This is a genomic window from Sporosarcina sp. Y1009, from assembly GCF_057669865.1.
The window spans coordinates 1-57,671 of record NZ_JBYHFO010000007.1 but is presented as its reverse complement, the minus strand read 5'-3'; the positions used below and the strand labels follow the sequence as shown (position 1 = coordinate 57,671).

Sequence of the window (57,671 nt, the reverse complement as noted above, 5' to 3'; positions counted from 1 at the left end):
TGAACGTTCACAAATCAAGAACCGAGAACGTGCAATGAACTTATTGAAATCTAAACTGTATCAAATTAAAGTGGAAGAAGAACGCGCACGCCTACTTGAAATTCGTGGTGAACAAAAAGAGATTGGATGGGGAAGTCAAATCCGGTCATATGTTTTCCATCCCTATTCGATGGTAAAAGATCACCGAACAGATGCGGAAACTGGGAATGTAGGAGCTGTTATGGACGGCGATCTTGATCCTTTCATAAATGCTTACTTACGTTCACAAATTTCTTAAAAATGTTTAACGATATTGAAAACTGTATATATAGAATACAGATGGCTGAATAGCAAGATTTGAAAGATTTGTGAGACAAATAAGCTAGGAGCAAGAAAGCAGCGAAAAAGCTTAGTTCACAAATACGTGATATATGATGTGAAATATTGCCATCATTAGCTTTTACTGGTCTTTTGGCGATTTTGAATTGACCGAAAAAAGATTAAAAGCCATTGCTTTTGGTATAATGAATAAGAGGAATGCATACTTTTATTCCTTTGTAACAAACTACAACACCAAAGGAGGCGACAATATGAAGAAAAAACTTTTAGGCGCAATATTTGCATCAATTCTTGTTCTTGGCGCATGTGGCGGCGGGGATGAGACGAAAGATGATGGTGCAAATACAGGCGGCGAAACAGCTAGCGTAGATGCTGAGAAAATCGTCAATAATAAATGTATCACATGTCATGGTGGTAATCTTGAAGGCGCAGGAGGTACACCTGCATTAAATAATGTAGGTTCACAACTTTCAGAGGCTGAAATCCATGATGTTATTATTAACGGTCAAGGCGGAATGCCAGGAAACATTATTCAAGGCGAAGAAGCCGATGCAGTTGCAAAATGGCTTGCAGAAAAAAAATAAGATAAACAAAAAACACCAAGGAAATACTCCTTTGGTGTTTTTTGTTACAAAAAATTAGGTAGTAAGGTCCAAGTTCAACATTAAACTACAATAAAATGAAACATAACTGTAATAATTCAACTGAAAATACATGCTATACTATTATTGTTGAAGAAAATCTAATTAATAGAGATTCAGGTGGTTTTAGAATGATTGTAATGAAAGATGTCTATAAAAAGTATTCTAATGGTGTCGTCGCATCAAATGGCATCAATATAAAAATTAACCGTGGTGAATTTGTTTATGTAGTTGGTCCCAGCGGTGCTGGTAAATCAACTTTTATCAAAATGATGTATTGTGAAGAGTCACCAACAAGTGGTGATATTATAATAGACGGTATTAATCTAGCAAACTTAAAGAAAAGAAAAGTACCTTATTTAAGAAGAAGGATTGGTGTCGTTTTTCAAGACTTTAAGTTACTACCAAAACTTAATGTGTATGAAAATGTTGCATTTGCCCTGGAAGTAATCGAGGAAACTCCTGCTCGGATCAGGAAAAAAGTAACCGACGTTCTTGAATTAGTCGGATTATCACATAAAGCAAGGATGTTCCCGGCAGAATTATCAGGCGGCGAACAACAGCGTGTTGCAATTGCCAGGTCGATTGTGAATGTTCCTCATCTAGTTATTGCAGATGAACCCACAGGAAACCTTGACCCTGAAACTTCATATGAAATAATGAATATTTTTGAACGGATCAATGCAAGAGGAACTACTATTATAATGGCTACGCATAACAAGGAAATCGTTAATACAATGAAACATAGAGTGATTGCGATTGAAGGCGGGCTTATTGCTCGTGATGAACACGGAGGTGCATACGGCTATGAAATTTAGAACATTTAGCCGGCATTTTAGTGGGAGTTTTAAAAGCCTAGGACGAAACGCTTGGATGACATTTGCTTCGGTAAGCGCAGTTACAGTAACTCTCTTACTAGTTGGCGTTTTTATCGTCATCATGATGAATTTAAATAAAATTGCAGATAACATTGAAAAAGATGTTGAGATAAAAGTAATGGTTGAATTAACAGCAGACGAAAATGCTGTTGCGGAATTAGAAGAGAAAATGGCAGGTACTGACGGGATATACGATTTAACGTTTTCCTCGAATGAACAAGAACTAAACAAAGTGATTAAAGATTTAGGGGATGAACTTAGTTTATTTAAACAAGATAATCCACTAAGACATGTATTTTATCTAAAGGCAGTCGATCCACAGCAAACAGCTGAAATTGCAAAAGTAATTGATTCCTACGAAAACACGAATGAAGTAATTTACGGTGAAGGAAAAGTAGAAAAGTTATTTGGCTTTCTTAATTCAGGCCGAAATGTTGGAATCGGTCTAATTGTTGCGCTGTTATTTACAGCAATGTTTTTAATCTCAAACACGATTCGTATCACCATTACTGCGCGAAGAAATGAAATAGAGATTATGAAACTTGTTGGTGCGACAAATAACTTTGTAAGAATTCCATTGGTATTAGAAGGCGTATGGCTTGGTATTTTAGGGTCGCTCCTACCGATGATACTTCTAACAGTTGCCTATTTTAATCTTTACGATATTCTCGAACCGAGAATTGAAGGAGAATTATTTAAATTACTTGAGGTAACACCTTTTATCTATCAATTAAATGCATTAATTCTTGGATTAGGCGTTTTTATTGGTATTTGGGGTAGTTTTATGTCAGTTCGTAAATTTTTGAGAGTTTGATAGTAAAAAAGAGATAGTGGATTCGAAAGGGGAATTACCAGTTGAGAATGTCGAAATGGATGCTACCGTTTTTAGTTGCATTATTATTTTTATCACCAATAATTGAGAGTTCAACAGTTGTAGCTAGTTCTTTAAACGAGATGAAGTTAGAAAAACAAAATTTGGATCAGAAAAAAAATGAGATTAACTCAGATATTAAAGTAAAAGACTCTGAAATTAGCAGCGTTGAAGCGAAAGTTAAATCGATTCAAGGCCAAATCAATGAGTTGACAGAAAAAGTAAATAAAACGAATGCAGATATTGAACGTGTTGAAGAAGAAATTGCTGAAACTACAGAAGAAATTAATAAGCTACAAGACTCAATTGCTGAACTAGAAAAAAGAATTGAAGAGCGTGACCTAGTTTTGCGTGATCGACTTCGTGCACTGCAGGTAACAGGCGGTAAAGTAAACTATTTAGATGTATTGTTAGGGGCAAATAGCTTTTCAGATTTCATTGATCGTTTCTCTGCGGTTAATACTTTAATGGAAGCGGATCGTAACATTATGAAACAACAAAGCGAAGATAAACAACAACTAGAAGATGAGAAAAAACTCGTTGAACAAAAACTTAATGAACAAGAACAAAGAAGAGAAGAACTGTCTAACTTAAAAGCATCATTAGACGCTCAGAAAAAAGAAAAAGCTGAACTTGTGAAAGAACTTGAAGTAGAACAAAAGAAATTGAATAAAGAAAAGAAGAAGTTAGAAGAAGATTATCATGAAGCACATGAAGTCAGTACAGAAATTGAGAGAGAAATTGCTGCTGAAGAAGATCGAATTGCTGAGCTTGCACGTCAGGCCGAAATCGCTAGAAAGCAAGCTGAAGCAGAAGCACAGAAAAAAGCAGCAGCAGCGGCAGCTGCCGAAGAAGCGGCTCGTAAAGCATCTGCAAAGAAAAGTGGAGGAAATACAACACCAACACCAACTCCACCAACGGCCAATCCACCAGCAGTTACACCACCACCTGTTTCATCTGGAGATTGGACAAGGCCAGCAGCAGGTTATGTATCTTCTGAATTCGGATATCGTGATATCGGTTTTGCATCGTCAAACCATCGCGGCATTGATGTTGCAAATTCGATTGGAACACCTGTAGTAGCAGCAGGACACGGAGTTGTTCAACGTACTGGTGTTATTGGAACTTACGGAAACATTGTGATGATTAAACACTCAGTAAATGGTAAAATTTACACAACATTGTATGCACATCTCAATAGTTCAAATGTGAGTTCTGGACAAGTTGTTTCTAAAGGACAAGTGATTGGTAGAATGGGGAATACAGGAAGATCATCTGGACCACATCTTCATTTTGAATTCCATATTGGCGGATGGTCAGGTTACGGAAATTCAGCTGTCAACCCAAGAAACTATATATCATTTTAATAAATTAAAAACCCTCTATTGTGAGGGTTTTTCTTTTGGGCAAAATTCTAGCATAGTCATATAGTTTTCGATAAGCTTAATAGGAATTTATTGATCAAGGAGATACAACTTCATGCAAGTAAACCAGTTCTATATCATTGGGAATACAACAGTTCCATCTTCGTGGGTCTCACTCCTACTCGCCTTTGTGCTAACATATGTAATCATTCGATTCCGATTCGGAAAACGTATTTCAGGCGTGTTATTGGATTCGATGTTTTATTTTATCCTCGTTTGGAAACTAAGTGTGATTTTAACAGATTTTACAAATGTCATTAAATCGCCATTATCAATCATTTATTTTAACGGTGGCCAAATTGGATTTTATTTAGGTATCATTGCCGGCTTGATAACTATAATAATTGAATTAAAGAAGAATGGTATGCATAAATTTGAGAAGCAAGCATTATTTTTAGGATATGTAACAGTGCAGTCAGTTTTTCAACTTGCGATGGTGCTATTAAATGAGGGACCACAGAATGCTGAGTACGTAACAATTATCATGTTTACATTAATTCTTTTATTCTTCTGGGTTTTTATGATTAAAATGGAAAAAGATTTCAATCAATTTGTTTTACTATATGCAAGTAGTCATTTTTTCACTGTACTATTTCAACCTTCGAGTTATATGAATGACTCATTTTTCACAACAATAATTGTGACCGTGTTTGTAATTTTCTTTGATAAATTGGAGGGATAAAGTTGAATAGAAAAACAATCAGTTACCTTATTGCGATATTGGTTATCGGATCAATGATTGTACTAACTGTAAAATCGACGATAGAAAAAAATGCCGAAAATAATGAATCTGAATTCGGTGAAATGGCGGATGGTTCGGTTAAAAAAGTAGGTCTTGATAAAGGTAATTTACCGCCAGATTTTACGCTTTCAACAATGTCGGGTGACACGATCAATCTGGAGGATTTAAAAGGGAAAAAAGTTGTTTTAAATTTCTGGGCTTCTTGGTGCGGTCCTTGTAAAGCCGAAATGCCACATATGGAAAATTATTACAAGAAAAATAAAGAATTAGAAAATGTTGAAATCGTTGCTGTGAACATGACAGCTACTGAAAGAAGAGGGCTTGATGGGATTGAAGAATTTATCAAGGAATATGAATTAACTTTTCCCATACCACTAGACGAAGATGGGAAAGTAGAGAAAATGTATGAAGTATTCACGATTCCAACGACATATATATTGGGCACTAACGGTGAAATTGCTCATAAATTTGTCGGACCCATGGATGAAAAGATGATGGAAGAGCTCGTAGATAACTTAAAATGAATTTAACCAGTTTCTGTAGTTGTAATGTCAATTTTCCGTTCATATAGTAAACGGAGGAGGGAGCATACTGCGAAGAAGCTGGTTTTTATTTTTAATACTACTAGTAGTGATTGCAGCATCAATTGTATTGATTTTCGATAAAGGTAAAGAGGAAGCCCGTCTGGTCACTACTTTTGATGTCATCGATGAAGCCTTTAATATTATTCAGGATGAAGGGGTTTACCCTGTCGAAGGAGAACTTCTGATAGAGGGAGCACTTAGAGGGATGACTGAAGTTATCGGTGATCCATATTCGACTTATTTATCAGAGGAAGAAGCTGCTGCACATGAAGAATCACTTGCAGGTGAACGAATAGGAATTGGTGCGGAAATTACACGATCTAACGGAAAATTTATTATTGTTGCGCCAATTAAATCTTCACCTGCTGAAAAAGCTGGTTTACGACCTTATGATGAAATCATAAGAATTGATGGTGAACCAATTGATGGAGGTAGTTTAGAAGATGTCGTGAATAAAATTCGCGGTAAAAAAGGAACAGCTGTTACAATGACAATTTATAGACCTGAACTAAATAAGCATCTAGAAATTTCGGTGATCCGTGATAGAATCCCTATTACTACTGTCAGTGGCGATATGTTTGAGGTGAAAGAACAAAAAGTCGGTTACATATCGATTACAACGTTCGGAAGCGAAACGGCTAAGGAATGGTCGATTGCAACTGAAAACCTGCTAGCTGATGGTGCTGAGGCATTTGTAATTGATGTTAGAGGTAATCCAGGCGGATATTTACGCAGCGTTGGGACAATTTTGTCCAGTTTACTTCAAGAGGATACTGTCTATGCATATTTACAAGATGCGAATGGTGCATTAACACCACTCGTCGCGGGTCCCGAAGAAGATTTAACATTTAATGGCCAGTTGAAAAAAGTACCAATTGTCTTACTACAAGATAAAGGGAGTGCTTCTGCTAGTGAAATGTTGGCCGGTGCATTAAAAGATTTGCGCAGGGCATCTATAGCTGGTACAGAAAGTTTTGGTAAAGGGACAGTTCAGGATACAAAGGATTTGACTAATGGCGGAAAAGTGAAATTATCAACTGCAAAATGGTTAACACCGAAAGAGCAATGGATTCATGGAAAAGGTATAGAAGCTGATCTTGAAATTAGACCAAATGAGTTGTTTGATGAGCATATTCGAATCGTCTCTGCAGAATACAATGAAGGTGATTATGCAGAAGATATTGCTTACAGCCAAAAGTTACTCACCGGACTTGGCTATAATATAGGCAGAGAAGACGGCTATTTCGATGATAAAACAACTGAGGCAGTTAAAGGGTTCCAAGAAGATTCTAAAGTACCCATATCCGGAAAAATGGATCGCTACTTTTTTACCGAACTACAAAAAGAGATTGAGAAGTATCGTGAAAATCGTGAGAATGACGACCAATTGCAAATGGGACTCGATTATTTACTACATCTTTTAGCCGAAAAATGATATATGTGACGCTCAAGCTGTTGACGGATTGTATTCGTTAGCAGCTTTTTAAAATTTTCATCCATAAATTTCTGTAAAGAATTAAAAAGGATTCGCCTATTAGGCTACTGATTTGTTACAATAGATAGAAATAGTGTTGTAAGGAATAGGATGGTGTTGGTTCATGATGCAAGATGTGATCGTAGAAGTATTAAAAGCTGCATCTTTATTTTTTCTCAATCCGCTATTTGTGGCCACACTAATTGCAGCTGTGTTCTTAGGCTATTTTCGTGTAAAAAGGGAGCGACGTAGCTTCAGAGTCCGTTTGATGCCTGGACTTACTGATTTAAAGCGTCTATTATCTGAGTCATGGCCTTATGCGATTATTTTGTCAGTTCTCATTTCCGGTGTAGGATTAATAGTAGAAATTGAGTGGCTTGCTTTGTTCTGTGTTGCAGCGTTTATTGGATTAATCTCTTTTTATTATAAAATAATGTCGCCTATTTATTTTGTTGCAGTCGCCTATTTTACAGTTTATTTCATGCAACGATATGCAAGTGAATTCACATTTCAAGGATGGTCTTTATCGCATATTGATTTATACGGAGAAATGGTCATAACAGTTGCAATCATTGCAGGATTATTACTCGTTACTGAAGGGTTTCTGGTTGGTCGATTTGGAGAGAGGGATGCATCTCCATTTTTGAAAAAGACAAAAAGAGGTCTACATGCTTCCGTTTTTAAGGCAAAGCGCCTTTGGCTATTGCCGGTAATATTTATCGTTCCAGGTGACTTAATCAGTGCTTATTTACCTTATTGGCCACAATTCACACTTGGACAAAATGCATTTGCATTTATCCCTGTTCCACTAATTATTGGGTTTTCTCAAGTAATTAAATCGACATATCCGGAAATCATTTTCCCGAAAATTGGCCGACGTGTGATTGGATTAGGCCTTGTTGTACTTGCTTTAGGCGTTGGCGCGATTTGGGTTCCAATATTAGGTGTCATCGCCTTAATAACTGGTGTTATAGGGCGAATGGGGATTTCTATTGTTGTTTCGATTCTTGAGCGAAATGCAGCATTTGCAGTGGCCCCGCGGTCGTCTGGTGTTGTCATTGCAGGTGTGTTACCAAATTCACCGAGCGATAAGATGGGGTTACTTCCGGGAGAGTGTATTCGGACAGTCAACGGTCTTGAAGTGAAAAATGAACGTGAATTATACGATGCGATTCAAATTAATGCTGCGCATTGTCGGTTACAAGTTCTTGGACGTGATGGTGAGGTAAGGCTGATGCAACAGGTTATTTATCGTCATGATCATCATCGCCTTGGAATATTGGTGATACAGTAAGAAGGACTGTTTGGGTTAAGGAAGGTTGTTGTTTTTAATGGATTCTTTTCTAACAAAATTTATTCTCGCAGCTTTCATGCCTGGTTTACTTGTTGTTTTATTTACACGTATTACATTTCACCACGTTGTTGGGCTTTTATTAACAGCTGGTTTAATCGCGGCTTCTGTTTACGCGGGTTATACGCATAATTGGATATTATATACTGTAGACGCACTGTCGCTAACAATCGGTTTTTGGTATGCAAGCCGAATGGTAAAGCGAGCGCGTAAACATTTAGATATTGAATAATCTTTCGGAAAAAGTATGAGGATAATTTTATCTCATACTTTTTTATTTATTAGAGAGTAGTGGAGCAAAAAGTATGTCCAGACGGGATCTGCGCCTAGCGTCTAGAGTATTGGTGTGGGAAAGAAAAAATCGATTGACCGTTTTGAAAATAGAAATTTATGCAACCAAAAACCAGACTGCAGGGAGCAGTCTGGTTTTTACATAAATAAACTATAAACAGCAAGGATGCCTATTGTTCCTAGGACGACAGACATGACACCGCCGCCTATTATTGCGATTAAGAACGCCGCCCCAGCGCCGATAATCCCAAACAATATATTTCCTTCTTGTACAAATAAGATCCCTGGAAAAATCAAAGCGCCGAGCACGGCATAGGGAATATTACGTAGGACACCTGAAACGATAGGCGGTAATTCTTTGCCCTCCAGAAACGTTAATGGAATCATTCTCGGAATATATGTAACTAGCGCCATGCCGAAAAGCATCCACCAATAAGTTGGTCCCATTTTACGATTCCTCCCTTGTGTAAACCATATCAGGCGTTTTTCTTCGCTTTTTATAAATAATTTCGACTAAAATTGATGAAACTAATGTTGAAACTAGAATTGCCCAACCTGTCGATAAAAGTCCTGTAAAGTAAAAGAAACAATGAATAATCGCAGCGATACTCGCCAACATGACTACTTTTCTATTACCTTTCATTGAGGGGACAAGTAATCCAACAAACATGGCGAAAAGAGCGATCGACATTGCAGCTTGTAAGAAAAGTGGTAAGTTTGCACCGACAACATGTCCGACTGCTGTAAAGAACACCCAACTTGCGTAGGCAATGATTGTGACGCCAAATGTAAATGCTGTCGTAATTTTATTGTTTTTACTAGTGGCTAACATCGAAAAAGACTCATCTGTTATCCAGAATGAATAGATGGCTTTAATCCAACGTTTTTCAGATTCCAACTTTTCATTTAATGAGGCGGTCATGAGAAAATGTCGAATGTTCACGACAAATGTATTCATGACAATTAGCATGGGGTTAACTGCATCTGCGATGAGACTCAGTGCTATGTATTGTGAAGCACCGGCATATACAAAGACACTCATTGCCATCGCTTCCATCATTGAGAGTCCAGCAGTTTTTGCAAGTAACCCAAAAGTCAGCGCAACGGGAAAATAGCCAATTGCAATACTCATGCCGGCTTTTACGCCAGATAAAAACGTATTATTCTCCATTTTGTCACATCTTTCATTATTGTTTGTCTGATTATACTATACTTTCATGTAAAACTAATGGAATAGGTGATAATATTAGTTTATTGGGTATACTTGTCATTATAAGTCGTGAGACGTAGCGAGGGTGATTTGGGTGAATGAGTGGTTAGATGTTGATAAAATTATTGAGTTATCTCATCAATATAGAGCCTTAGGACCATTAATCGGAATTCTGTTTCCGTTTATCGAATCATTTCTACCTTTCTTGCCTTTATTTGTATTCGTTTTTGCAAATGCAAGTGCTTTTGGATTAGGATACGGAATAATATTGTCTTGGGTAGGAACGACTGCAGGCTCATATGCCGTATTTTTGTTGATTCGAAAATATGGAAACGCACGTGTTTTTCGTTTTATAACAAAAGGAAAAAGAGTTCAAAAGCTAATTCAGTGGGTGAACCGCAATGGATTTGGTCCTTTGTTTTTGTTTATATGTTTTCCATTCACGCCTTCTGCATTAGTGAACCTAGTTGCGGGATTATCAGGAATTAAAAAAACACATTATTTTCTTACATTAATGGCTGGTAAACTAGTCATGATTTGTACTGTTAGTTTTATAGGATACGATCTAAAAGCATTACTTACACAACCGATTCGAACTGCAGTCGTGGTGTTCATTGTTTTTTTACTATGGTTGGTTGGAAAAAGACTAGAACATCGTTTAACGCAAAAAGTAGATGCGGATTTTCGAAAGATAGCAGAAGAAAATAAGAAAAAGAGTTAGACCTGATTATAATAGTACCTGCAGCTCCTTTCCTGTACAATGGAGAGAAAGAATTGCAGGTTTTTTTGCGTTTAAAGGAGGGGAAATGCGTGTCATTACGGTTTATTACTGGAAGATCTGGAACTGGAAAAACAACATTTATCCAAAGAGAAATTGCTGAAGAACTTAAACGTCGTCCAATAGGGGCGCCTATATTTATCATTGTACCGGACCAAATGTCTTTTTCTGTTGAACATAGTCTTTCAGTTAACTACGGCTTAAATGGAATTATTCGTGCGCAGATTTTAACATTTAAACGTCTAGCATGGCGCATACTTCAGGAGGTTGGCGGCATTACTCGAAAGGAAGTTAACGGTTTCGGTTACCGGATGCTTGTTCGAAGTGTTTTAGAAGAACATCATGATGAATTTAAATTATTTCGTCAAGCTGCAAGTAAACGGGGCTTTACGGAGCAAATTGGTGATCTTTTAAAAGAGTTTAGTCGTTATCTAGTAGACTTTCAAGCGATGGATAATCTTCATCATCAATTACAAGCAGTCAATGCACCGCGTACTTTAATAGATAAGGCAAGTGATTTCTCTTTGCTGTTGGCTAAAATCGAGGAAAAACTTGGAACTACTTATGTTGATAGTGAAGGCCATTTGGCACTATTATCAATGCAAATTCAACATGCGCCTCTTTTAAAAGGGGCAGATATTTACTTGGATGGATTTGAGAGTTTTACTGCAAGAGAATATGAAATTATTGCAGAACTATTAAAATATGGGAATCGTGTAACGGTGACCCTGCCTATGGAGTCTAATTCATCGGGTTCAGCAGATCATGAATTATTTTTTAATCCTGTGCGGACTTCGTTACGTTTACGTGAAATTGCCTATTTGGAGTCAATTGAAGTTGAAGATGGTGTTCATCTACAAGAAGCTTTGCGCTTTGCCAATGACGATTTGAAACATCTTGAATATGCATTTGATCAGTACCCAACAAATTCAAAACCGTCAGAAGGGCATGTTACCTTTATCGAAGGATCAGATCGACGTGCAGAAGTTCATGCCGTGGCAAGGACGATTCGAGAATTGATGTTATCAGGAAAAAGATATAAGGATTTAGCTATTTTGTATCGTCAACCAGAGAAGTATGATGAATTAATTGAAACGATTTTTCCACATTATGAAATTCCAGTTTTCATCAGTCGGAAAAAGCCAATGTTGCATCATCCACTCATTGAGTTATCGCGTTCCGTATTAGAAGCTGTGACCTCGGGTTGGTCTTATGAGTCAATTTTTCGGGCAGTGAAAACTGATTTATTTTTCCCGCATGGTAAAGAATTGACTGTTTGGCGAGAAAGAGCTGACCGATTAGAAAACTATGTTCTTGCTCGTGGGATCTATGGGTCGCGTTGGTTTGAAGAGGACCGTTGGAAAGTGAAAAAGTACCGCGGCTTAGAATTGCATTCCGAAATTCAAACCGATGAGGAACTAGCGATGCAAGAAGATTTGCATCGTGTACGTGACTTAATAAGTGAGCCGCTACGGAATTTTGAATTGCAGTTGAAGGCAGCTAAAAATGGTAGGGAAGTTGCCGAGGCCCTATTTTTGTTTATAGAACAGTTGCGTGTTTACGATAAGGTAATTGACTTACGAGCCGAAGAGGAGCGCGCAGGACGCCTGTTAGGTGCTACAGAACATGAACAGGCTTGGAATGGTTGGATTGATGTTTTGGATCAGTTCGTATTGATGTTTGGAGACAAGGAAATCAAACCGAGAGATGCAGCGCGCATTTTAGATGAAGGATTTGATTCACTAGAATTTACTCGAATTCCTCCATCATTAGACCAAGTGACGGTGTCTTCCATCGAAGTGTCAAGTCTAATGGATACGGATGCTGTTTTTGTCCTTGGTGTTAATGATGGTGTACTTCCACAGCGAATTGATAACGAAGGCATTCTGTCAGATGGTGACCGAGAATGGTTTTCACAAGTAGGCTTAGAATTGGCACCCTCATCCAAGATGAAACTAATGGACGAAACATTTATCGCCTATAGAGGCTTTACTGCACCACGTGAAAATCTATATATTTCATATCCGATTGCGGATGAAGAGGGGAAGGCCTTACTGCCATCTTTGTATATTGCTCGGATTTCGCAACTTCTCCCGGGGATTATCACTAAAACAGCGGTATTAGATCCCTTTGAACACCAAGAAGAAGATAATCGATTTGCATATATTAGCCACCCAAGAGCCGCATTACCATTCGCAGCAATGAAGCTTAAATTAGCCGCTCATAAGAAACAGATTACACCAGAATGGCTAGCTGTGCTCGCGTATTATGAAAGAGATATATACTGGTCGTCTGTTCTTAGGCGAATTCGTCGTCCAATGGAAGTCGGAAATAAGACAGACAAACTGACAATTGATTTGACGAAAGGACTTTACGGAGAATCTTTTGTCTCAAGTGTATCTCGTATTGAATCCTATTATAGTTGCCCATTTCAACACTACGCTTCTTTTGGACTAGGTTTACAGGATCGTTCAGAGTATAAACTTGAAGCACCGGCTATTGGCGATCTATTTCACGCAGCGCTTAAATGGATATCTGATGAAACCATGCGTTTAGGTAAATCATGGTCGGAGTTATCAAAAGAAGAATGTTGGCGATTGGCTCATGACGCGGTAGAAGATATTACACCATACTTTTTCAATCGGATTTTATCCTCTACGAACCGATATGTGTACATTAAACGGAAATTAGTCCAGGTGATTCAACGGACTATTTATTCTCTCAGTACTCAAGCTAAATCGACGAATTTTAAACCGATTGCGATTGAAGCAGGATTCGGACCAGGGGAGCGATTACCGTCTTTGGAAATCCCTTTACAAAGAGGAAAACCGCTGCAACTTCGTGGAAGAATTGACAGAATCGATGCTTCTGAGATTAAAGGGAAAAACTATATACGTGTGATCGATTATAAATCATCTGCAAGAGAACTAGATTTGGCTGAAGTGTATTATGGTTTGTCGCTACAAATGATGACTTATCTAGATGTTGCGCTTGAACATGTTGACGAATTACTAGGGTTTCATGCAGATCCAGCTGGATTATTGTATGTTCATGTTCATAATCCGATGATTCGTCCAGATGAAGAATTATCAGCTCAACTTGTAGAAGCTGAAATTGCCAAATCCTATAAGATGAGGGGCTTTTTACTCGAGCATTCGGATGTTGCTGAGGCAATGGATTTTGAGATCGGTAGGACCTCATCCATCATTCCAGCAGCCTTAAAAAAAGATGGTGATTTTACTAAACGATCGAAAGTATTGGCATCGGAAGATTTACAAATGATGCGCGCTTATGTCAGAACTAGGCACCAAAAAGCAGGAAATGCAATGCTTGCGGGCGATACGCGAGTTTTTCCGTATAAGTTAAAAGATAAAATGCCTTGCCAATTTTGTTCCTACCGTTCCGTTTGTCAATTCGACCAAACGGACCCAGCAGGGCAGTACCGTCAATATGAATTGTTTGATGCAGCTACTTCACTTGAAAAAATGCGTCAGGAGGTGTCTGAAGATGATGAACATACCCGTGAAACCTGAGGGACTTACATTTACAGATGAACAGTGGAAAGCAATTTGGGCTACGGGAAGAGATGTCCTTGTATCCGCTGCTGCTGGTTCTGGAAAAACGAAGGTGCTCATATCGAGGATGATTGAAAAAGTAGTCGATGAGAAAAATCCAATCGACGTAGATCAATTGCTTGTCGTTACATTTACCAATGCTGCCGCCGCAGAAATGCGCCACAGAATGGCAGAGGCACTGGAAGAAGCGATTGCTGAAAAACCATCATCCATTCATCTAAGAAGACAATTAAATCTGTTGAATAAAGCACAGATATCGACGCTGCATTCATTTTGTCAAAATGTCGTTCGACAGTATGCATATTTACTGGATATCGACCCAGGCTTTAGAATTGGTGACAGTACAGAGGTCGCGCTTCTTCGCGATGATACGATTAGTGAAGTCCTTGAGGATGCCTACAGTTCAGAAAACCCAGAATCTATATATAGATTAGCTGACAGTTTTACATCAGACAGAGATGATCAGATGATTGAAACGCTTATGAGTCGTTTATATGACTATTCACGTGTTCATCCATCGCCAGAAAAATGGTTACGAAGCATTCCTGAACAATATGAAATCGAGCATATCGACTTTGTAGATCACCTAGAATTCATTGGCCCATTAAAAACGGCCATCTTGCATTCGCTTGAAGAGGCTGCAGCATTAACTGGAGATTTAAGACGAATCGCTTTAATGCCAGAAGGCCCTGAAGCGCTTTTAGGAACTGCCGAAACAGATCTAATCTGGATTGACGAAGCGATTCGGCGTATGACCGAAGGGACATGGGAAGAAACGCATGAATTTTTTAGCACGCTTAAATGGGTTCGAGCAGGGGCGATAAAAAAAGGGACCTGTGATGAAGAATTAGCGAACCGGGCTAAAAAAATTCGAGATGTCGTGAAGAAGATTGTTAATGATATAAAAGAAAGGTATTTTATCCGCACACCTAACCGGTTGCTAGATGAAATTAAGTTAATGGCACCTGCCATGCATACATTAATTGAATTAGTAATTGACTTTGGAAGACGCTACGAAGCTGTGAAAATTGACAGAGCCATTGTCGATTTTTCAGATTTAGAACATTATGCCCTCAGAATTTTGTCCATTGAAATAGATGGTGAGTTACAGCCTTCTGATATTGCTATCGATTACCGCAAACGTTTTTCTGAAGTGCTTGTAGATGAATACCAAGACACGAATTTACTTCAAGAAACGATAGTCAATTTAGTAAAAAACGGTAATGATAAAAATGGGAACTTGTTTATGGTCGGAGATGTTAAACAATCGATTTACGGTTTTCGTCTTGCCGAACCCAATCTGTTTCTAGGGAAGTATAAAAACTTTACAACAACTGGTGAAAATTCTGGATTAAAAATTGATTTGAATGCAAACTTTAGAAGTAGAAAAGAAGTATTGGATTCAACGAATTTCATCTTTTCTCAAGTGATGGGAGCGCGTGTTGGCGATATCGATTATGATGAGGCGGCAGCACTTAAATACGGTGCACAGTATCCTACAAAAGATGTACCAGCAGAACTGACAATCCTTTATGAGGATGATGAAGAATCAGGATTAGGACTAAATGACGAAGATTCTGAGTTAGGGGAGCAAAGTCTTAAAAGTTCTCAAGCAGAAGCGCGTTTCATAAGTAAACGTATTAAGGAATTAATGGCATCAGGTGCAGAAGTATCGGATGCATTTTCGGATAAAAAGCGACCCATTGAATACAGGGACATCGTCATTCTCATGAGGTCAATGACATGGTCAGCTGAATTTGTTGAGGAGTTTAAGTTAGCAGACATTCCAGTGTATGCAAATTTATCACGTGGTTACTTCGAAACGCTTGAAGTCATGATTATGTTAAATACACTTCGTGTTATAGATAACCCTTACCAAGATATTCCCTTGGCATCTGTTTTGCGTTCACCATTTATCGGTATGACTGAAAACGAGCTCGCTAGAATTCGTCTGGCAGACAAGAAGTCATCGTTTTATGATGCGCTAAAAGCATTTATGGCAACCGAAGGCGCAGGAATAGATCCTAGAACACAAGAGAAACTACAACGTTTCTTTGGACAATTTAGCGACTGGAGAAATTTAGCGCGGCGTGGTTCATTATCCGAACTAATTTGGCAAGTTTATACAGATACACATTATTATGAAATGGTTGGCGCTATGGTCAATGGCAAACAAAGACAAGCCAATTTACGTGCGCTTCATGACCGTGCAATTGATTATGAAAAAACCTCTTTCCGTGGCTTGTTCCGTTTTCTTCGGTTTATCGATCGCATGAAAAAACGCGGGGACGATTTGGGCGAGGCAAAATCCCTTAGTGAAACGGAAGATGTTGTTCGCATAATGACCATACATTCATCAAAAGGTCTGGAGTTTCCTTATGTCTTTATTTCTGGTATTGGCCGGAAGTTTAACAAAATGGATTTTAATGAAGCCTATTTATTTGACCAGCATTTTGGTCTGGCTGTGAAAGCAATTGACCCAGATAACAGAATTACGTATACATCTTTGCCGTTTTTGGCGATGAAAGAGAAAAAAGAATTGGAAATGCGTGCTGAAGAAATGCGGATTTTATATGTTGCAATGACGAGGGCAAAAGAATATCTTGAGCTTGTTGCATCTGTAAAAGATATTGAGAGAGAGATTGGCAAATGGCAGGATGCCCAATTGGTTGATCCCTCATTAATGTTACCGGAATATACACGTTCAAGAGCGAATAGTTATCTAGATTGGATTGGCCCTGCAGTCGCCCGGCATCCTGACTTTGGAAAGTTTGACATTCTTCCAGGTGGCCAGTTTGTTGTCGATTCATCGAAATGGAAAATTGATGCCTTACCCTTCTCATCCGTGATGAATCTCAATTTAGGGTTAGCTGATAGCATGGAAGAAGAGGAGCTTATTCGTGAAGATGATCAATATAATACGGCTGAAATAGATGGTGAAATTTACGATGAAGTTAAACGCCGTTTCGATTGGACTTACCCACATAATGCTTCTGTCGGCAAACGATCGAAGCAAACCGTAAGTGAATTAAAACGCATTTCCATTCTCACGCAACAAGAAGATGAGGATCCATTTATGGAAAAAGGGGATGAAGTAAGCACTGCTTATCTTCATGCTCGACCGAACTTCATGCAAACTCGATCACTGTCGCCTGCAGAGATTGGTACAGTGATGCATACAATTATGCAGCATATTGACTTCGGAATCGAACAGAATGCAGAAACTGTAGGACAATTGATTTCGTCATTAACAACACGCCAATTATTGACTGCTGATGAAGCAAATGCAGTAAAAGTCAAACATATAACACAGTTTTTTCAGTCGGATATGGCTACTCGAATACAGCGTTCAAGAAAAGTGTTTCGGGAATTGCCTTTTACGTATGCACATGACGGCGGTGATGGCGATTATCAAATTATTCAAGGGATTGCGGATTGTCTGTTTCAAGAGGATGATGGTTGGGTTTTACTAGATTATAAAACAGATAGCATCCAGCGAAGATTTAAGTCGGATGATGAAGTTGAAAAAGAGATGCATAACCGCTATAGTGTTCAACTAAATGTCTACAAACGTGCAATTGAATCAATCATGGATAGCAAGATTAAAGAAATGGTGCTGTATCTTTTTGACGGAGAATGTACCGTGCAAATTCAGGGGGACGAAGAAAATTGAAATTGTCACCAATAGCTGCAAATGATCGAATAGAAGCACTTGATATCATAAGAGGCTTTGCGCTGCTAGGAATATTTATCGCAAATATGTTATTTTTTCATTCTCCATATATTTATGTGGATCCACTGTCGTGGTTCTCAGCAGGGGATGCACAGACTTTCACTTGGATCGATATTTTTGTGCAGGGTAGTTTTTATCCGATTTTCGCTTTATTATTTGGCTATGGTATCAATATGCAATATGAAAAAGCGCAAGATAGAAATCAATCATTTGTACCGATCATGTCAAGACGGTTAGGAATTCTCTTGGGCATAGGATTTATACATGGCTTGCTAATCTGGTCAGGCGATGTGCTATTTACTTATGCTGCATTAGGATTTTCATTATTGATATTTGTTCGTATACCTGCAAAATGGCTCGCCATAATTGCAGGAGCTCTTTACCTAATCCCGGTTGCAATCATGTATAGCGCAACTAGATTTTTTATGAATCTAAGCCCAAATCTAATCATGGATGATTACACGGATACCTATCAAGTGGAACGATCAATCGATGTCTTTGCAAATGGTTCATTTGGAGATATATTCATTTTCAGGTTTTTAGAGTGGCTAATCCTTGGTCTGGGTGGAACTTTCCTTGGGGCTTTTATTGTGTTACCAATTATTATGTTTGGTGCGGCTTTATCCAAATGGAAAGTAATTGAACGTTCGAAGGAATTTACGAGTCGCTTAGTAATAATGGCGATTATCACCGTAGCATTGGGCATTTATATTAAAGCTCTTCCTTATTTGAATCAGCCGTCAGCAGATCTCATTCAACTTCAAGATACAATTGGTAATGTGATTTTGGCAGCAGGATATGTAAGTCTACTTTTACTACTATGTAATTTACCATTATTTCGTGCGATGTTCAGGCCTATTGGAAAAGCTGGCCGAATGTCATTGACGACTTATATTACGCAATCGGTAATTGCAACGCTTATTTTTTATTCGTATGGGTTTGGTTTGTATGGCAAGGTTAGTTTGAGCACAGGTACGTGGCTTGCGCTTGGCATTTTCATAGTACAAGTGATTATTGCAGAGCTTTGGTTATCGAATTTTCGAATGGGCCCGCTGGAATGGTTGTGGAGAAAAGCAACCTATGGAAGAAGTTTCGCGGAAAAGAAGGAATAGGCGGAACGCTTGTCGAAATGTATCTAGCAAACTATGAATAGAAGGATGGGTTGTAAATGAAATTGCTATCGTTTCAATTTAAAGGAGAGACCTTGTTCGGTCCTAAAGTAAAAAGAGAAGAAGCGGTATGGGATGTGTTAGCTTTGGCAGCCCATTACGAGGATACTAGTTTTCCAAGGACTATTATTGAGGGCGTAGCTTTAGGACTAGACTTTGTTGAATCGATTCGTAAACTTGTAGATCGCGCAGAACAAGACGGAAATGCAAGTGACTATAAATATGCTTTTACTTCAATTGAGTGGCTTGCGCCTATTCCAAGAACACCCAAAAATGTGCTATGTGTCGGAAAAAATTACTTCGAGCATGCGACTGAAATGGGTAGTGAGGCACCAGAAAAGTTAATGATATTCACAAAATCACCAACGACTATTGCAGCAGATGAACAATCATTACCTATACATTCTGATGTGACTGCGAACCTAGATTATGAGGGAGAACTTGCAGTTGTTATCGGTAAAAAAGGACATAACATCCCTCATCAATTGGCATATGATTATATCTTCGGCTATACGATAGCGAATGATATAACTGCTCGCGATATTCAAACAGCGCATGGACAGTTTTTTCTTGGGAAAAGTTTAAATGCCACATGCCCAATGGGTCCATACTTGGTCACGAAAGATGAAATTCCAAATCCGAATAACTTATCAATTGTTACAAAGGTAAATGATGATATTAGACAAAACGGCAATACAGAATCAATGATTTTTAATATCGAACAAATCATTGCAGAAATTTCTAGATTTGTTACATTGGAACCTGGTGATGTTATTTTAACAGGCACGCCCGCAGGTGTAGGGAAGGGTATGAATCCGCCTGTCTTCTTGAATAAAGGAGATATGGTTAATATTTCAATAGAAGGAATTGGCACACTTTCAAATCGATTTGTGTAAAAGCAAGTTTGCTTAAGCCTTTTTCCAATCTATGTTAGTATCAATAAGAAAGATATTATTTTTATGAGGTGAAGTGGATGATACATTTTCATATTTTTACATGGGTTGTTGGAATCATTTTATTCCTAGTAGCAGCTGTAATGGCGAACGGATCAAAAGGAAGAAAAATTGTTCATATGAGTAGTAGACTCTTTTATGTGCTAATTTTAGTGACAGGTGTCATCATGTTTTTTGATTACTCCAGCATGGATCCAGCGCTATACGGCGTCAAATTCTTGTTAGGACTTGTTACAATTGGGCTAATGGAAATGGTACTAGTTCGTTCGAGCAAAGAGAAAAATGTGACTACTTTATGGATTTTCTTTTTCATTTTTTTATTTGCAACCATGTTCCTCGGATTTAAATTACCAATGGGTATCAACTGGTTCGCATAATTTAAAACTGAAAATAACCAACTGACTTCTAGTCAGTTGGTTATTTTAAATTTAAGACGTATTTCACAAGTTCGCCCTATTTCCCCAGTTCGTGATTATTTTATTGGTGAATGAATAGCTACTACTGAGTTCGTTTGTTAAAATGATGAGTAACAGTTTGTATATTTAGGAGGCAGTTTTTGTGAAAAGTATTCAAAGGCAGTTTGGACTACTATTATCAATGATTTTGATTTTATCTATATTTTATCCGACAGGTGTTTATGCTAAAAGCGATCGAACATTGGAAGATGAAAGTATTTACGATTTACTTGTTGACAGATTTTATGACGGGAATTATAACAATAATGAAGGGGTTGACCCAAGAGACGAAAGCGCGTTTAGTGGTGGAGATTTCGCAGGCATCTCTGATAAACTAGACTATTTGGTTGAAATGGGCTTTACCTTGGTTTCAATTGGGCCGGTATTTAGCACAGAAACCTATGATGGAGCAAAAGTCCTCGATTATGAAAACTTGGAACCATATTTTGGAACTGAGGACGAGTTTACTGAAATGATTAGCACGTTAAAAGAAAATAATATGGGCGTTATTGCCGATTTCCCATTAAGTGAAGTCAGCGAGAACCATGTATGGGTAGAAAATAATCATGTCACATCTATACCAGCTGGTGATGGCATTGTAAACTGGGACCTCTCAGATGCTAGCACCAAAGAAATCCTTAAAGAAGCGGTTATTTCCTTCGTAACGAAATACGATTTGGCGGGTATTAGGTTGACAAAATTAGCCGATTTCGATGAAGATTTTTTAAATGAGGTCATCGAGGAAATTAAAGAAATAGATGATCAATTTTACGTGTTATCACCGGAAGCATCAGCTGCTAATTTTGACAGTGTACCAAATATTGAAAAGATGAATGCACTCAAACAATCTTATGTTCAATCCAATCCAGATACGTCTCCATTACAGTTATTTGAAGATAAAAATGAGATGGATTTAATTCAATTTGATGAATTAACAGGACCTCGTTTTACCTACGAAATGTTTAAACTAAGAATGTTTCCACCGACAAGATGGAAAATAGCTGCAACGGCATTATTTACACTGCCAGGCGTTCCAGTTATGCCTTACGGATCAGAAATTGCTGTAAATGGTAAAGAAGCACCTGAAAGTCATCCAATTTCAAACTTTAAAACAGACATGGAGTTGCAAGAATATATTGGAGATCTAAACTTCTTACGTAATGAGTCAGATACACTCCGTAACGGTGACTTTGAAATCCTTCATAATGAGGACGGATTTACAGTTTTCAAACGCTCATCGGATGAAGAAACTTGGATTATTGCACTGAATAATACCACTGAGACTAGAAATTTGGAAATTGAAGAGGATGTAATTGGTGAAACTAAAAATTTACGGGGCGTTCTTGGACAAGATATGGTTCGACAAGCAAAAGATGGAAAGTATCGTGTTGTTCTAGAAAGAGAAACGGCAGAAGTATATATTGCAGATGAAGATAAAGGTTATAATATTCCTTACTTAATCGCTTCAATCCTTATTTATACAGTGTTCTTAGGTTTCCTATGGGCTGTGTGGAAAAGAGGAAAGAAAAGAAGAGCGGAAGCACAAGAATAAAGTGAAAACCCCAAGCCAAACGGCTTGGGGTTTTCCTTATAAAAAAACAAAACTGCTTTGGATCATTATGAGTTGGCTTTATAACCGAGCATGTTAACCGGATCCTTTGGTGATGAATAGGGGGGAGAGTAGCTTAGTTCAAGTGCTGCTAAATCATCAACGGTCATCTTGCCCATGATGGCGGTTGCAATCACGTCGATGCGTTTATCGACGCCTTTATCACCAACAGCTTGTCCACCTAGTATTAACCGGGATTCACGATCATAATGTACGCGCAATTCAATCATCCCATGATCAGGATAGTAGCCTGCATTGGTTCGACCTTTATGAGTAACAGTTTCAAAATCAAATGCTTCTTCGGTCAAACTACTTTCTGAGTGTCCAGTCATTCCTGCAGTCAAAGAAAATAATTTCGTTATGGTTGTGCCTAAAAAACCATTAATTTTAATGGGATGATCACTAAGATGACTGGCGACAATGTAAGCTTGTCGGTGCGCATGCCAAGCGAGTTGGACCCTTTTAGGTTTACCTGTATGCCAATCGGAGGTTTCTGCAACATCACCGATCGCATAGATATCCGGGTCGTTAGTTTGCATATATTCATTAACGACAATCCCTTTAGTAGAACCAATTTTAAGGCCAATGCTTTGTGCTAGCGCTGTATTGGGAATAATCCCTATGCTTGCCACAATAAAATCCACATCAAGTTTCATGCCTTTTTTTAAGAGTAAGGTAGATCCCTCAACTTGTTCAATTCCATCGTTAAAGTAAAATTCAATCTCATGATCAAGCATTTCCTGATACAATACTTCAGAAATTTGTCGATCCATTGCTTTCATGATACGATCTCCACGGTCTATCATGGTCGTTTTTATTCCCAAACGACTAAAGTTTTCAGCTAATTCAATACCTATGAAGCCGCTCCCTAATATTGCACAAGACTTTGGTTTCTCTTGATTGATAAATTTCAGAATTACCTTCATATCTTCGTAGCTTTTAAGGGTGAGTAAGGGCAAGTTTCCAATCCCTTTAATAACTGGAACACGTGACTTTCCACCTGTTGCCAAAATGAGCTTATCATAAGGTAATGTGAAACTTTCATCTTTATCAAGGCTTTGAACGATGATTGTTTTTTCGTCGCGATTAATCGCCATAACTTCATGGCGGATAAGCATCGTAATGTTTCGTTTGTCACCAAATCTTTGTGGTTCCGGTCCACTTACTTTTGTTTCATCTTCTATTAATCCGCCGATTACATAGGGCAAACCGCAAGTCCCATATCCAATCTGATTTTCACGTCCAATTAAAGTGATTTTGACGTTCGGCAACACGCGTCTAATTTGTGAGGCGACGGTTGATCCGCCTGCGACAGCACCGATTACGATTACTTTCACATTATCATCCTCGCTTCTTTTTCAGTTTAATTCAACTTATTTAGGAAGAAAATTGAAACCGTACCTGGTCCCGTATGTGCGCCGATAACCGAGCCAATCATGTGGATTTCAATGCTTTTAGGATTAAACTTTTCTTCGACTAATGCTTTCAATTCAAGCGCGATTGCTTCATCATCACCATGACTAATTGCAATTGTTTGTTGAGATAAGGTGTCTCCACGTTCTTTCATTAATTCAATAAATCGGCGTAATACCTTTTTACGACCACGATGTTTTTCAATCGGAACTAGTTTTCCATCTTCTACATGTAATAAAGGTTTAATGTTTAATAATCCACCTATGAACGCGCTCGTTTTTGAGACTCTTCCACCACGAGCCATATAATCCAAATCTTCAACTGTAAATAGATGTTCCATATGATGGGACATGATTCGAATTTTTTCTTCGATTTCATCTATTGACTCACCTGCGTTACGAAGTCGAACAGCTTCTTTAACAAGGAGACCACATCCTAGTGAAGCACTTTTTGAGTCAATAATGATTAAGTTGAAATTTTCGTTATCTTCTTTTACCTGATCACGCATCATGACTGCAGTGTTATGTGTCCCAGATAGTTCAGATGAAAAAGCGATATAGATGCCTTCTTCTCCGGAATTGGAAAGTTCTGTCCACTGCTTCAATAATACTTCAGGAGATATTTGTGACGTTTTTGGTTGTCCACCGTTGCGAATCGTTTGGTAGACTTCCCGGGAATCAATTTCAATGATATCTTCATATTCATTCCCGTCAATCAATACATGTAGCGATAATAATGTAACATCATTTTCCTCGTAAAATGATTTTGGTAAATCAGAAGCGCTATCCGCATATATTCTCATTTACAAATCCCCCAATCTATGTTTGTAAAAATATTCTTACTTCAATTGTAACCGTTCACCCAGCACTTGTGCAATTCCGTCTTCATTATTGGATAATGTAGTTACTTCATCGGCAATTGCTTTTAGTTCATCAATACCGTTCGACATAGCGACACCGACTCCTGCAAATTCAATCATTTCAAGGTCATTATTCTCGTCGCCAAAAGCGATGATGCGCTCTTTCGGAATATCCATCCACTTGGCCACATGGGATAATCCAGCAGCTTTACTAAGTCCGCTACGAAAAACCTCAATAACATGCCCAAACGGAGAATTCCAAACCCGGTGACCGACAACTTCTGCGTGTATATGGTTGAGATGATCAATAATTGTATTTACATTATTTTCGTCTGCTTGAATGAGAAGTGACGTTGGATCATCTTTTAAAAAGTTTTGCAGCTCACCTGTTGTGACATTGGGTGTTCCCATCTTAAAATTATCTAATACCTTTTCATCATGATAATGGACGTAAACATCGTCCATTACTTCCGCAACCATGTTATTCCATGGGAATTCTTGCATGGCTTCCACAACATCTTTGACAACTGAAAGAGAAAGCGTTTCGTGAATCGTTTTCCAAGAACGGTTGTCAGGATGATGTACAAATGCACCGTTAAAATTAACAATCGGCGTCGTAAGTCCGAGTTGGCGATAGTAGAGTTCAGTAGCACGGTAAGGCCTACCTGTCGCGATCATAACGTGATGGCCATTGCTTTCGGCTTTTCTTAAGGATTCAGCTGTTTTATTCGTTATTTTTTTATCATCAGTCAATAATGTTCCATCAAGATCAAGTACGATTAGATGTGGTTTCAAAGTAAATCCCCCTTTATAGATAAGTTTAACGTTAAGTCATTATCCAAGTCAAAGAAGCACGCAGCAAAACAATCTTTTTGTTTTTCTAGTAAAACTTTGGTACGCTCAAAGTAAATGATAAAGGTGTGATTGAATGATTCTGAACGAAGAAAACTGGGGAACAATTCCATTATTACATATAGTAGAAAAAGAAAACGAACATAAAGATATCCCAGTTGTTATATTCTTTCATGGATTTACAAGTGCCAAAGAACATAATTTGCATTATGCCTTTAATCTTGCGAAAAAAGGAATTCGTGTTTTATTGCCAGAAGCTCATTTACACGGCGTTCGTGAGGAAGATTTAGACGAAGTCGAATTATCGCTGCGGTTTTGGGAAATTGTATTAACGTCTATCGAAGAATTAGATGTGATTAGAAAAGAGCTCATTAAGCGGGATCTTTTAACTTCAGCCAAGATAGGTGTTTCAGGTACGTCAATGGGTGGCATAACAACGTTAGGTGCGCTTAAAATGTACGAATGGATTGATGCCGCTGCTGTCATGATGGGGGCGGCTGGTTATGTAGAATTGGCAAAAGAACAAATTGGACAAATTGAATCACAAGGGTTTAAATTGCCTGTTTCAAAGAGTGAACTTGAGAAGTTATTTAATGATTTAGCAATCTTTGATATTACCAAAGATCAGTCCGTACTAAATCAGCGACCTCTCTTTTTCTGGCATGGGAAGAATGATCCAGTAGTCCCGTACAAGCCAACTTATGCATTTTATAACATGATTAAACCCGACTATCAAGACGTTCCAGAGCAGTTACATTTCGTTACAGATAAGACAGCGGGGCATGCTGTCTCTAGATCTGGAATGCTGGCTTCAGTCGAATGGCTTGCAAGTCATTTGAATGAATGACCGATGGCTGTTATAATAAGAGTATCAACTGAATGGGAAGGGGTAAAAACAATGAGTCAAGATATGAAAGATAGTATGATGGGCGCAATTGAAAACGTTATTGACCCTGAGCTTGGGATTGACATAGTAAATCTAGGGCTTGTTTATGATGTTGAACTAGATGATGATGGCATTGCAAGAGTAACGATGACACTTACATCAATGGGATGTCCAATGGGACCTCAAATTGTTGCTAATATTCAACAAGAATTGATGGAACTTCCAGAAGTTAAAGAAGTAGATGTTAATGTTATTTGGAATCCACCATGGTCAAAAGATAATATGTCACGTTATGCAAAAATGGCATTAGGCGTAAGATAAGCATTATTTATAAACAAAAGGCTGTATAACTTTTTCTAAAGTTATACAGCCTTTTTCTAATTGTGTTGTAAAAAAAGAACATGAAAAAACAGTTATGGAAGATATGCCATAACTGTTTACTGAAAATTAATGGTCTGAAACCGGTCCTTCTGGTAAAGACTCTCCAACAATAATGATTAGAATAGCCACGACTACTGAAAGTACTGCGCCCGTTTCAAAATTGAATGGAACATTTGCAATCGCTCCAACAACATAATTAAGCAACGTTACTAAAGCGAATGACCAAACAAAAGTTAAAATGATTCTCAATTTAGTTCACCTCTACATTACTATTTCCTCAAACAATCATAACATAGGGTTGCCAGTTGGGAAACAAATAATCAATTATTATTAAGTTTTTTTGGCGAATTGGTGTCGGGCTGTTGTAAAAACCGTTCAAATCTCTTATGATTAATACCAGGTACTAATAATAGATGATAAAGAACGGAGGATATTTTTTATGAATGCAGGTTTAGTTGGAGTAGGAAAATACGTGCCGTCACATATATTAACAAACGAGGATCTTGAAAAACGAATGGATACTTCTGATGAATGGATTCGGACCATGACAGGGATTGAAGAACGAAGAATTGCTGCCGATGATATGGATACATCTCATATGGCTTATAATGCAGCAGTCAGTGCAGTTAAAGATTCTGGTGTCAACCCAGAGGAAATCGGCTTAATACTTGTCGCAACGGTTACACCGGATCGTCCATTTCCATCAGTCTCGGCGATGCTACAAGAACAGCTGGGTGCTACTAACGCTGCAGCAATGGATATTTCAGCAGCGTGTGCGGGCTTTATGTATGGTTTAGTAACTGCGAAACAATTTGTTGAATCAGGCACATATGATTATGTACTTGTCGTTGGTGTTGAAAAATTATCGAAAATCACTGATTGGGATGACCGCAACACAGCAGTTCTTTTTGGGGATGGTGCGGGTGCAGCAGTTATCGGTAAAGTCAGCGAAGGACGTGGAATTTTATCCTTCGAACTTGGTGCAGACGGTTCTGGTGGGAAACATCTCTATCAAGATGAAAAACTTATGATGAACGGGCGCGAAGTATTTAAATTCGCAGTACGTCAAATGGGGCAATCAGCCTTGAATGTGATTGAGAAAGCTGGATTGGAAAAAGAAGATGTAGATTATTTGATTCCACACCAAGCAAATATTCGAATCATGGAAGCTTCACGTGAGCGACTAGGTTTGCCAATTGAGAAAATGTCGAAGACGATTCATAAATACGGAAATACATCAGCGGCATCGATTCCAATTTCACTTGTCGATGATCTTGCTGAAGGAAAAGTAAAAGATGATGACGTTGTTGTGTTTGTTGGTTTCGGTGGAGGATTAACTTGGGGCGCAATTTGTATGCGTTGGGGTAAATAATCGTTCTAGCTGCTAATAATAAGGTCTGCACTTATACTATATTTTATAATTTATTTAATTTGTAAAGGAGAGTTAATAAAACATGACTAAACGACGTGTAGTGATTACAGGAATTGGTGCTGTTTCACCAGTTGGAAATACAGCTGAAGAATCATGGGAAGCGGTTATTAATGGTAAATCAGGTATTGGACCGCTAACTAGACTCGACAGCGATCAGTTTCCGGTTAAAGTAGCCGCCGAAGTAAAAGACTTTAATATTGAAGATTATATTGAACGTAAAGAAGCGCGTAAGATGGACCGCTTTACACACTACGCACTAGCAGCATCCATTATGGCAATGAAAGATGCTGGATTGGAAGAACTCGATGAGGATCTAAAACTTCGTACTGGTGTGTGGATTGGTTCGGGAATAGGCGGAATGGAGACACATGAACAACAGTTTTTAACCTTCCAAGAAAGAGGATATCGCCGAGTAAGTCCATTCTTTGTACCAATGATGATTCCAGATATGGCATCTGGCCAAGTTTCGATTCACTTTGGTGCGAAAGGGATTAACTCATGTACAGTAACTGCATGCGCATCTGGAACTAACTCGATTGGTGATGCATTTGAAGTAATTCGTCGCGGCGAAGCAGACGTAATGATTTCAGGGGGAGCAGAAGCACCAATTACAACAATGGCTGTCGCTGGATTTTGTGCAAACAAGGCACTTTCTTTAAATACGGATCCTACGCAAGCCTCACGACCATTTGACGCAGAACGAGATGGTTTTGTAATCGGTGAAGGTGCAGGAATCGTCATTCTTGAAGAATACGAGCACGCGGTTGAACGCGGAGCGACAATTTATGCGGAACTTATTGGGTATGGCTCAACTGGTGATGCACATCATATTACGGCACCAGCTCCTGAAGGGGAAGGCGCTGCACGCTCAATGATGCAAGCAATTGAACAAGGAGAGATTTCTCCGGATAAGATCGACTATATTAATGCCCACGGTACAAGTACACCGTATAACGATCAGTTTGAAACGATGGCGGCGAAGACTGTTTTTGGTGACCATGCTTACAAACTTGCGATAAGCTCGACAAAATCAATGACTGGACATCTTCTGGGGGCGGCTGGTGGTCTTGAAGCTATCTTTACAGTGAAAGCACTTCAAGAGGGCATTCTACCGCCAACAACGAACTACGCGAATGCTGATCCAGAATGTGATCTTGATGTTGTGCCAAATGAAGCACGTAAAGCAAATATTGAGTATGCTATGAGCAACTCACTCGGTTTCGGTGGACATAACGCAACACTTGTTTTCAAAAAAATATAATATAAAAAGACGTTCCATATAATAATTGGGACGTCTTTTTTATTTGATGTTTTTCAACTTGTGAGTGTGAAAAGAGAATAACCGAGTACATGAACAATGTTCAAGTACTCGGTAAAGTAATCTTTATTCTCGTCTAATAGTGGGTAGTTTGTACATATAGTGAAAGAAAACGTAAAGGACGATGCAAAATTACGCGTTTCTTTCTTTTTCTAATCAGTTACGGATTACTTGTTGTTAGTATTTCACATATCATATTTTATTTTAACTATAGATCACTTGGTTATGAATGGAATCAAATATTTCACTTTATCTTTCGAACGGCAGATTTTGCTTTACTAGTGGTTTCGGCAATTGTACTGACTGTTACCGTCGCCTTCCGAGGCCCATCGCGTTCTCCATTTTCTTCAGAGTAGTTGAAGCAATGGCATTTGCTCTAATTGCACCATCATCTAAAATATCATCAAGCTCAGGTGATTCCAGAAGACTATAATACTTTTCTTGGATTGGTGTTAAGTGATTGACAACAACTTCAGCAACACCTGCTTTGAAATCACCGTATCTGAGTCCCTCATATTTTGCGACAACATCATCGATCAATTTATCGCTCAGTGCGGCTTCAATTGTTAAAAGGTTTGCAACACCAGGTTTGTTTTGTTCATCGAATCGAACAATTCCTTCAGAATCTGTCACGGCGCTTTTAATCTTTTTCTCAATTTGTTTTGGCGTATCTAATAGAGAAATTGTTGCTTTGTTATTTGGATCTGATTTACTCATTTTTTTCAGAGGATCTTGAAGAGATTTGATGCGAGCACCGTTTTTTGGGATGCGGATTTCGGGAATTGTTAAAGTTTCTCCGTATCGATTATTAAAACGTTCAGCAAGATTACGCGTTAACTCTAGATGTTGAGTTTGGTCATCGCCTACAGGCACAATATCTGTGTTGTAAAGTAGGATATCTGCAGCCATTAACGGTGGATAAGTGAGCAGTGCAGAGGAAACGCCGTCTTGCCCTTCTGACTTATCTTTAAACTGTGTCATTCGTTCAAGTTCTCCAATATAAGAAAGGCATTGCATGATCCATCCAGCTTGGGCGTGCGCCGGAACTTCTGACTGAATAAATAAAATGGCTTTCTTTGGATCTATTCCACTTGCGATATAAAGAGCTGCGAGTGATCGAATTGTTTTACTTAATTCTTTTGGATCTTGTTGAACGGTAATAGCATGCTGGTCCACGATACAAAACAGACAATCATATTCATATTGTAACTCCGTAAATTGGCGGAACGCCCCAATGTAATTCCCAATTGTCACTGTTCCAGTCGGTTGTACACCTGAAAATATTGTTTTCACATCAATTCCTCCTCATAATAAAAAGACATTAGTTGCCCCTAATTAAAGGGACGACTGATGTCTTTTCAACCGCGGTACCACCCGAATTGCCCGAAGGCCTCTCAAGCTCCATAACGCGGAGAAACGTGACAAAGTAATAAAAAGCTTTCAAAGCTTTTTTTCATTTGTCAAGCTCAGGAGCCCACTTCACCCCGCGAAGTTATCTGTTCACACCACCACAGACTCTCTAGAAACTAACGAGGGGTTACTCTTTCCTTCACAGCCGATCAATTTGTAAGTTCTTATAATTATAAACTAAAACAAATCTATAAGCAAGACTGCGCTAATGCTATTTAGTCCTTTCAATTATGTCGTCTTCTTGCTAAACTAGAAGAATAAGAAAGGATGTTGTCGAAATGAGACTAATCAAATGGGCAGCGGCATTTGTACTTGCTATAGGAATTGCAGTTCCGACTAGTGTGCAGGCCGAAGGGAAAAACGACGTAAAAGATTTTATCGAAATGACTTATGGGTTTGAGGCGTATGATGATCAACTTGTCGCAACTTCCACATTGTTTCGATATAATTCTGGGCTAACATTCGAATATCCAGATGCAATTCGCGGTGTATACGTAACTGGACACTCAGCTGGTGGCGAGAGGTTTAAAACGCTTGTTGATTTAATGGAGACAACAGACTTAAACGCAATGGTCATTGATATTAAGGATGATTTTGGCAACATTACATATATTCCAGAAGACGATTCGCCACTGAAAGAAATGGAGATTGGAAAACCTTATATTAAGGACCCAAGAGCTATGTTAGAAGAAATGGAAGAGAAGCAAATCTATCCAATTGGTCGAATCGTAGTATTCAAAGATAGTGTATTGGCAGAAAAGCGTCCAGATTTATCCTTTGATGATAATGGGGAAGTTTGGAAAAATAATCGTAAAGAAGCATTTGTGAATCCATTTATGAAAGAAGTCTGGGATCATAATGTTGAAATAGCAATTGAAGCTGCAAAAATGGGCTTCCAAGAAATTCAATTTGATTATGTGAGATTCCCAGAAGGATTCGAAAACCGTCATGAATCGCTCAAATATGTTTTTGAAGACTATGAGGACTCTGAGTTGGATCCAGTTCAACGACGTGTAGAAGCGATAACGGATTTTGTTGCCTATGCTCGTGAAAGACTAAAACCATATGATGTAAAAGTATCTGTAGATATCTTTGGATATGCTGCAACGCTAGCTGAAGCTCCTGGAATTGGTCAAAACTTTTCGAGGATTTCAGAAAATGTGGATGTTATCTCTTCTATGATTTACCCGAGTCATTGGACATCATATTTTGGTATAGCTAAACCTGATACAGAGCCATATAAACTTGTTTCTGAGTACGCAAAGGTAGAAAATGAAGTTCTAGATGCTTTGGAAAATAGACCGATATCAAGACCATGGATACAAGACTTCAGCGCTCCGTGGCTCGGTTCTGGGAACTATTTAATTTACGGTAAGGCAGAAGTAGAAGCACAGATAAAAGCACTAAAGGAAAATGGAATTGATGAATACCTACTATGGAATGCAGGGAACAGATATACACCAGGCGTTAACTATAAACCTTGATGTGAAATAGTATGGAAGGAATGTTTTTAAACAATTCCTCTCCATACTTTTTTGGGGGGAAATGTAGAAGTTGAAACCATTTTCAATCTGAAACGTATTATTAACTAGAACGATATATTATTTTCAATGACTTCAATCTAAATGAGAAAATATAATTTTCATAAAACATTTGTTTATTAATTTAATCTGATGGGTATACCAATAAATAAGATTAAAAAGTGCACTTACAACTATCCTAAAGCTGATTATATTGCGAAAATGTGACAAGTTGTTCATAAAATGCAAGTAATTTTGAAAAAGTGTTTTATTCATTAATAAAGTTGTGTATAATAATAGTTAAGAGTTTAGTTTAAAACAATTCTAATTTAGTTTCATTTTAAATATATGCCAAATAGAACGATTCGATTTGAAAGGAAGGGTTTGCGTATGATGGTCACATTATTCACTTCACCGAGCTGTACGTCATGTAGAAAAGCAAAAGCGTGGTTGGAGGAACATGAAATTCCGTATACAGAACGAAACATCTTTTCAGAGCCTCTAAACATCGATGAGATAAAAGAAATTCTTCGTATGACTGAAGATGGTACAGATGAAATCATCTCAACTAGATCGAAAATTTATCAAAAACTTAATGTTGATGTGGAAAGTCTTCCACTACAACGATTATATGAATTGATTCAAGAGCATCCTGGCTTGTTAAGACGACCAATCATTCTTGATGAAAAAAGGCTTCAAGTAGGATATAATGAAGATGAAATCCGTCGTTTCCTACCTAGAAAAGTCAGGGCCTATCAGCTGCTAGAAGCGCGGCGCTTGGTCAACTAAGAGAAAGTATTCAAAGCTGATAGGGGGGACATTGAAAAATGCCGTTCACCTATCAGCTTTTGTCTTTCCCTTGCTTTCCCGACGGATGTTAATTACAATGGCTTTTACTATCAAAAAGTATTGATCTGTGGATAAACCCTTACAAATCATACCACACGGTCATATAATAAATATAAGCATTGTAGGATTATTTCATTCTTTGACAGGGAATCGTTACAAAACCTAATTATTTAGGGAGGGGGAGATATAAATGGAAATAGAACGGATAAATGAAAATACTGTTAAATTCTTTCTTTCATATATGGACATTGAAGAACGCGGTTTTACTCGGGAAGAGGTATGGTATAACCGAGAAAAAAGTGAAGAACTCTTCTGGGATATGATGGATGAAATTAATGATGAAGCTGAATTTGAAGCCGAGGGACCTTTATGGATTCAAGTTCATGCTAAGAAGAATGGTATTGAAGTGACAGTTACACGTGCAAATACAGCTGAAGGGCAAATTAGTGAATCCCCATTTGGTTCAGAAGATCAGCATAATGTTTTCCAAGAAATGGGTGGAGGTAACTTCCAGTCAATGGAAGATATATTAAGTGCTGCTGAAGGTAATGTAGAATGGAAAGAAAACACATTTAAATTTGATGAGTTCGAAAATGTAATTCAACTTTCCAATCGAATGCATCCTTATCACGCGAAGACAACACTTTATTTTTATGATAAGAAATACTATCTGCACATTGTTTATGATCTAGAGAAAATGGACGATAAAGAAAAAACCAATATGTTTAGTGTGCTTACTGAATTTGGTTCACCGACAAAGATGACCATTCATCTTCTAGAGGAATATGGAAATCAGATAATAGCTGAGGATGTATTTTCAGAAATTGAAAAATACTTCTGAAGGAACCAAATAGATACTACGTGCAACAGCCAGAATATGGCTGTTGTTTTTTTGGGTCTTGATTATTCATCGAATTCTTTGTAATATTGTGAAAAGGGGTGATTTCAATATTAACCGCAAGACTAGATGACGGGACAAATGTTGTTTTGACAGAAACTATGTCAAGGGAACAATTAAGAGAATGGCGCAGTTCGACTTTATTTTATTGTCCACAATGTAATGAATCCGTCCAATTAAAAGTAGGAGATATCATCATTGCACATTTTGCTCACAAAAAAGATAAATCCTGTAAAGCATTATTTTCAGAAGGTGAATCTAAGGAACATCTACTGGGTAAACAACAACTTTACAGCCTATTTAACCGGCTAGGTCTGGAAGTGAAGTTAGAACCTTATTTTAGTTCATTAGCACAACGTCCAGATCTATTGGTTACGACTAGAACTAAACAAATCCCAATTGAGTTTCAATGTAGTAGAATCCCCATTAGACTCATTGATTCAAGAACAGCTGGTTATCAAAAAGTTGGCATGAATCCGATTTGGATATTGCATACACCGTCAAACTTGAAAACACTTCCCCAAGGTGTTTGTCAATTACAGCTTTCTGAGTTTGAGAAAAAATTTGTAACGAATGTTTCGCCCAAAGGTACCGTCCTCCTCACGTATAATCCTCAACTTCAGCAGTTTCATTATTTTAGTAGTCTTCTTCACATAGCAGGGAGACGATATATTGGTCTTCACCGTACTTTGCCTCATCTCAATCAAACTTTTCCTTTTGCACAAGTGAAAGCTCCGACTGGATTAGAATTCCAAAACTATGCCAATATTTTTTTGTCAGCTAGAAATTCATTTTTGCAAAATCGAATCATACACAATCGTCGAGGGGTGAATGATCCATTCCTTAGAGATTGCTATGAATTGCGAATTCTTCCTACTGAACTTCCATTAGCGGTTGGAATTCCCATATCATCTACGAATCCCTTTCACGAACATCCATGCGAATGGCAATTAGCATTTATTTATTTTCTGCATAAAAATCAAATATCCGTTCATCATCTAACAGAGGATTTACTACTAGACTTTGTTGGAACATTTCGAGGTCCGTCTGATTTACAGTTAAAAGCATGCAAAGATTATCGTGATTTTTTACGGACACTGAATATGAAATCTATTACCTCAATCGAGCATTTTGGTGAATTACAATTTTATCGAAAATTTTCACACGAAATCCTTGCAAAGTGAAATGAATATTGAGAAAATGAAAGTTGTTCGTTACTCGAAGTAACGGCAAAAGGGGGAGAATTAATGTCGAACGATACAAACAATAAAGTATTGACACGAGATGAAGTCAAAGTAGAAGAAACATGGCGTTTAGAGGATATCTTTGAGACGGACGATTCATGGGAACAAGAGTATATGGAAGTTGAGAATCTTTCCGAAAAAGCAGAATCGTATAAAGGAACACTTGAAAACAGTGCGGATGCGTTATTAGAAGCACTACAATACCGTGATAGCCTTTCTGAAAGGTTACGCCGTCTTTATGTTTATTCTCATTTAAAATCTGACCAAGACACGACAAACAGTTTTTATCAAGCAATGGATGGTAGAATAAAGACGCTTTTCGTTAAAGTGTCAACGGCTCTATCTTATTTCTTGCCTGAATTGATTTCGATTGATGAAGAAAAACTAAATACTTGGGTTGAAGAACATGAGGAGTTACGATTATACAAGCAAGAGTTTGAAGAAGTGAATACGGAACGTCCACATGTATTGCCGGCTGAACAAGAAGCACTTCTTGCACAACTTTCTGAAGTCACAGGGAAATCTTCCGAGACATTTAGCATGCTGAATAATGCGGATCTTAAATTCCCTAAAGTGAAAAATGAAGACGGCGAAGAAGTTGAATTGTCACATGGCCGCTATATTGGATTCCTAGAAAGTGGAAATCCAAAAGTTCGTGAAGACGCATTTAAAGCGATGTATTCTACTTACAAAGAGTTTTCCAATACATTTGCTTCTACACTTTCGGGAAATGTTAAACGAGATAACGTCCATGCTAAAATACGTAATTATACCAATGCTAGAGAAGCGGCAATGTCAAATAACCATATCCCTGAGCAAGTCTACGATAATTTAGTAAAAACGATTAATGATAACGTACATTTACTACAAAGATACGTGGCGCTTCGTAAAAAAGTATTCGAATTAGATGAGCTTCATATGTGGGATTTGTTTGCGCCTCTCGTTAAAGACGTAGACATTAAATACACTTACGAAGAAGCTGCACAGACCATGTTAGAGAGCTTCCATCCTTTAGGAGAGGAATATACATCTATCGTTAAAGAAGGCCTTGAAAATCGCTGGGTGGATGTCAGAGAAAACGTTGGAAAACGATCAGGTGCATATTCATCAGGTGCTTATGGTACAAACCCGTATGTTTTGATGAACTGGCAAGACAACGTCAGCAATCTATTTACACTCGCTCATGAATTTGGACACAGTGTTCATAGTTATTATTCACGAAAACATCAGCCATTTATCTACAGTGGTTATTCTATATTCGTAGCAGAGGTTGCCTCAACAGTTAATGAAGCAATTTTAAACGATCATCTTCTTAAAACAACGGAAGATGAACAACAACGAATATACTTACTAAATAATTGGCTAGACGGATTCCGAGGAACTGTATTCCGCCAGACGATGTTTGCGGAATTCGAACACTTAATCCATGAACTTGATCAACAAGGTGTTGCGTTAACTGCAGAGAAACTTACTGAAGAGTATTATGCTTTGAACAAAAAATACTTTGGTGAGGATATGATTGTCGACGAAGATATTGGAATTGAATGGGCAAGAATTCCACACTTCTACTATAATTATTATGTTTACCAATACGCAACAGGTTATAGCGCTGCAGTTTCATTGAGTAATCAAATTTTGACAGAAGGCGAGCCTGCTGTTGAGCGTTATATTAATAACTTCTTGAAAGCCGGTTCATCCGACTATCCGATTGAAGTCCTTAAAAAGGCTGGTGTTGACATGACAAGCGCTGCACCAATCGAAGAAGCATGTCGCGTTTTTGAAGAAAAGTTGAACGAACTTGAATCACTACTTTTAAAATAAGATGAGCGTAAGAAATCCACTTCATTAATTGAAGTGGATTTCTTTTTCATCAGGATAAAAACAAAATGTGACAATCTTGTTAAATTCATTGTGAAATGTTGATGTATCTATTATTTCATGATAAGGTAAGGATGTGAAATAAATCACATATCAAACATACACCCCTTTTGTTTGAACGTGAACATTTCTCCCATTCCCTTTTTATAAAAGAGCATCCACTCCCCCCCAGGTGTTGGATGCTCTTTTCGTTTTTCTTCATATTTACTCCGTGAAAATGAAGGAAATAAACTTCTTAGTTATAAAGGATGTAGCGTAGGTTATTTGTGGTAGGTGATAGTAGCGCACGCTTTTTTTATCTAGTTCAATTAAAGTGTCTTATAATAAAAAAGAGCTGACTAAATGATTATGGATTTCCATCATTTTAGTCAGCTCTTTATGATTATTCGCATTTTTGTCGCCACAAGGTGATGTCATTAAATGCGACCCGTTCCACGTATTGTTGTAGAAGCCGCTTTTTCAACTCGCGTTCTGCAGACTTCTCAGTAATGTCGTAGATTGCGGCAATTTCCTTCGTTGTTAACGTATCAAAACGATTAAAAAGGTACTCAAGTGGTGGTGGACAATCAGGAATAACCGTTTGTCCTATAAGTTCCTCCAAAATTTGAACATACACATCATAATCATAGATTCCGCTTACTTTCAAACCTTCGTCTTCAATATTAGAATTGAAAAATACAAAAGTAGGTGCTTGCTCAACTTCCATTTCCTTAGCCATAAACAAATCTATTTGTAATGATCTGTGTACATTTTTAGAAGTGAAATCTCGAACAAATTCATTTACATCTATATGGAGCAATTCGGCAATTTCAACGAGTACCGAAAAAGAATTGATATTTCTCGACTTTAAATACGAGTACTCAAACAATTTAGATATGAATCGTTGTCCGGCACGTTTACCTTGAAATTCTGCAGCTTTAATTGCAATGGATGGAAATGATGGATGCGAATTTTCACTAGTTTCATAGAAACTATCATTACCAATACAAGGTAAATTCATCGTTGGTAGTGAAGTTCGCAAAATAACTCGCAACGTAAAATACTTTTCGTAAGCAATCTGTAATTTACGTACTATTGGCTGTAATCCCCAACACTCACTACATGTCGGATCGATAAACATGTATACCTCAATGGGCCTGGTGAGTAAGGATGGATTTACCGGGTTTTCCATCATTTTACGCGAAATCACGAACTCCCCTCCTCATTTACCATATGTCTAGCTGTTAACGCTAATCGTTTAAAATAGAAGTCACGCAATTGCTCATCAAGTTCAACTTCGTCCATCGCCTCTGACATACATGATAGCCACGCTTCAGCACGCCTCGGAGTGATAGGGAAGGGATTGTGACGAGCTTTCATCATTGGGTGTCCATGTTCATCACTATATAAATTAGGTCCGCCTAAATATTGAGTTTGAAATTGTTTTTGTTTTCGAGCTGTTTCCGTCAAATCATCGGGGAAAATTGGATACAAGTCTGGGTGGACGGCAACTTTTTCATAAAATAAATCAATCAGATCTGATAACTTTTCTTCACCAATCATTTCGTATGGAATCAAAGGTTTTCGAGTCATGTTTATTTTATCTCCTTTGCTCTAACTGTATTGATATTCTACCAACGGTTGACGACTTTCACAAATAAACCGCTCTTTAGAGAAACTGAAGATACAAAAATACTATTTTATAATCTCCTCAAAAACGCATGTTTCACACTGCAAGACAGCACACCTTATGATAGACTAAACGTATTGACTGATTGAAGGGAAGAATATTTTATGCATACTGAAATTCATGTTTTGAGTGGGACACAAAATGGTCCAGAACTAACTTTCGTATTAAATGAATCACTAAAAACTGAGATGCTCATACCAGCAGAGAAATTAATTACAGATTCCGAAAAATTGACGTTTGTCTATTTAATAGATGAAGAAGATGCATATGGTCAACTACACTTTGGACAATCAGTCTGGCCATTATTAGTAGAAGCCATTAAATTAAATAAAGATCCAGTTGTTATTTATCGTAACCAAAAATACGCTTTAACTGGATTTGTCGAAGAGTTGACAATGTTAATCTATAATATTGAGGGGAATAATAATTATGGGGAAGCATTTTCCTCGGCAGTAGAAACAGCATTTGAAGAAATATTAAAGAGTACCTTATAAGATTACGCAAGGGAGGAACATGAAATGCCGCAGTGGAATAAGTTTTTAGAACCATACAAACAAGCTGTTGATGAGTTGAAAATAAAGCTTAAAGGAATACGTTCACAATACGAGTTAGAAGACGTGCATACACCTGTAGAGTTTGTAACAGGAAGAGTTAAACCACGTGCGAGCATTTATGACAAAACCCTTGAAAAGGGTATTCCATTTGAACCCTCCGATGAATTAGCTAAAGAATTACCTGATATAGCGGGTTTACGAATCATGTGTCAATTTGTAGGTGATATACAGTCGGTCGTTGAAATTTTGCGCAAGCGAAATGATCTTGAAGTTATAGAGGAACGAGATTATATTTCAAACAAAAAGGCAAGTGGTTATCGCTCCTATCACATAATTATTAATTATCCTGTTCAAACAATTCAAGGAGAGAAAACAATATTAGCAGAAATTCAAATCCGAACGTTAGCTATGAATTTTTGGGCTTCCATCGAACATTCTTTGAATTATAAATATGAAAGTGAAGTGCCGACAGTCATTAGAAGTCGACTCGAACGTGCTGCTGAAGCAGCATTTCAGTTAGACGAAGAGATGTCGCTGATTCGAGATGAGATTCAAGATGCTCAACAATACTTTAGTACTTATAAACAAGATCCTTCAATGGGATTCATCGATAATATCCAGAATGAGAGGAGAAAAAAATGAGGTTTTCAATACAATCTAGAAATGATGAACTATCAAACCGACTAATGGCTGAAGCGAAAGATTATTTACTTGGATTTAATCTAATCTTTGATGAGGATGAACCAGACATTGTTTTATCGATTGGTGGTGATGGAACATTATTACATGCTTTTCATAAATATAGACATCGTTTAAAAAACACAGCTTTTGTGGGAATTCATACGGGACATTTAGGATTCTATGCAGATTGGAAACCATCTGAAATTGAAAAATTAGTCATTAGTATTGCTAGAAAAGAATTTGATGTGATTGAATATCCGCTGTTAGACGTGACGATTAACTACCAAGGCGAAAAGGAAAGTTTGAATTATTTAGCACTTAACGAATCATCAGTAAAATCACCCGATGTCACATTGGTAATGGATGTTTTGTTAAATGGTAAACATTTTGAACGTTTTCGAGGGGATGGTTTGTGTATGTCAACTCCATCTGGTTCGACCGCCTATAGTAAATCACTTGGGGGGGCATTAATCCATCCGTCACTCCCATCGATGCAACTAACGGAGATGGCTTCTATTAACAACCGTGTGTTCCGTACGGTAGGTTCACCACTTGTTTTACCGGATCATCATAAATGCGTATTGAAACCTGTAAATGGTCCAGATTTTATGGTTACGGTGGATCATTTGCAGTTATTACACGAAGACGTTAAGTCAATCGAGTACGAAGTAGCCAAAGAAAAAGTTCGGTTTGCTAGATTCCGTCCATTTCCATTTTGGAGACGTGTTAAAGACTCCTTTATTGATAATAATGTTTAAAGGTGATGAATTGAGATTCCGTCTTGAATTTCCAGTGAATGAAGACGGGATTTTACTGCGAGATTTTTTAAGTGCGCAGAATATATCGAAAAGAACATTAACAGCGGTCAAATATGAGGGTGGAAAACTCCTAGTCAATGATGTCGAAAGGGATGTTCGGCATAAGCTCCGGTCTGGAGATGCGGTAGTCGTCTACTTTCCACCAGAAGAAACAAGTATTGGCTTGAAGGGGGAAGAAGGTGAGCTCTCAATTATCTTCGAAGATGATGCATTATTAATCGTAGATAAACCAGCGTATCAAAGTACAATTCCTTCTTTTAATCATCCAATTGGGACCATTGCTAATTTGGTGGCAGGGAAATTTGCCCGTGAACATATTCCTTCAACTGTACACGTAGTAACAAGATTGGATCATAATACTTCAGGATTAGTTTGTATTGCAAAAAATCGGCACATTCATCATTTACTGGGGAAACAAGTACAAAATTCAAATTTCAAACGACGTTATATAGCGATTCTAGAAGGACACTTCCTTTCAAATCATCAATTGATAGAAAAGTCAATTGGACGAAAAGATGGGAGTATCATTGAACGAATCGTTCGTGAAGATGGACAAGAGGCGCAAACGGAAGTAAAAGTCATTGAAAGATTCGAGAGAAATCGACTAAAATTGACAAAAGTTGCACTCAAACTTCATACGGGTAGAACACATCAAATCAGGGTACATATGAAATGGGCGGGACATCCAATCTTAGGTGATGACTTGTACGGAGGGAGTCGAACAATAATAGGGCGACAAGCTTTGCATTGTGATTCACTCCAGTTTAACCACCCAATCACGAAAATACCTTTAGCTTTTCAAGCCAACCTACCACTTGATATTAAGGAGATTTTGAGTCACTAGAACACTGACGCATTCATTTCCTGGGGAATATATCGGTGCTAAAATGCTTGAAGGTAATTTAAAGCTTAGTACTAGATTTATGGAAAGGAAGGTGCGGCGATGAATAGAGAAGTTAAAGAAGAAACTATTTATGATGAAGAAATACTGGTCAGTGCATTAGAAAGCAAGGATATTGAGACATTTCGTTCAGGATTTCAAATGCTTCACCCTTATGACCGAGCAACATTTTATAAAAAGATAAATTCAGGATTAAGAAAAGTAATGTATTATTATTTATCTCCCCAAGAATTAGCAGAGATTTTTGAGGTAAGTGAAATTGATGATGAGGATTATAAAAAGTTCCTTTCAGAGATGGACTCGACGTACGCTGCAGACATGTTTTCTCATATGTTTGTGGATAACGCGGTAGATGTCTTAAATGAACTTGATAAAGCACAAGTCGCTAGTTACTTAACATTGATGAATCAAGAATCAGCCAATGAAATTAAAGCTCTCTTACATTATGAAGAGTATACCGCTGGGTCTATTATGACAACAGAATATGTTGTTATTCCGCAAAATTCGACTGTTCGATCAGCTATGACTATTTTGCGAAACGCAGCTCCGAAAGCAGAAACGATTTATTATATATTTGTTGTAGATGAAGATGAACGACTAACAGGTGTCGTTTCACTCCGAGATTTGATCATTGCGCACGAAGACACGTTAATTCATACGATTATGAATGATCGTGTTGTCAGCGTACTCGTAAGTGAAGATCAAGAAGACGTTGCAAGAATGATTAAAGACTATAATTTCCTTGCAGTACCTGTTGTTGATTTTCAACAACATATGCTTGGGATTATTACCGTCGATGACATCCTTGATGTACTTGAAGAAGAAGCGTCAGATGATTATTCTAAACTAGCCGCTGTTTCAGATATGAATACATTTGATAAAAACTCATTGTCTGCTGCAAAAAAGAGGCTTCCATGGTTAATAATCTTATTAGTTCTTGGTATGTTAACGGCAAATTTAATTGGTGCATTCGAAGCGACAATTGAAAAAGTAGCCTTGCTGGCTGCATTCATCCCACTAATTGCCGGAACTGCTGGAAATAGTGGTACACAAGCTTTGGCGGTAGCAGTACGAGGAATTGCGACCCGTGACATTGAAGACGAAAGTAAATTTAAATTACTCATCAGAGAAGCGGGGACTGGGCTTATAACCGGGTTTATCTGTGCAATTTTTGTGGTCGGGCTCATCTACGTTTGGAAACAGGAGTTTCTGTTAGGTCTGTTAGTAGGCGCTGCTATTTTCGTATCTATTTTTGTTGCAACCATTTCTGGTTCATTCATCCCGCTATTTATGCATAAAATGAAGATTGACCCAGCAGTTGCATCAGGTCCTTTTATCACTACTTTGAATGATTTATTGAGTACACTTATCTACCTCGGACTCGCAACGACATTTATTGCCGATTTGTAAGGTAGAATTGATGATGAACAACAAAAATAATTACCGCATATACTAAGTTCAAAAAGGATGTGCGTATTATTTATCAAAATGAACCTTTGTTGTTCGTACATGGACCGCCTATATTTATCCGAGTGTCCACCACGGATGAGGAAAGCACATCGGTTTTTGTGCTAACTGAGGAAGATCAAGAAGAATTAACCCTTGGAGAAGAAGCACCAGAGATTGATAAAAAGAACTCAGCTGTTTTTAACAAAATCATTAATCTTGGACGTCCATTCCAACGTCAAGTATACAAACCACTGCAATTTGTACTAGAGAACGAGATCGTAAAAGGTACAATTACAGATATAAATGAAGAAACAGTTTGGATTGAGATTGCAGACGAAGAAGATCTAACCATTGCCGTAGATATCAATACAATTAGAGACGTACTATGGCGTGGCAATTCATTTCAAGAAAATTAAAGTAAAAAGGCCGAACGGAAAAAATCCGATCGGCCTTTTTACTATTAATATTGTTGTGACCAACTAAACGACTATCCGATCGAATTTTTCGACCGGATAGCCTGAGCATTGCAGGTCTACCTATTAATCTCTGTCACAATCGATGAATACATCTTTCACACATTGAATCCCACAGAAGCACTTCAAGTCAACTGTAATACAAGAATCAGTCGCTTCAAAGTTTTCTACATCGCACAGTTTGTCAAAGTCGATTTTACCGTTTTTCAAAATATCAACACGTCGTCCATCCTCATCGCGTGGCTCTAGTACTTGTAATGTTGCACAGCAGTTGTCGAACACATTTTGTACTCTGAAAAAGACTGAGAAACAATTGTCTCTGTCTTTATGTTTATCTCTTCCTTGCTCGGATCCGATATTATCTCTAGAATTATCTCTTCTTCTACGTCTATTAGATCGTTTAAACATCGCTTTAAAAGGATCACCATCATCCGTTAATAGCATGAATACACGTGTGTTAATTCTTCCACGCGTTGGGCTAACGAGACCTCCAAGTGGTGTCACAAAGCAGTCTGTTACACAGTCGTCGCAGTCAATGTCGTCTTGAATTCCTTGAATTCTTTTAATTGTACGAACGACTTCGCAAATGCAACCGTCTTTGCAGCCTTTGCCTCTAACGTCTTCATCTCTTCCACATCCCATTAATTCCACCTCCTTTTCTCAGTTCTTTATACTTTATGCGACATGGATTGCAACATCAGGGCAGACAGACTACTTTTTGAATAAAATCAGTCAGTTTTTGGCATGCTATGACAAAAGGAGGCGAAGGTTATCCATAAAATAGCCTATTTTTTACTCTCATTATTATTTTTAGCTGGTTGTGCCCAGAGCGAAAAAGTTGTACAAATTCAAAACGATACAAATGAAGACATAGAAGAAGCGGAACAATTATTTGAAAAAGATGATCGATTATCAAGTGCAGTAGCTATTTTTCATGAAAATGAAATCCTTTCAGGCGTGACGGTTAAAACTTTTTCTAGATTTCATAAAGCGAAAATTGAAGAAGAGTTAAAGAAGAAGCTTGAGAAGTTATATGAAAACTTTGAGATTACTGTATCTGCTGATAATAAAATAATTCTAGAAACGAAAAAACTGATGGAATTAGAAGAGAAGGATAAGCTTACTCAGAAAATAAAAGACTTAAAAACCTTATCGGAGGAAGAGACCTAATGGATGATAAAAAATATGCTGCACTAGAAAGCAAAATTTCACCGAAACCTCCCATATTGCGGAATGTTTTTACGGCATTTATTACCGGCGGTACAATTTGTTTAATCGGACAAGGTATTTCACTTTTTTATATGACATTTTTTGATTTTACTGAACGAACTGCGAGTAATCCGACTGTCGCTACGTTAATATTCATCGCGATGATATTAACCGGATTTGGGCAGTATCGAAAGATCTCTCAGTTCGGTGGTGCAGGATCAGCGGTTCCCATTACTGGTTTTGGTAATGCTGTCATTTCAGCTGCCATAGAGCATAGGAGTGAAGGTTTTGTTCTAGGGGTCGGCGGAAATATGTTTAAGCTTGCAGGGTCTGTGATTTTATTTGGTGTTGCTTCTGCTTTTCTAGTTGCACTTATCAAGACAATACTTGTAAAGCTTGGTGTGGTCTCATGGTAAAAGGTCTGTTAACTTTTAGAACACATCCAAGCATTGCAGCAACAGGAGTAGTCGTCGGTCCATTGGAAAAAAAGAGCCCTTTTATGTCGAAGTTTGATAAAGTCTATGAGGATGAACGAAGTGGACTACCAACAAATGAACAAGGACATGCAAAACTACTGGAAGATGCCTGCATGATTGCGTTAAGTAAAGCAGACTTTGTTCCAGCAGATGCGGATTTTTTACTCATTGGTGATTTAGTGAATCAAATGACCCCTTCAAACTTTTGTGCTTCTGAACTACAGATACCCTATATAGGGATGTTTTCTGCATGTGCTACATCAGTTTCCTCCCTTTTGACTGCGGCATTATTAACTGAATCTGGGATGTCTAATTGTACGATTGCAGGGGCTGGTAGCCAGCATAATTCAGTTGAGCGACAATTTAGATATCCTGTTGAATACGGGTCACAAAAGCCCGCTACAGCTCAGTGGACTGTAACTGCCGCTGGTGTTGCAGCAGTTACACCAAATCAAGAAGGTTTTCCTGCTATCGTGAGTGGAACCATTGGACGTGTTATTGATTTTGGGACTACTGATCCATTTAATATGGGTGCTGCGATGGCACCTGCAGCCGCAGATACATTAGAGCGTCATTTAAATGGTCACGGTAGAAAAGCGAAGCATTATGATGCCATTATGACAGGTGATTTAGGAAAAGTTGGCTTTGAAATTTATAAAAAACTGATTGCCAAAAAGAAGATTGAAACGATAGATAATCTACGCGATGCAGGCGAAGAGTTTTACGGAGATGATAAAGATTTTCAGGCTGGTGCTAGTGGAACGGGATGTTCAGCAGCGATATATTTTTCGGAAGTCTACGAAAAGATGATGCAAGGTGAGTATAAGCGCGTGTTATTGATTGCTACCGGAGCTTTGTTGTCTCCCTTATCCTTTCAACAAGGAGATACAATTCCATGCATAGCGCATGCGGTTGAATTAGAAATGAAATGAGTGAATGATATGTTGTCTATTTTTATTACCGCATTTGTAGTTGGTGGACTGATTTGCGTAATTGGTCAATTATTATTTGATGTCGCTAAGCTAACACCAGCGCACACACTTTGCATACTAGTCGTTGCAGGATCGATTCTAGATGGAGTAGGTTTATATGAACCGTTGATTGACTTCGCGGGTGCTGGTGCTACTGTGCCAATCACATCATTTGGGAATGCACTTACTCACGGGGCAATGGCGGAAGCGGAAAAACACGGATTTGTCGGTGTGCTGACGGGCATGTTCGAAGTCACAAGTTCTGGAATTAGTGCTGCCATATTATTTGGCTTTGTTGCCGCAGTGATTTTTAGACCAAAAGGAAAAGTATGAGTTATTCTGCTGTTTGTCAGCAAGTATTAATCGATTTTAGCTAAATAAATTTCTTGTGCACTTGCCCCGTACCCCCCTTTTTTCCTGCATACAATATGTAGAAGGGAAGGAGGGGTTTTTATGTATGGATACAATCCTTGCGGAGGCGGCTATGGCGGCTATGGTGGGGGATATGGACGCGGAAGAGAATCTAGTGGCGGTTCAACGTTCGTTCTCATCGTCGTTCTCTTCATTCTACTCATTATTGTCGGCAGTAGCTTTGTATAAGAAAGGGGAATAGCGAATGAATGATTCATTTTTCCGGAAAATCGAATCAAAGACAGGAGTTCCGATGGAAGAAGTCTTTGCGCTAGCAAATGCCATCCAATATGCAGATTTTACCGATGAGCGACAAGTTAGAAAGATTATTCGGAACGTTGGAAAGCTCGCGAATAAAAATGTCCCATCGCATATGGAAGATGAACTCGTCAAATCCATTGTAAACGATGGGAAAGCAGTGAATTTCCAAGATATCGAGAAAATGCTCGGTAGATAATTGTAAATTAGAATGACAGGATAAGAAAAAAATGTGATACAGAATAAAATAAATAAAAAATAGCTGAAAATCATCTGCTAAGAAAGAGACGATGAATCAGCTATTTTTTATTTTGTGATTATTTTTTCCATTGTGCGATGAGGGATATCTGCATCCATAAATTCAGGTGATGTAATTACATAACCAATTCTCTCGTAAAAGGGAATGGCTTGCGATTGGGCGTTTAAAACAACTTTTTCGAAGTTTTGGACAGCTGCGTGGTCTTCAAGTGATTGCATAATAGACTTACCTAAATGCTTTCCACGGAATTCGGGAAGTATACAAACACGTTCAACTTTACCAATCCCCGCATTGCTTTCACGAATTCTTCCTGCCCCAATCGGCACATTTTCATTATAAACGACAAAGTGACTTGAAGTATTATCGAGTTCATCTAGTTCAAGACTAAGTGGTACGCCTTGTTCTTCAACAAAAACTTTTCGTCTAACGGAAAATGCATCCTCCTTTTCCTCTTCGGTCATTACGATTTTAACAGTAAACAAGATCAATTAGCTCCTTCGAGACGGAATGTTTCATAGACTGTCCAAGAACCATTTTCAAGTTGATATAACAAGTGAATACGATCGACTGTTTCAGTGTGATTAACACCCACCATTTTCAATTGGCCAATAATATCGTCATGTTCACCCGATGTTAGTTTTTGTGCAATCGTAATATGCGGGATAAAGGCATAGTGAGGTTCTTCGCCAAAAAAGTCATAATTCAAGTCTTTGTGTAAGCTCATTAGCTCATTATTCGCTTCAGCTTTAAAGTAAATTGCATTTGTAATGGGGGCAAAAGTACTTACCTTTGATACTGTTAACTCGAATGGCCCGTGTTTATCTGTAACTTTTTTAATTTCTTTAGCTACTTCTTCAATCTCTTTGTCATTCGCGTCAAAAACGCCCTTAATCGTCATGTGTGGAGTAATTTGTGCATAATGTGGGTCATACCGTTTTCGATACCCATTTGCTAAATCTTGGAGTTCTTTTGATGGAAAAGCAACAATACCAAATTTCATTATGAAAACCTCCTAATTAATTTGCTGTAGATTGAAGCATTCGTAATAATTATAACAGAACTAACTGTTGTCTGTCATATATCTCTAATTTATTGACCATAGACCATTAATATCGCTCTTCGAACGTCCGGCTGCCAATACTTCCATGTATGGTCTCCTTTAAATTCTTCATAGAAGTACGAAAACCCTTTCGATTCTATTAAATCTTTTAGATCACGATTTGGTTTAAGGAAATCCTGAACGCCATCGACTTGTGTTTTTACTTCGGTTTCTTCCTCTCCAATGACATGATAAATCGAAAATGCAGCAGTATTATCAACCGCATTCACTTTATCTAAAACATGTTCATCAACGTATGGGGAGTGCAAAATCACTTTTCCAAAAGTATTTGGATACTTCGATGCTGTTAATAGTGAAATTGTGGCCGCAAGTGAATCACCCATCAATCCTCTACCCGCACCAATTTGATAAGTTGGATAATTATTGTCAATGTATGGAACTAGTTCATGTGCTAAAAAACGAATATAGGCTTCATGTTTGTCGCCATCAGGATGGTACATGCGTCTTCTTTCACTGACACTTTTATAGGGGATGCCAAAGAATATAACGCCTTCAATTTCACCAGATTCCATAAACTCATCGATCACTCTTCCTAGACGCCCGTATTGGATGTAATCTTTTCCATCCGATGCGATTAGGACTGCATATTTATAAAGAGGGGTATAATTATGAGGTAAATGTACAAGTACCTGCATCTCTTCGCCAAGTGCTTTACTCTGAATTGTAAATTCTTCAATCTTGCCTTGTTTCATGATAATTTGCCTCCTAGATTCTTCTGTACCTAAAAGTGTAACATATTCACTTTCAATAGTTATAATAGAAGTAGTTCGTATTGTCAGAAAGAAAAAAGGGGATGTAGAAAATGGTTAAAAATAATAAAGTAGTCCATTCACAAGTTGTGTACGAAGCGACCAAAGCTGCATTGGTTCGCCGTAGAGTAAAAATCCAGGATATTGCAGATATCGTTTACGAAATGCAGTTGCCATATAACCCAGAATTAGATATGGCATACTGTATTGAATCTGTGGAAAGTGTGCTTAAAAAAAGAGAACTACAACATGCCATCTTAGTCGGAATTGAGCTTGATGAATTGGCAGAGCAGGGAAAGTTATCACAGCCACTTCAGCAAATTGTTGAATCTGATGAAGGTTTGTTCGGTGTAGATGAAACGATTGCGTTAGGGGCCGTCTATACATACGGTTCGATTGCAGTAACCACGTTTGGTCATCTCGATAAGAACAAAATTGGAATTATTAATGAGCTCGATACGAAAAAAGGGCGCGGAGTCCATACATTCCTTGATGACCTCGTAGCAAGCATTGCTGCATCGGCAGCGTCCAGAATTGCACATAAATCACGTGACATACAAGAAGCGAATAATTTAATCGATAAAGATTTACCTTGAGTGTCGTACTAAAAATCGAAAAGATGTACAGAGTATTTGAATGTGGTAGATTCAAGTGCTCTTTTTTTGTCTTTGATACCGTCGTTTCAAACGGTTCGAGAGCGAAAGTTCAATCCTTCCTTATCGCTTCCCTAGACTCCAAACGACTAAAAGGGCTGTCGAAACGACTAAAGCACTTCTTCAAACGACCAACGTCACTAAAAACTCTGATTTAAAAACTCTTTATTCCAGTACTATTTTCTACGATACCATCGATTGCCGTTAAGGAGGACGCTTTTCTCCGGGGGTTCGCGTTTTATATTTTCCGAAAATAGTGAAACCTCTAAGGATAGAAGTCGTATATAACGTAACAAAGAAATTATAGGGGGAGTGTGGTGACCGTATCGAAAAAATTGGTGCTGTTTCTATTGATTGTGTGTTTCATCTTTTTTTGGGCGGCGCATAAAAAAGAAAGCGTAGATGAGACCGTCGAATACAACTCAATTGACAATTTAGAATCATTTGCGAAGTTGTATGGATATGTTCAATACTTTCATCCAAGCGATGAGGCGTCTCAGATAAATTGGGAGCAGTTTGCTATTTATGGAGTGCAAAAAGTTAAAGGGGCTAAGTCTATAGAAGAATTGAAGACGCTATTAGAAGAATTATTTTTACCTATAGCACCAACCATGAGTTTTTATTATGATGATGAACGACCAGAAATAGAAACACGGATCGATGAAAGTTCAGAAGTAATTGCGTGGCAACATTTTGGTATGGGGTATACTGAGTCCTCAGTCTATTCAAGTGAAAGAATAGTTGGATCTAATGTAAATGGGAAGATTCTATTGGAGAAAGATAAATTATTTGATGAATTTCCGGAAATCGATGAAACAATACAAACAAAAATTGCTCCAAATTTGAATTGCTTTATTCCCCTGGTCTTATATAAAAATAAGGAGGGAACGATCGGTCAAACGGAAAATGGACGAAAGAGTTTTGATCGCTTGTTGGAAGACATCGATACTGTACCACTAATTCACTCGAGTGCAGATGAGAATGTTCGATATGCAGGGGTTATTGTGACTTGGAATGTCTTTCAACATTTCTACCCTTATTTTCAAGTTACGGATTCTAATTGGGAAAACCAACTTCGACTATCATTGGAAACTACAGCCAACGATGAAAATAGAGCCGACTATATAAATTCACTACTTCAATTATTGGAGAAAACAAAAGATGGTCACGCGAAAAATATTCTTAATACTGAAAAGTATCCTTGGAATGATAAGTTGCTACCATTTATTGCCGATATTATTGATGATAAAGTAGTTGTGACGGTTGCTGAAGAAGATTCAGGTCTAAAGCTAGGGGATATTATTTTATCGAAAAACGGTACAAGTTCACATGTGATAATAGAGCAAATTAAATCCGAAATTCCTGGCTCACAGCAATGGAAATCCTATGTGGCTTCAAATTATTTTAGATTTGATGATACTGCAAGTTTAGAAATAGAGCGAGATGGTAAATCACTAAGTTTATCTATGAAGGGTGTGTATACACCGGACGTAGATGAATTTAATAGAAGGAAACCATTTGTAGAACTTGAAGAAGAGATTTATTATGTCGATTTAACAAAAGATGTCATGCCTGCTGTACTTGAAAACATTGAATCATTATCACATGCTAAGGGAATTATTTTTGATATGCGGGGCAGACCATTTACAACTAGACTATGGGTGGATCTCATAGGGCATTTAATCGAAGAACCCATTCAGGGACCAATTTATTTGATTCCCAAAATAATTTATCCTAATCAAGAAAAGGTTGATTTCTATGAAATCCGAAGCGAAACTAAACCACTCGAACCATTCTTTACAGGGAAATTTGTATTTCTTTCGTATGCAGGGTCAATCAGCCAACCCGAATATATCCTTGCACATATTAAAGACAATGAGATTGCTGAAATAGTTGGTCAAGCATCAGCAGGTGCAGACGGGGATGTCCAAGTATTTTCAATTCCAGGAAATTTAATTGAACATTTTACGGGTGCAGAAGTTTTAAACAGTGATAGAAGTCAGTCACATTTAATCGGTATTAAGCCGACAGTACCTTTAAAGAGAACGATTGAGGCGATAAAAAATGATGAAGATGAATACGTGACAAAGGCTTTGGAATTAATTAAATCAAATTAATAAAAACTTTTTCATTATTTATGTTTAATCTTTTTTATATGGGGTATATCTTAAGTACAAGGCTAAACAACATCGAAAGTTGCTTGTAGACGAGTAACCTACAGTTAACTTTTACTTGAAGATTTGCACAGCCTTGGCGGAAAATTTGCTTTACTGGCGAAAGTTATCTCGTCGGGAACCATGTAATTAGGTTTCAACCAATTCGTTCAATACGCAACGGTCAATCTGTATGAACGAATAGAACGTGTACCATTTAGCGGTAAGCAGTAAGTTTTTTGTTTGAAGTGCAATTGAAAGCTGGCTGTGGAAGGTGTGAGTCACACAAAGTGAAACGTGAACCCCTTGCCGGAAGAGGCTTAAGAAGACAGCCACGCCAATCAAACTGCACTGACGGGGTATTCAATTAATCGTCAGAAAGAACAGTTTGTGAACATGAACATGAAAGTGAAATGAAGAACGAACAAATTTTCCGCGTAACACGAAAAGGAAAAGCATGATCCGAAACAATGGGTCATGCTTTTTCATGTTTACTACCCGGATTTTAGTATTATTTCAATTTTACGCAGAAAAAACAAACCTAATTCCAACCATAGCCAACTATATAGAAAAGAAAATCCCGAGATCAATACTAAAATTAAACCATCAAAACTAGTTGAAGCAGCAGGTCCAAAAATAGGAAATCCTAGAACATACAAAGGTATACAAATTCCTGTAAATAATAGTATGCCATTAATAAGGATAATCTCTAAACGTCTATGCAAAATTCGAAATGTCCATCCAAGTCCAACCCCGAGTAAACCAGTCGTAAATGGAAAAATAAATAGTTCGCTAGGCTCCATTAATAATAATAAAAAAATCGTCAGTATATAAGTTAAAATGCCTGTTCGAATTGAAACGAGCATACTAACTAATATCGGCAAAGTTGTAAAAGGACTCAGGAACATGCCAATACCTGGCAACAGTCCTCCTGCGGCTTGTAAGATGGCCGCAAGCGATGCCATCAATGCGCCAAATAGTGATTGCTTTAATGGTGACCAACTCATAAATAGTTGATGAATATCCTTTGGAGAAGACAATAATGATCTAGTGAAATACACAAAACCTCTCCTTTTCATTTAATTAAGTTTAGGTGTTTGATTGCCGTCTACCTGAATAGATTGATATGTAAACAATAGAAAGGGGACAAATGAATGGCTGAACAAGAAGTTTTGGACCAAACTCAAAATGGAGAAAATAATATATCGCAAAGAAGGCTTAATCCACAGGATGTACTAGTACCTGTAGGATATGAAATCGATGTGTTTGCAGATGGGTTAACAACACCAATCAACTTAACTTTTACGAGCAACGGGGAAATGCTTGTTGCCGATTCGGGTATTACGGATGGCAACGGCAAGGTGTTAAAGCTGACAAGCGAGGGGTCTACGCTTGTTGCGGACGGATTCAACCCACCGTTAACAGGGATTACGGAGCATGAAGGGAATATTTATGTGGCGCATCGGCGCTATGTAACAATTATTAAACCGGATGGAACGAAACAGGACATCATCGAAGGACTGCCGAGTAATGGCGATCATCATAATAACCGAGTCGTATTTGGCCCGGACGGCAAGATGTATTTTGGCCAGGGTACCGCGACGAATAGCGGGGTCGTAGGAACAGATAATGACTGGGCGAAGGAGCATCCGTTTTTTCATGATTATCCCGGTTCAACAGTTAAATTTCATGGGCAGGACTTTCAATCACCAGGACTTTTAAAGGGTTTTCCAGAACGAACAGTTACTACGGGCGGGTATATGCCTTTTGGTGTTCCAAGCCATGAGGGGAAAACAGTTGACGGAATTACTAGAGCAAGCGGTAGTATATTGAGGGCTAATCCTGATGGATCAGATTTGGAATTAGTTGCATGGGGACTGCGAAATCCATTTAGGCTACGATTCGACAGTTATCATAGATTGTTTGCCGCCAATCATGGAATAGACGTGCGCGGAAGTCGCCCGATTGCCAACTCGCCTGACGAATTTCAGTGGATTCAACCGAGCATGTGGTACGGATTTCCGGACTTCACAGGCGGCTTACCCATCACGTTGCCCCAGTTTAAACCGGAAGGAAAGCCACAGCCAGAATTCTTATTAGGAGAACATCCGATGAAGCCTCCTCGTCCCGTCGCTACTTTTCCCGCGCATTCCGCAACGATGGGTTTCAGTTTTAATGAAGATCCGTCATTCGCTCCAATAGGAGATGCGTTTATTGCGGAGTTCGGTTCCAATGATCCAACGACAACAGGCGGAAAACTTCTTCCACATGTCGGGCATCGCGTTTCCAGAATCGATATGCAAACAGGGCAAGTCCATGTTTTTGCAATAAATCGTACAGGTATGGCGGCATCCGCAACAAACGGCGGCGGTTTTGAACGTCCGATTGACGCAGTATTCGATTCGGGTGGTGTTTTGTATGTACTCGATTTTGGACTGTTTGCTGGTGCAGGCGCTATTCCCGGAACGGGTGTTATTTGGAGGGTTAGGAGAACGAGTTGAATTGTTGAATCAAGAAAAAGCATGTTCCGTGTGTGAACATGCTTTTTCTTGTTATGTGATTTTTTCTTTAACATGTTGGTTAACGTGGAAACAAAAAACAACGAATTACTTCCCGCTGTTACTAGTAATTTTATTTAAGTAGTAAAAGTAGCAGCTTTAGTTTTCATAACTTTGATATTTTTGGAATAAAGGATTTGAGGATTATTTATAGAAATACTTAGGATGAAAAACATCCCACATGAAATCCGATGGGATTTGGGGAGGGTTTAGATGCGCGTTGGATATAGCGTTTTGAGAGAAATTAATAGAAAAAACTTTTCCCCTTCTGCGAAAGATTATGGACTAACAGACAGGGAGTTCGAGAATTTCATACTTTTTTTGGAAAGTAAAGATTTTGTGGAAAGGGTATTAAGAGTCAATGACGAATTCTCAATAAAGATTGCACGCTTAACTGCTAAAGGGAAAATGTTTTTAGATGAAATGAAACACTATGAAGAAACCTATCCAACTGACAGACGAAAATTAATAGAATGGGTGCAATCGGAAAAAGAAATGTACTCCATTGGTGAATAGAGAAATTGATAACAATCGAATAGCTATCGCATTCATGGTGGTTTTCACAATCAGGGAGGAATTGGATTGTCATTAAAAGTAGGGGATATGATTACATTTGAACGGACTTTCACGGCAGAAACCGTTGAATTGTTTACGAAGATTTCAGGTGATGAAGGCATTCATCACCTAAGTCCAGATGAACAGGGAAGACTTGTCGTTCAAGGATTACTAACAGCAACTCTACCAACAAAAGTGGGCGGAGATCATAACGTACTTGCCCGCAATATGAATTTTGAGTTTCTAAGACCTGTGTTTACGGGAGATACAATAGTTTGTGAAGTTACAATTGAAAAATATGAAAGACAAGAAAGCGATAGAATAGCGATTGCTGCGTCCTTTATCTGTGAAAATCAAATGGAAAAGGTAGTGCTTAGAGGGGATTTTTCGGGCGTGATATTATGATGAATAATTGAACTACTCCGAATTTACAAGAGTTAGATATAGTAGCTGCTGTTATTGAATATGATAATGCATACGTGGCGTTTGGCTTTTTCATCACCCTTTAATAATGAAGAATACTTTGATTTAAGAATGGGTCAATATTATTCCAGTTCAAGAATCGCGAAGGCTTTTAATTAATGGGTGGAAGGTGAGAATAAATAGTGGAGTCATATAAACGAGAATTGAAAAAACTGTTCAAACATCCTGTTATTACTTGGGTACTAGCTTTTTTTGTTCTTTTCATCATTTATTCATATGTTTCCGTTGGGCTTCAATTTCAGAATTCTTTCACCTTTTTTTTGGAGAAAAGTATGTACAGTGAATTGGATACGCTTGACTACATAGCAAATGCTGATGTTACTGAACCACTACCATCACTACTTTATGTATTGAGTCCTTCGATGGCATTGACTTATTCATTAGCAACAGTCAATGCGTTAGGTCCAATCGGTTTGACATTAATAGGTGCTTTGCTGTTTGGTGTTGAATATCGTCATTCTACAATTAAACAACTGGTGCCAAGTGGTATGACAAAAACAGAAACACTGTTAGGTAAGCTTTTTAGTCTGTTAACATTCATACTACTTTTGATCAGTATTAGTATACTAACGGGATATATAATGAGCGTCATAAACTTCTTTTCAACTTACCAATGAACCTTATATCTTCAGAAGAATCTATCCAGCTAAACGCTTCGCTTTTACAAATTACCGGTACAATTCTCGGGCTTTTATTATGGGGTATTTTTGCTGCATGTATGACTGTTGTTAGTAAAAGTTTATTTAAAGGAATGGTTATAGGTTTTTTATATCCAATAATTGAATTCGGTTTTCTGCATAATTGGTCTATTGGCCAATCGCTACCTTTATTCATTCAGAAATCTATGCTTCCTATTTTATTTGAAAAGACCGATCATGGCGGAATGGTATCTTTTTACCCTATGCCCGATATTTATTCTCTTAATCAAAGCTTTTTGTTCACTTTGGCATATATTATTCTTTTTGTACTCATTACGTTTATCGTTTTGAAAAAACAAAAAACACCACCTCCGAAGAGATGGTGTTTATAAGAAAACCGTGTTCCTACAGCTTTCTTAAGGGCCTAAACCCCAATGGTCCCAGACGGGCTCGAACCGCCGACTTCTACCTTGTCGAGGTAGCGCTCTCCCAGCTGAGCTATGGAACCGAGATAAAATTATTGTGTCTCGTTTACCGGACAAACTCTATTATAGCCCATGTACATAGTAAGTCAACCCTTTTTCATAAAAACTTATAAAGAAGTATACTAGAACTATAATTAAGAGTAAAAGTAGGTGATTTTAATAGACACTCAAATATCCCTTCCATTCATTTATGATTTTGATCGTGCACTTGATCGGCTATCCGGGGACCCGCTAAACGCAGTCGATTTAACTAGCCGCACTTTACGGATTCCAATGGATGAAGGAAATGTTATTACAGTAAAAGCGACTGGAACAAAAGTTCAACCTTCATTTATACTAAGCGGCGCCTTAAATAATATTCAAATTCAAAAAGTTAGCGAAATTCTTCATTTTAATGATTCACTAGATGGAATTTCAACACATTTTGCAAATTCAGATCTTGCTACAATTTTTGCGGAACACGAAGGAACACCACTAATACGAAGTTTTTCACTATACGGCACGTTAATGAGAAGCATTATTCATCAACAATTGAATATGTCATTTGCAAATACATTATCCATGCGTTTTGTTGGAACTTTTGGAAGTGAAACGGAAGGTGTTTTGCGGTATCCATCACCTGAAATAGTCGCAAACCTAGACGTTTCAACACTCAGAGAAATGCAGTTCAGTACAAGAAAAGCTGAATACATGATTGGTCTGTCACAAGCCATTGTCAACGGATCACTTAAACTCGATGAGCTTCGACATATGGATGACGATGAAGTAACCGCAAAACTTACCGCCTTCCGAGGTGTCGGTCCTTGGACAGCACAAGGTTTCCTAATGTTTGGACTTGGGCGTCCGAATTTATTTCCTGTTGCAGACATCGGACTCCAAAATGCCCTCAAGATATTATGGAAACTAGAAAAAAAGCCAACAAAAGAAGAAATCATCGCCCATTTTCCACATTGGACGCCTTATCTAAGTTACGCTGCACTATATTTATGGAGAAGTATTGAGTGAAAAAAAGTCCAGGAAATGTATTTAAGCAATTCACTTCCCGTACTCTCTCTATATATAGTCTAAACTGTTTAGGAAACGGACACTGAATAACTTTCCTGTTTATTGGAAGTAGTTGATTGGAGTGGAGGGCGGCGACCATACGCGTCA

At 38.1% G+C, this 57,671-nt stretch carries 61 protein-coding genes, 1 tRNA gene and 1 other annotated feature (1 of these 63 running past the window's edge); of the genes, 47 read left to right on the top strand and 15 right to left on the bottom strand.

The features are described 5' to 3' along the window. From prfB to AC25Y1_RS10390, 10 genes are all read left to right on the top strand, one after another. Nucleotides 1–277 (top strand): peptide chain release factor 2 gene (prfB, locus tag AC25Y1_RS10435; RefSeq protein WP_488148086.1) (it extends 825 nt beyond the left edge of the window). Within the gene, nucleotides 1–277 belong to an annotated coding region that runs on past the window's edge; the region does not span the whole gene. Between the two features lie 292 nt (nucleotides 278–569). Then, nucleotides 570–902, top strand: a complete 333-nt coding sequence (cccB, locus tag AC25Y1_RS10430; protein ID WP_488147920.1) for a cytochrome c551 — start codon at nucleotides 570–572, stop codon at nucleotides 900–902. Nucleotides 903–1,090: 188 nt separating this feature from the next. Then, a complete protein-coding gene (gene ftsE / locus AC25Y1_RS10425) occupies nucleotides 1,091–1,777 on the top strand; it encodes a cell division ATP-binding protein FtsE (protein WP_488147919.1) in 687 nt (228 codons plus the stop codon). Continuing rightward, the gene (gene ftsX / locus AC25Y1_RS10420; protein ID WP_488147918.1) at nucleotides 1,767–2,651 is read left to right on the top strand and encodes a permease-like cell division protein FtsX; all 885 of its coding nucleotides are present in this window, start codon (nucleotides 1,767–1,769) and stop codon (nucleotides 2,649–2,651) included. The genes ftsE and ftsX overlap by 11 nt, the downstream gene beginning before the upstream one ends. A gap of 47 nt (nucleotides 2,652–2,698) precedes the next feature. Then, a complete protein-coding gene (locus AC25Y1_RS10415; RefSeq protein WP_488147917.1) occupies nucleotides 2,699–4,075 on the top strand; it encodes a murein hydrolase activator EnvC family protein in 1,377 nt (458 codons plus the stop codon). Between the two features lie 112 nt (nucleotides 4,076–4,187). Then, nucleotides 4,188–4,814 carry a hypothetical protein gene (locus tag AC25Y1_RS10410; protein ID WP_488147916.1) on the top strand — a complete coding sequence of 209 codons (627 nt, stop codon included), beginning with the start codon at nucleotides 4,188–4,190 and terminating at the stop codon, nucleotides 4,812–4,814. A gap of 2 nt (nucleotides 4,815–4,816) precedes the next feature. Next, the gene (locus AC25Y1_RS10405) at nucleotides 4,817–5,398 is read left to right on the top strand and encodes a peroxiredoxin family protein (RefSeq protein WP_488147915.1); all 582 of its coding nucleotides are present in this window, start codon (nucleotides 4,817–4,819) and stop codon (nucleotides 5,396–5,398) included. Nucleotides 5,399–5,504: 106 nt separating this feature from the next. Continuing rightward, the gene (locus AC25Y1_RS10400) at nucleotides 5,505–6,893 is read left to right on the top strand and encodes a S41 family peptidase (RefSeq protein ID WP_488147914.1); all 1,389 of its coding nucleotides are present in this window, start codon (nucleotides 5,505–5,507) and stop codon (nucleotides 6,891–6,893) included. Nucleotides 6,894–7,056: 163 nt separating this feature from the next. Beyond that, the gene (locus AC25Y1_RS10395; protein ID WP_488147913.1) at nucleotides 7,057–8,226 is read left to right on the top strand and encodes a PDZ domain-containing protein; all 1,170 of its coding nucleotides are present in this window, start codon (nucleotides 7,057–7,059) and stop codon (nucleotides 8,224–8,226) included. A 37-nt stretch (nucleotides 8,227–8,263) separates the two neighbouring features. Beyond that, on the top strand, nucleotides 8,264–8,515 hold the full coding sequence (locus AC25Y1_RS10390; protein WP_488147912.1) for a CsbA family protein: 252 nt from the start codon (nucleotides 8,264–8,266) through the stop codon (nucleotides 8,513–8,515). 197 nt (nucleotides 8,516–8,712) lie between these two features. On the opposite strand, the gene AC25Y1_RS10385 is transcribed toward AC25Y1_RS10390, so the two are convergent. Then, nucleotides 8,713–9,021 (bottom strand): AzlD domain-containing protein, encoded by a 309-nt coding sequence (locus AC25Y1_RS10385; protein ID WP_488147911.1) that lies wholly within the window; start codon nucleotides 9,019–9,021, stop codon nucleotides 8,713–8,715. Between the two features lies 1 nt (nucleotide 9,022). After that, on the bottom strand, nucleotides 9,023–9,745 hold the full coding sequence (locus tag AC25Y1_RS10380) for an AzlC family ABC transporter permease (protein WP_488147910.1): 723 nt from the start codon (nucleotides 9,743–9,745) through the stop codon (nucleotides 9,023–9,025). Between the two features lie 133 nt (nucleotides 9,746–9,878). Between AC25Y1_RS10380 and AC25Y1_RS10375 the strand changes: the two genes are divergently transcribed. The 7 genes from AC25Y1_RS10375 to AC25Y1_RS10345 all read left to right on the top strand — a co-directional run bounded on the left by AC25Y1_RS10375 (nucleotide 9,879) and on the right by AC25Y1_RS10345 (nucleotide 21,999). Continuing rightward, complete coding sequence (locus tag AC25Y1_RS10375) at nucleotides 9,879–10,505, top strand: TVP38/TMEM64 family protein (RefSeq protein ID WP_488147909.1); 627 nt, start codon at nucleotides 9,879–9,881, stop codon at nucleotides 10,503–10,505. Nucleotides 10,506–10,594: 89 nt separating this feature from the next. Further along, on the top strand, nucleotides 10,595–14,095 hold the full coding sequence (gene addB / locus AC25Y1_RS10370; protein ID WP_488147908.1) for a helicase-exonuclease AddAB subunit AddB: 3,501 nt from the start codon (nucleotides 10,595–10,597) through the stop codon (nucleotides 14,093–14,095). Continuing rightward, nucleotides 14,073–17,810 carry a helicase-exonuclease AddAB subunit AddA gene (gene addA / locus AC25Y1_RS10365; protein WP_488148085.1) on the top strand — a complete coding sequence of 1,246 codons (3,738 nt, stop codon included), beginning with the start codon at nucleotides 14,073–14,075 and terminating at the stop codon, nucleotides 17,808–17,810. The genes addB and addA overlap by 23 nt, the downstream gene beginning before the upstream one ends. Beyond that, nucleotides 17,807–18,982 carry a DUF418 domain-containing protein gene (locus AC25Y1_RS10360; protein WP_488147907.1) on the top strand — a complete coding sequence of 392 codons (1,176 nt, stop codon included), beginning with the start codon at nucleotides 17,807–17,809 and terminating at the stop codon, nucleotides 18,980–18,982. The genes addA and AC25Y1_RS10360 overlap by 4 nt, the downstream gene beginning before the upstream one ends. Before the next feature lie 56 nt (nucleotides 18,983–19,038). Next, nucleotides 19,039–19,935 (top strand): fumarylacetoacetate hydrolase family protein, encoded by an 897-nt coding sequence (locus AC25Y1_RS10355; RefSeq protein WP_488147906.1) that lies wholly within the window; start codon nucleotides 19,039–19,041, stop codon nucleotides 19,933–19,935. A gap of 77 nt (nucleotides 19,936–20,012) precedes the next feature. Then, nucleotides 20,013–20,369, top strand: a complete 357-nt coding sequence (locus AC25Y1_RS10350) for a YisL family protein (RefSeq protein WP_488147905.1) — start codon at nucleotides 20,013–20,015, stop codon at nucleotides 20,367–20,369. 181 nt (nucleotides 20,370–20,550) lie between these two features. After that, complete coding sequence (locus tag AC25Y1_RS10345; protein WP_488147904.1) at nucleotides 20,551–21,999, top strand: alpha-amylase family glycosyl hydrolase; 1,449 nt, start codon at nucleotides 20,551–20,553, stop codon at nucleotides 21,997–21,999. A 65-nt stretch (nucleotides 22,000–22,064) separates the two neighbouring features. Here the strand turns inward: AC25Y1_RS10345 and AC25Y1_RS10340 are convergent, their stop codons facing one another. Genes AC25Y1_RS10340 through AC25Y1_RS10330 form a run of 3 tightly spaced genes read right to left on the bottom strand, consistent with a single transcriptional unit; the run spans nucleotide 22,065 to nucleotide 25,123 of the window. Then, a complete protein-coding gene (locus AC25Y1_RS10340; protein ID WP_488147903.1) occupies nucleotides 22,065–23,393 on the bottom strand; it encodes a CoA-disulfide reductase in 1,329 nt (442 codons plus the stop codon). A gap of 26 nt (nucleotides 23,394–23,419) precedes the next feature. Continuing rightward, nucleotides 23,420–24,271: a DegV family protein gene (locus AC25Y1_RS10335; protein ID WP_488147902.1), complete on the bottom strand. Its 852-nt coding sequence runs from the start codon at nucleotides 24,269–24,271 to the stop codon at nucleotides 23,420–23,422. A 36-nt stretch (nucleotides 24,272–24,307) separates the two neighbouring features. Next, complete coding sequence (locus AC25Y1_RS10330) at nucleotides 24,308–25,123, bottom strand: Cof-type HAD-IIB family hydrolase (RefSeq protein ID WP_488147901.1); 816 nt, start codon at nucleotides 25,121–25,123, stop codon at nucleotides 24,308–24,310. A gap of 133 nt (nucleotides 25,124–25,256) precedes the next feature. Between AC25Y1_RS10330 and AC25Y1_RS10325 the strand changes: the two genes are divergently transcribed. Both AC25Y1_RS10325 and AC25Y1_RS10320 read left to right on the top strand, forming a co-directional pair. Then, a complete protein-coding gene (locus AC25Y1_RS10325; protein ID WP_488147900.1) occupies nucleotides 25,257–26,027 on the top strand; it encodes a prolyl oligopeptidase family serine peptidase in 771 nt (256 codons plus the stop codon). Between the two features lie 51 nt (nucleotides 26,028–26,078). Beyond that, nucleotides 26,079–26,387, top strand: a complete 309-nt coding sequence (locus AC25Y1_RS10320) for a metal-sulfur cluster assembly factor (RefSeq protein WP_488147899.1) — start codon at nucleotides 26,079–26,081, stop codon at nucleotides 26,385–26,387. A gap of 126 nt (nucleotides 26,388–26,513) precedes the next feature. Here the strand turns inward: AC25Y1_RS10320 and AC25Y1_RS10315 are convergent, their stop codons facing one another. Beyond that, nucleotides 26,514–26,696, bottom strand: coding sequence for a DUF2929 family protein (locus AC25Y1_RS10315; RefSeq protein WP_488147898.1), 183 nt, complete (start codon nucleotides 26,694–26,696; stop codon nucleotides 26,514–26,516). Nucleotides 26,697–26,886: 190 nt separating this feature from the next. Here AC25Y1_RS10315 and AC25Y1_RS10310 point away from each other — a divergent pair, with 190 nt between their 5' ends. The 3 genes from AC25Y1_RS10310 (at nucleotide 26,887) to AC25Y1_RS10300 (ending at nucleotide 29,553) form a co-directional block, all read left to right on the top strand. Continuing rightward, nucleotides 26,887–27,819 (top strand): beta-ketoacyl-ACP synthase III, encoded by a 933-nt coding sequence (locus AC25Y1_RS10310; protein ID WP_488147897.1) that lies wholly within the window; start codon nucleotides 26,887–26,889, stop codon nucleotides 27,817–27,819. Between the two features lie 82 nt (nucleotides 27,820–27,901). Then, the gene (gene fabF / locus AC25Y1_RS10305; RefSeq protein ID WP_488147896.1) at nucleotides 27,902–29,140 is read left to right on the top strand and encodes a beta-ketoacyl-ACP synthase II; all 1,239 of its coding nucleotides are present in this window, start codon (nucleotides 27,902–27,904) and stop codon (nucleotides 29,138–29,140) included. 188 nt (nucleotides 29,141–29,328) lie between these two features. Continuing rightward, a complete protein-coding gene (locus AC25Y1_RS10300) occupies nucleotides 29,329–29,553 on the top strand; it encodes a YuzI family membrane protein (RefSeq protein WP_488148084.1) in 225 nt (74 codons plus the stop codon). Here AC25Y1_RS10300 and trpS read toward each other — a convergent pair. Next, a complete protein-coding gene (gene trpS, locus AC25Y1_RS10295) occupies nucleotides 29,504–30,490 on the bottom strand; it encodes a tryptophan--tRNA ligase (RefSeq protein WP_488147895.1) in 987 nt (328 codons plus the stop codon). The two genes, AC25Y1_RS10300 and trpS, sit on opposite strands and share 50 nt — an antisense overlap. A 43-nt stretch (nucleotides 30,491–30,533) precedes the next feature. After that, nucleotides 30,534–30,759, bottom strand: a binding site (T-box leader). Between the two features lie 126 nt (nucleotides 30,760–30,885). Here trpS and AC25Y1_RS10290 point away from each other — a divergent pair. The 5 genes from AC25Y1_RS10290 (at nucleotide 30,886) to pepF (ending at nucleotide 36,939) form a co-directional block, all read left to right on the top strand. Beyond that, a complete protein-coding gene (locus AC25Y1_RS10290) occupies nucleotides 30,886–32,091 on the top strand; it encodes a putative glycoside hydrolase (RefSeq protein ID WP_488147894.1) in 1,206 nt (401 codons plus the stop codon). Nucleotides 32,092–32,520: 429 nt separating this feature from the next. Then, the gene (spxA, locus tag AC25Y1_RS10285; protein ID WP_488148083.1) at nucleotides 32,521–32,916 is read left to right on the top strand and encodes a transcriptional regulator SpxA; all 396 of its coding nucleotides are present in this window, start codon (nucleotides 32,521–32,523) and stop codon (nucleotides 32,914–32,916) included. A 250-nt stretch (nucleotides 32,917–33,166) separates the two neighbouring features. Next, nucleotides 33,167–33,817 carry an adaptor protein MecA gene (mecA, locus tag AC25Y1_RS10280; RefSeq protein WP_488147893.1) on the top strand — a complete coding sequence of 217 codons (651 nt, stop codon included), beginning with the start codon at nucleotides 33,167–33,169 and terminating at the stop codon, nucleotides 33,815–33,817. Between the two features lie 98 nt (nucleotides 33,818–33,915). Continuing rightward, nucleotides 33,916–35,058 (top strand): competence protein CoiA, encoded by a 1,143-nt coding sequence (locus tag AC25Y1_RS10275; RefSeq protein WP_488147892.1) that lies wholly within the window; start codon nucleotides 33,916–33,918, stop codon nucleotides 35,056–35,058. A 63-nt stretch (nucleotides 35,059–35,121) separates the two neighbouring features. Continuing rightward, entirely contained in the window at nucleotides 35,122–36,939 is a 1,818-nt protein-coding gene (pepF, locus tag AC25Y1_RS10270; RefSeq protein ID WP_488147891.1) for an oligoendopeptidase F, read from the top strand. A gap of 439 nt (nucleotides 36,940–37,378) precedes the next feature. Here pepF and AC25Y1_RS10265 read toward each other — a convergent pair whose 3' ends face one another. Both AC25Y1_RS10265 and AC25Y1_RS10260 read right to left on the bottom strand, forming a co-directional pair. Beyond that, on the bottom strand, nucleotides 37,379–38,185 hold the full coding sequence (locus AC25Y1_RS10265; RefSeq protein WP_488147890.1) for a DsbA family protein: 807 nt from the start codon (nucleotides 38,183–38,185) through the stop codon (nucleotides 37,379–37,381). Continuing rightward, entirely contained in the window at nucleotides 38,182–38,568 is a 387-nt protein-coding gene (locus tag AC25Y1_RS10260; RefSeq protein ID WP_488147889.1) for a globin domain-containing protein, read from the bottom strand. The genes AC25Y1_RS10265 and AC25Y1_RS10260 overlap by 4 nt, the downstream gene beginning before the upstream one ends. Nucleotides 38,569–38,769: 201 nt before the next feature. Here AC25Y1_RS10260 and AC25Y1_RS10255 point away from each other — a divergent pair, with 201 nt between their 5' ends. The 6 genes from AC25Y1_RS10255 to AC25Y1_RS10230 all read left to right on the top strand — a co-directional run bounded on the left by AC25Y1_RS10255 (nucleotide 38,770) and on the right by AC25Y1_RS10230 (nucleotide 43,484). Next, nucleotides 38,770–39,159: a UPF0738 family protein gene (locus AC25Y1_RS10255; RefSeq protein ID WP_488147888.1), complete on the top strand. Its 390-nt coding sequence runs from the start codon at nucleotides 38,770–38,772 to the stop codon at nucleotides 39,157–39,159. Nucleotides 39,160–39,183: 24 nt separating this feature from the next. Then, nucleotides 39,184–39,861, top strand: coding sequence for a GTP diphosphokinase (yjbM, locus tag AC25Y1_RS10250; protein WP_488147887.1), 678 nt, complete (start codon nucleotides 39,184–39,186; stop codon nucleotides 39,859–39,861). Beyond that, the gene (locus AC25Y1_RS10245; protein ID WP_488147886.1) at nucleotides 39,858–40,658 is read left to right on the top strand and encodes an NAD kinase; all 801 of its coding nucleotides are present in this window, start codon (nucleotides 39,858–39,860) and stop codon (nucleotides 40,656–40,658) included. The genes yjbM and AC25Y1_RS10245 overlap by 4 nt, the downstream gene beginning before the upstream one ends. Then, nucleotides 40,651–41,562, top strand: a complete 912-nt coding sequence (locus AC25Y1_RS10240) for an RluA family pseudouridine synthase (RefSeq protein ID WP_488147885.1) — start codon at nucleotides 40,651–40,653, stop codon at nucleotides 41,560–41,562. The genes AC25Y1_RS10245 and AC25Y1_RS10240 overlap by 8 nt, the downstream gene beginning before the upstream one ends. 99 nt (nucleotides 41,563–41,661) lie before the next feature. Then, complete coding sequence (gene mgtE / locus AC25Y1_RS10235) at nucleotides 41,662–43,029, top strand: magnesium transporter (protein WP_488147884.1); 1,368 nt, start codon at nucleotides 41,662–41,664, stop codon at nucleotides 43,027–43,029. A gap of 59 nt (nucleotides 43,030–43,088) precedes the next feature. Continuing rightward, nucleotides 43,089–43,484: a hypothetical protein gene (locus AC25Y1_RS10230; protein WP_488147883.1), complete on the top strand. Its 396-nt coding sequence runs from the start codon at nucleotides 43,089–43,091 to the stop codon at nucleotides 43,482–43,484. A 123-nt stretch (nucleotides 43,485–43,607) separates the two neighbouring features. On the opposite strand, the gene AC25Y1_RS10225 is transcribed toward AC25Y1_RS10230, so the two are convergent. Beyond that, a complete protein-coding gene (locus AC25Y1_RS10225) occupies nucleotides 43,608–44,183 on the bottom strand; it encodes a CotY/CotZ family spore coat protein (RefSeq protein ID WP_488147882.1) in 576 nt (191 codons plus the stop codon). A gap of 315 nt (nucleotides 44,184–44,498) precedes the next feature. Here AC25Y1_RS10225 and AC25Y1_RS10220 point away from each other — a divergent pair, with 315 nt between their 5' ends. From AC25Y1_RS10220 to AC25Y1_RS10195, 6 genes are all read left to right on the top strand, one after another. Beyond that, the gene (locus tag AC25Y1_RS10220; RefSeq protein ID WP_488147881.1) at nucleotides 44,499–44,711 is read left to right on the top strand and encodes a hypothetical protein; all 213 of its coding nucleotides are present in this window, start codon (nucleotides 44,499–44,501) and stop codon (nucleotides 44,709–44,711) included. Then, entirely contained in the window at nucleotides 44,711–45,166 is a 456-nt protein-coding gene (spoVAC, locus tag AC25Y1_RS10215) for a stage V sporulation protein AC (RefSeq protein WP_488147880.1), read from the top strand. Before AC25Y1_RS10220 ends, spoVAC begins: the two co-directional genes overlap by 1 nt. Beyond that, a complete protein-coding gene (locus AC25Y1_RS10210) occupies nucleotides 45,160–46,158 on the top strand; it encodes a stage V sporulation protein AD (protein ID WP_488147879.1) in 999 nt (332 codons plus the stop codon). The genes spoVAC and AC25Y1_RS10210 overlap by 7 nt, the downstream gene beginning before the upstream one ends. A 9-nt stretch (nucleotides 46,159–46,167) precedes the next feature. Beyond that, nucleotides 46,168–46,530, top strand: a complete 363-nt coding sequence (spoVAE, locus tag AC25Y1_RS10205) for a stage V sporulation protein AE (protein ID WP_488147878.1) — start codon at nucleotides 46,168–46,170, stop codon at nucleotides 46,528–46,530. Nucleotides 46,531–46,650: 120 nt separating this feature from the next. Beyond that, nucleotides 46,651–46,797: a YjcZ family sporulation protein gene (locus tag AC25Y1_RS10200; RefSeq protein ID WP_488147877.1), complete on the top strand. Its 147-nt coding sequence runs from the start codon at nucleotides 46,651–46,653 to the stop codon at nucleotides 46,795–46,797. A gap of 16 nt (nucleotides 46,798–46,813) precedes the next feature. Next, nucleotides 46,814–47,065, top strand: a complete 252-nt coding sequence (locus AC25Y1_RS10195) for a stage VI sporulation protein F (RefSeq protein WP_488147876.1) — start codon at nucleotides 46,814–46,816, stop codon at nucleotides 47,063–47,065. Nucleotides 47,066–47,172: 107 nt separating this feature from the next. Here AC25Y1_RS10195 and AC25Y1_RS10190 read toward each other — a convergent pair whose 3' ends face one another. The 3 genes from AC25Y1_RS10190 to AC25Y1_RS10180 all read right to left on the bottom strand — a co-directional run bounded on the left by AC25Y1_RS10190 (nucleotide 47,173) and on the right by AC25Y1_RS10180 (nucleotide 48,937). Continuing rightward, nucleotides 47,173–47,607 (bottom strand): GNAT family N-acetyltransferase, encoded by a 435-nt coding sequence (locus AC25Y1_RS10190; protein WP_488147875.1) that lies wholly within the window; start codon nucleotides 47,605–47,607, stop codon nucleotides 47,173–47,175. Nucleotides 47,608–47,609: 2 nt separating this feature from the next. Then, the gene (locus AC25Y1_RS10185; protein WP_488147874.1) at nucleotides 47,610–48,125 is read right to left on the bottom strand and encodes a YjcG family protein; all 516 of its coding nucleotides are present in this window, start codon (nucleotides 48,123–48,125) and stop codon (nucleotides 47,610–47,612) included. Nucleotides 48,126–48,214: 89 nt separating this feature from the next. Then, entirely contained in the window at nucleotides 48,215–48,937 is a 723-nt protein-coding gene (locus tag AC25Y1_RS10180) for an alpha/beta hydrolase (protein WP_488147873.1), read from the bottom strand. Between the two features lie 110 nt (nucleotides 48,938–49,047). On the opposite strand from AC25Y1_RS10180, the gene AC25Y1_RS10175 reads away from it, so the two are divergent. Then, a complete protein-coding gene (locus tag AC25Y1_RS10175; protein ID WP_488147872.1) occupies nucleotides 49,048–49,590 on the top strand; it encodes a phosphatidylglycerophosphatase A family protein in 543 nt (180 codons plus the stop codon). Nucleotides 49,591–49,964: 374 nt separating this feature from the next. Continuing rightward, nucleotides 49,965–51,764, top strand: coding sequence for a S41 family peptidase (locus tag AC25Y1_RS10170; RefSeq protein ID WP_488147871.1), 1,800 nt, complete (start codon nucleotides 49,965–49,967; stop codon nucleotides 51,762–51,764). A 530-nt stretch (nucleotides 51,765–52,294) separates the two neighbouring features. On the opposite strand, the gene AC25Y1_RS10165 is transcribed toward AC25Y1_RS10170, so the two are convergent. Further along, the gene (locus tag AC25Y1_RS10165) at nucleotides 52,295–52,861 is read right to left on the bottom strand and encodes a YybS family protein (protein ID WP_488147870.1); all 567 of its coding nucleotides are present in this window, start codon (nucleotides 52,859–52,861) and stop codon (nucleotides 52,295–52,297) included. Nucleotides 52,862–52,954: 93 nt separating this feature from the next. On the opposite strand from AC25Y1_RS10165, the gene AC25Y1_RS10160 reads away from it, so the two are divergent. The 5 genes from AC25Y1_RS10160 (at nucleotide 52,955) to AC25Y1_RS10140 (ending at nucleotide 56,426) form a co-directional block, all read left to right on the top strand. Further along, entirely contained in the window at nucleotides 52,955–54,301 is a 1,347-nt protein-coding gene (locus AC25Y1_RS10160) for a PQQ-dependent sugar dehydrogenase (protein WP_488147869.1), read from the top strand. 270 nt (nucleotides 54,302–54,571) lie between these two features. Next, complete coding sequence (locus AC25Y1_RS10155; RefSeq protein ID WP_488147868.1) at nucleotides 54,572–54,874, top strand: hypothetical protein; 303 nt, start codon at nucleotides 54,572–54,574, stop codon at nucleotides 54,872–54,874. A gap of 66 nt (nucleotides 54,875–54,940) precedes the next feature. Beyond that, nucleotides 54,941–55,318 carry a hotdog domain-containing protein gene (locus AC25Y1_RS10150; protein WP_488147867.1) on the top strand — a complete coding sequence of 126 codons (378 nt, stop codon included), beginning with the start codon at nucleotides 54,941–54,943 and terminating at the stop codon, nucleotides 55,316–55,318. A 200-nt stretch (nucleotides 55,319–55,518) separates the two neighbouring features. Beyond that, nucleotides 55,519–56,013 carry a hypothetical protein gene (locus AC25Y1_RS10145; protein ID WP_488147866.1) on the top strand — a complete coding sequence of 165 codons (495 nt, stop codon included), beginning with the start codon at nucleotides 55,519–55,521 and terminating at the stop codon, nucleotides 56,011–56,013. Further along, nucleotides 56,010–56,426, top strand: a complete 417-nt coding sequence (locus AC25Y1_RS10140) for a hypothetical protein (protein ID WP_488147865.1) — start codon at nucleotides 56,010–56,012, stop codon at nucleotides 56,424–56,426. The genes AC25Y1_RS10145 and AC25Y1_RS10140 overlap by 4 nt, the downstream gene beginning before the upstream one ends. 43 nt (nucleotides 56,427–56,469) lie before the next feature. On the opposite strand, the gene AC25Y1_RS10135 is transcribed toward AC25Y1_RS10140, so the two are convergent. Beyond that, nucleotides 56,470–56,542: transfer RNA gene (locus AC25Y1_RS10135), tRNA-Val, on the bottom strand. A 130-nt stretch (nucleotides 56,543–56,672) separates the two neighbouring features. Between AC25Y1_RS10135 and AC25Y1_RS10130 the strand changes: the two genes are divergently transcribed. Then, nucleotides 56,673–57,524, top strand: coding sequence for a DNA-3-methyladenine glycosylase family protein (locus tag AC25Y1_RS10130; RefSeq protein ID WP_488148082.1), 852 nt, complete (start codon nucleotides 56,673–56,675; stop codon nucleotides 57,522–57,524). Nucleotides 57,525–57,671 lie beyond the last annotated feature (147 nt).

What these genes read in the sequence shown, in the direction of transcription:
- cccB (WP_488147920.1), top strand. Translation starts at nt 570, where the DNA reads ATGAAGAAAAAACTTTTAGGCGCAATATTTGCATCAATTCTTGTTCTT.
- ftsE (WP_488147919.1), top strand. Translation starts at nt 1,091, where the DNA reads ATGATTGTAATGAAAGATGTCTATAAAAAGTATTCTAATGGTGTCGTC.
- ftsX (WP_488147918.1), top strand. Translation starts at nt 1,767, where the DNA reads ATGAAATTTAGAACATTTAGCCGGCATTTTAGTGGGAGTTTTAAAAGC.
- AC25Y1_RS10415 (WP_488147917.1), top strand. Translation starts at nt 2,699, where the DNA reads ATGTCGAAATGGATGCTACCGTTTTTAGTTGCATTATTATTTTTATCA.
- AC25Y1_RS10410 (WP_488147916.1), top strand. Translation starts at nt 4,188, where the DNA reads ATGCAAGTAAACCAGTTCTATATCATTGGGAATACAACAGTTCCATCT.
- AC25Y1_RS10395 (WP_488147913.1), top strand. Translation starts at nt 7,057, where the DNA reads ATGATGCAAGATGTGATCGTAGAAGTATTAAAAGCTGCATCTTTATTT.
- AC25Y1_RS10390 (WP_488147912.1), top strand. Translation starts at nt 8,264, where the DNA reads ATGGATTCTTTTCTAACAAAATTTATTCTCGCAGCTTTCATGCCTGGT.
- AC25Y1_RS10385 (WP_488147911.1), bottom strand. Translation starts at nt 9,021, where the DNA reads ATGGGACCAACTTATTGGTGGATGCTTTTCGGCATGGCGCTAGTTACA.
- AC25Y1_RS10380 (WP_488147910.1), bottom strand. Translation starts at nt 9,745, where the DNA reads ATGGAGAATAATACGTTTTTATCTGGCGTAAAAGCCGGCATGAGTATT.
- addA (WP_488148085.1), top strand. Translation starts at nt 14,073, where the DNA reads ATGAACATACCCGTGAAACCTGAGGGACTTACATTTACAGATGAACAG.
- AC25Y1_RS10355 (WP_488147906.1), top strand. Translation starts at nt 19,039, where the DNA reads ATGAAATTGCTATCGTTTCAATTTAAAGGAGAGACCTTGTTCGGTCCT.
- AC25Y1_RS10350 (WP_488147905.1), top strand. Translation starts at nt 20,013, where the DNA reads ATGATACATTTTCATATTTTTACATGGGTTGTTGGAATCATTTTATTC.
- AC25Y1_RS10335 (WP_488147902.1), bottom strand. Translation starts at nt 24,271, where the DNA reads ATGAGAATATATGCGGATAGCGCTTCTGATTTACCAAAATCATTTTAC.
- AC25Y1_RS10325 (WP_488147900.1), top strand. Translation starts at nt 25,257, where the DNA reads ATGATTCTGAACGAAGAAAACTGGGGAACAATTCCATTATTACATATA.
- AC25Y1_RS10320 (WP_488147899.1), top strand. Translation starts at nt 26,079, where the DNA reads ATGAGTCAAGATATGAAAGATAGTATGATGGGCGCAATTGAAAACGTT.
- AC25Y1_RS10310 (WP_488147897.1), top strand. Translation starts at nt 26,887, where the DNA reads ATGAATGCAGGTTTAGTTGGAGTAGGAAAATACGTGCCGTCACATATA.
- fabF (WP_488147896.1), top strand. Translation starts at nt 27,902, where the DNA reads ATGACTAAACGACGTGTAGTGATTACAGGAATTGGTGCTGTTTCACCA.
- AC25Y1_RS10290 (WP_488147894.1), top strand. Translation starts at nt 30,886, where the DNA reads ATGAGACTAATCAAATGGGCAGCGGCATTTGTACTTGCTATAGGAATT.
- spxA (WP_488148083.1), top strand. Translation starts at nt 32,521, where the DNA reads ATGGTCACATTATTCACTTCACCGAGCTGTACGTCATGTAGAAAAGCA.
- mecA (WP_488147893.1), top strand. Translation starts at nt 33,167, where the DNA reads ATGGAAATAGAACGGATAAATGAAAATACTGTTAAATTCTTTCTTTCA.
- pepF (WP_488147891.1), top strand. Translation starts at nt 35,122, where the DNA reads ATGTCGAACGATACAAACAATAAAGTATTGACACGAGATGAAGTCAAA.
- AC25Y1_RS10260 (WP_488147889.1), bottom strand. Translation starts at nt 38,568, where the DNA reads ATGACTCGAAAACCTTTGATTCCATACGAAATGATTGGTGAAGAAAAG.
- AC25Y1_RS10255 (WP_488147888.1), top strand. Translation starts at nt 38,770, where the DNA reads ATGCATACTGAAATTCATGTTTTGAGTGGGACACAAAATGGTCCAGAA.
- yjbM (WP_488147887.1), top strand. Translation starts at nt 39,184, where the DNA reads ATGCCGCAGTGGAATAAGTTTTTAGAACCATACAAACAAGCTGTTGAT.
- AC25Y1_RS10245 (WP_488147886.1), top strand. Translation starts at nt 39,858, where the DNA reads ATGAGGTTTTCAATACAATCTAGAAATGATGAACTATCAAACCGACTA.
- AC25Y1_RS10240 (WP_488147885.1), top strand. Translation starts at nt 40,651, where the DNA reads ATGTTTAAAGGTGATGAATTGAGATTCCGTCTTGAATTTCCAGTGAAT.
- mgtE (WP_488147884.1), top strand. Translation starts at nt 41,662, where the DNA reads ATGAATAGAGAAGTTAAAGAAGAAACTATTTATGATGAAGAAATACTG.
- AC25Y1_RS10225 (WP_488147882.1), bottom strand. Translation starts at nt 44,183, where the DNA reads ATGGGATGTGGAAGAGATGAAGACGTTAGAGGCAAAGGCTGCAAAGAC.
- spoVAC (WP_488147880.1), top strand. Translation starts at nt 44,711, where the DNA reads ATGGATGATAAAAAATATGCTGCACTAGAAAGCAAAATTTCACCGAAA.
- AC25Y1_RS10210 (WP_488147879.1), top strand. Translation starts at nt 45,160, where the DNA reads ATGGTAAAAGGTCTGTTAACTTTTAGAACACATCCAAGCATTGCAGCA.
- spoVAE (WP_488147878.1), top strand. Translation starts at nt 46,168, where the DNA reads ATGTTGTCTATTTTTATTACCGCATTTGTAGTTGGTGGACTGATTTGC.
- AC25Y1_RS10200 (WP_488147877.1), top strand. Translation starts at nt 46,651, where the DNA reads ATGTATGGATACAATCCTTGCGGAGGCGGCTATGGCGGCTATGGTGGG.
- AC25Y1_RS10195 (WP_488147876.1), top strand. Translation starts at nt 46,814, where the DNA reads ATGAATGATTCATTTTTCCGGAAAATCGAATCAAAGACAGGAGTTCCG.
- AC25Y1_RS10185 (WP_488147874.1), bottom strand. Translation starts at nt 48,125, where the DNA reads ATGAAATTTGGTATTGTTGCTTTTCCATCAAAAGAACTCCAAGATTTA.
- AC25Y1_RS10180 (WP_488147873.1), bottom strand. Translation starts at nt 48,937, where the DNA reads ATGAAACAAGGCAAGATTGAAGAATTTACAATTCAGAGTAAAGCACTT.
- AC25Y1_RS10175 (WP_488147872.1), top strand. Translation starts at nt 49,048, where the DNA reads ATGGTTAAAAATAATAAAGTAGTCCATTCACAAGTTGTGTACGAAGCG.
- AC25Y1_RS10160 (WP_488147869.1), top strand. Translation starts at nt 52,955, where the DNA reads ATGGCTGAACAAGAAGTTTTGGACCAAACTCAAAATGGAGAAAATAAT.
- AC25Y1_RS10155 (WP_488147868.1), top strand. Translation starts at nt 54,572, where the DNA reads ATGCGCGTTGGATATAGCGTTTTGAGAGAAATTAATAGAAAAAACTTT.
- AC25Y1_RS10140 (WP_488147865.1), top strand. Translation starts at nt 56,010, where the DNA reads ATGAACCTTATATCTTCAGAAGAATCTATCCAGCTAAACGCTTCGCTT.